Annotated in this window: 55 protein-coding genes and 1 pseudogene (1 of these 56 running past the window's edge); 27 read left to right on the top strand and 29 right to left on the bottom strand. The window is 71.6% G+C overall.

Annotation, left to right across the window (positions count from 1 at the left end):
• Positions 1-573: the 3' portion of an NAD(P)/FAD-dependent oxidoreductase gene (locus tag Aau02nite_RS41995; protein ID WP_212994258.1), read on the top strand. Its footprint begins 555 nt before the window's first position; 573 of the gene's 1128 nt are visible here — the last part of the coding sequence; the start codon falls outside the window, past its left edge; its stop codon occupies positions 571-573.
• A 31-nt stretch (positions 574-604) separates the two neighbouring features.
• Positions 605-1375 carry an isoprenyl transferase gene (locus Aau02nite_RS41990; protein WP_212994257.1) on the top strand — a complete coding sequence of 257 codons (771 nt, stop codon included), beginning with the start codon at positions 605-607 and terminating at the stop codon, positions 1373-1375.
• Between the two features lie 16 nt (positions 1376-1391).
• On the opposite strand, the pseudogene Aau02nite_RS47070 reads toward Aau02nite_RS41990, so the two are convergent.
• A pseudogene (locus Aau02nite_RS47070) lies at positions 1392-1958 on the bottom strand (EamA family transporter); the annotation flags it as partial.
• Positions 1959-2260: 302 nt separating this feature from the next.
• On the opposite strand from Aau02nite_RS47070, the gene Aau02nite_RS41980 reads away from it, so the two are divergent.
• Complete coding sequence (locus Aau02nite_RS41980) at positions 2261-3136, top strand: LysR family transcriptional regulator (protein WP_212994256.1); 876 nt, start codon at positions 2261-2263, stop codon at positions 3134-3136.
• Positions 3137-3198: 62 nt separating this feature from the next.
• Here the strand turns inward: Aau02nite_RS41980 and otsB are convergent, their stop codons facing one another.
• The gene (gene otsB / locus Aau02nite_RS41975; protein ID WP_212994255.1) at positions 3199-4041 is read right to left on the bottom strand and encodes a trehalose-phosphatase; all 843 of its coding nucleotides are present in this window, start codon (positions 4039-4041) and stop codon (positions 3199-3201) included.
• 259 nt (positions 4042-4300) lie between these two features.
• Between otsB and phoH2 the strand changes: the two genes are divergently transcribed.
• The 4 genes from phoH2 (at position 4301) to Aau02nite_RS41955 (ending at position 8408) form a co-directional block, all read left to right on the top strand.
• A complete protein-coding gene (phoH2, locus tag Aau02nite_RS41970; RefSeq protein WP_212994254.1) occupies positions 4301-5713 on the top strand; it encodes an RNA 5'-3' helicase PhoH2 in 1413 nt (470 codons plus the stop codon).
• Positions 5714-6098: 385 nt separating this feature from the next.
• Positions 6099-6815 carry an aggregation-promoting factor C-terminal-like domain-containing protein gene (locus Aau02nite_RS41965; protein ID WP_212994253.1) on the top strand — a complete coding sequence of 239 codons (717 nt, stop codon included), beginning with the start codon at positions 6099-6101 and terminating at the stop codon, positions 6813-6815.
• 75 nt (positions 6816-6890) lie between these two features.
• Positions 6891-7682, top strand: coding sequence for a S1 family serine peptidase (locus tag Aau02nite_RS41960; RefSeq protein WP_246595848.1), 792 nt, complete (start codon positions 6891-6893; stop codon positions 7680-7682).
• A 60-nt stretch (positions 7683-7742) separates the two neighbouring features.
• Entirely contained in the window at positions 7743-8408 is a 666-nt protein-coding gene (locus tag Aau02nite_RS41955; RefSeq protein WP_212994252.1) for a rhomboid family intramembrane serine protease, read from the top strand.
• A gap of 48 nt (positions 8409-8456) precedes the next feature.
• Here Aau02nite_RS41955 and Aau02nite_RS41950 read toward each other — a convergent pair whose 3' ends face one another.
• Both Aau02nite_RS41950 and glpX read right to left on the bottom strand, forming a co-directional pair.
• A complete protein-coding gene (locus Aau02nite_RS41950) occupies positions 8457-9359 on the bottom strand; it encodes a DMT family transporter (protein ID WP_212994312.1) in 903 nt (300 codons plus the stop codon).
• Between the two features lie 65 nt (positions 9360-9424).
• A complete protein-coding gene (gene glpX / locus Aau02nite_RS41945; RefSeq protein ID WP_212994251.1) occupies positions 9425-10450 on the bottom strand; it encodes a class II fructose-bisphosphatase in 1026 nt (341 codons plus the stop codon).
• A gap of 95 nt (positions 10451-10545) precedes the next feature.
• Here glpX and Aau02nite_RS41940 point away from each other — a divergent pair, with 95 nt between their 5' ends.
• Entirely contained in the window at positions 10546-11118 is a 573-nt protein-coding gene (locus tag Aau02nite_RS41940; protein ID WP_246595847.1) for a DUF4245 domain-containing protein, read from the top strand.
• Between the two features lie 9 nt (positions 11119-11127).
• Here the strand turns inward: Aau02nite_RS41940 and Aau02nite_RS41935 are convergent, their stop codons facing one another.
• From Aau02nite_RS41935 to Aau02nite_RS41920, 4 genes are read right to left on the bottom strand one after another with little or no spacing between them, the layout of a single operon-like run.
• Positions 11128-11331, bottom strand: coding sequence for an exodeoxyribonuclease VII small subunit (locus Aau02nite_RS41935; RefSeq protein WP_212994249.1), 204 nt, complete (start codon positions 11329-11331; stop codon positions 11128-11130).
• Positions 11328-12551, bottom strand: coding sequence for an exodeoxyribonuclease VII large subunit (xseA, locus tag Aau02nite_RS41930; RefSeq protein WP_212994248.1), 1224 nt, complete (start codon positions 12549-12551; stop codon positions 11328-11330). The genes Aau02nite_RS41935 and xseA overlap by 4 nt, the downstream gene beginning before the upstream one ends.
• Positions 12552-12571: 20 nt before the next feature.
• Positions 12572-13093: a hypothetical protein gene (locus Aau02nite_RS41925; RefSeq protein WP_212994247.1), complete on the bottom strand. Its 522-nt coding sequence runs from the start codon at positions 13091-13093 to the stop codon at positions 12572-12574.
• Positions 13094-13144: 51 nt separating this feature from the next.
• The gene (locus Aau02nite_RS41920; RefSeq protein WP_212994246.1) at positions 13145-13666 is read right to left on the bottom strand and encodes a hypothetical protein; all 522 of its coding nucleotides are present in this window, start codon (positions 13664-13666) and stop codon (positions 13145-13147) included.
• A gap of 9 nt (positions 13667-13675) precedes the next feature.
• On the opposite strand from Aau02nite_RS41920, the gene Aau02nite_RS41915 reads away from it, so the two are divergent.
• On the top strand, positions 13676-14797 hold the full coding sequence (locus Aau02nite_RS41915; RefSeq protein ID WP_438841229.1) for a 4-hydroxy-3-methylbut-2-enyl diphosphate reductase: 1122 nt from the start codon (positions 13676-13678) through the stop codon (positions 14795-14797).
• Here the strand turns inward: Aau02nite_RS41915 and Aau02nite_RS41910 are convergent.
• Complete coding sequence (locus Aau02nite_RS41910) at positions 14768-15922, bottom strand: DNA recombination protein RmuC (RefSeq protein ID WP_212994244.1); 1155 nt, start codon at positions 15920-15922, stop codon at positions 14768-14770. The genes Aau02nite_RS41915 and Aau02nite_RS41910 overlap by 30 nt on opposite strands.
• 53 nt (positions 15923-15975) lie before the next feature.
• On the opposite strand from Aau02nite_RS41910, the gene Aau02nite_RS41905 reads away from it, so the two are divergent.
• Entirely contained in the window at positions 15976-16707 is a 732-nt protein-coding gene (locus Aau02nite_RS41905; protein WP_212994243.1) for a hypothetical protein, read from the top strand.
• 34 nt (positions 16708-16741) lie between these two features.
• Here Aau02nite_RS41905 and Aau02nite_RS41900 read toward each other — a convergent pair whose 3' ends face one another.
• The 6 genes from Aau02nite_RS41900 to Aau02nite_RS41875 form a co-directional block, all read right to left on the bottom strand.
• Positions 16742-17290, bottom strand: a complete 549-nt coding sequence (locus tag Aau02nite_RS41900; RefSeq protein ID WP_212994242.1) for a hypothetical protein — start codon at positions 17288-17290, stop codon at positions 16742-16744.
• A gap of 5 nt (positions 17291-17295) precedes the next feature.
• Positions 17296-17889, bottom strand: coding sequence for a hypothetical protein (locus Aau02nite_RS41895; protein ID WP_212994241.1), 594 nt, complete (start codon positions 17887-17889; stop codon positions 17296-17298).
• Between the two features lie 59 nt (positions 17890-17948).
• Complete coding sequence (gene valS, locus Aau02nite_RS41890; protein WP_212994240.1) at positions 17949-20474, bottom strand: valine--tRNA ligase; 2526 nt, start codon at positions 20472-20474, stop codon at positions 17949-17951.
• A gap of 81 nt (positions 20475-20555) precedes the next feature.
• On the bottom strand, positions 20556-22169 hold the full coding sequence (locus tag Aau02nite_RS41885; RefSeq protein ID WP_212994239.1) for a glycoside hydrolase domain-containing protein: 1614 nt from the start codon (positions 22167-22169) through the stop codon (positions 20556-20558).
• Between the two features lie 99 nt (positions 22170-22268).
• Entirely contained in the window at positions 22269-22769 is a 501-nt protein-coding gene (locus Aau02nite_RS41880; protein WP_212994238.1) for a methylated-DNA--[protein]-cysteine S-methyltransferase, read from the bottom strand.
• Positions 22766-24178, bottom strand: coding sequence for an AlkA N-terminal domain-containing protein (locus Aau02nite_RS41875; protein WP_212994237.1), 1413 nt, complete (start codon positions 24176-24178; stop codon positions 22766-22768). Before Aau02nite_RS41875 ends, Aau02nite_RS41880 begins: the two co-directional genes overlap by 4 nt.
• A 78-nt stretch (positions 24179-24256) precedes the next feature.
• Between Aau02nite_RS41875 and Aau02nite_RS41870 the strand changes: the two genes are divergently transcribed.
• The 3 genes from Aau02nite_RS41870 to ychF all read left to right on the top strand — a co-directional run bounded on the left by Aau02nite_RS41870 (position 24257) and on the right by ychF (position 27286).
• Entirely contained in the window at positions 24257-24949 is a 693-nt protein-coding gene (locus Aau02nite_RS41870; RefSeq protein WP_212994236.1) for a hypothetical protein, read from the top strand.
• Between the two features lie 124 nt (positions 24950-25073).
• Entirely contained in the window at positions 25074-26189 is a 1116-nt protein-coding gene (locus Aau02nite_RS41865) for a helix-turn-helix domain-containing protein (RefSeq protein ID WP_212994235.1), read from the top strand.
• A gap of 11 nt (positions 26190-26200) precedes the next feature.
• Entirely contained in the window at positions 26201-27286 is a 1086-nt protein-coding gene (gene ychF, locus Aau02nite_RS41860) for a redox-regulated ATPase YchF (protein WP_212994234.1), read from the top strand.
• A gap of 15 nt (positions 27287-27301) precedes the next feature.
• Here the strand turns inward: ychF and Aau02nite_RS41855 are convergent, their stop codons facing one another.
• Positions 27302-27883 carry a Uma2 family endonuclease gene (locus Aau02nite_RS41855; protein WP_212994233.1) on the bottom strand — a complete coding sequence of 194 codons (582 nt, stop codon included), beginning with the start codon at positions 27881-27883 and terminating at the stop codon, positions 27302-27304.
• A 140-nt stretch (positions 27884-28023) separates the two neighbouring features.
• Here Aau02nite_RS41855 and Aau02nite_RS41850 point away from each other — a divergent pair, with 140 nt between their 5' ends.
• From Aau02nite_RS41850 to Aau02nite_RS41840, 3 genes are all read left to right on the top strand, one after another.
• On the top strand, positions 28024-28584 hold the full coding sequence (locus Aau02nite_RS41850) for an NYN domain-containing protein (RefSeq protein ID WP_246595846.1): 561 nt from the start codon (positions 28024-28026) through the stop codon (positions 28582-28584).
• Positions 28585-28662: 78 nt separating this feature from the next.
• Entirely contained in the window at positions 28663-30780 is a 2118-nt protein-coding gene (locus Aau02nite_RS41845; RefSeq protein ID WP_212994231.1) for a hypothetical protein, read from the top strand.
• A 49-nt stretch (positions 30781-30829) separates the two neighbouring features.
• Positions 30830-32179, top strand: coding sequence for an MFS transporter (locus tag Aau02nite_RS41840; RefSeq protein WP_212994230.1), 1350 nt, complete (start codon positions 30830-30832; stop codon positions 32177-32179).
• Positions 32180-32182: 3 nt separating this feature from the next.
• Here Aau02nite_RS41840 and Aau02nite_RS41835 read toward each other — a convergent pair whose 3' ends face one another.
• From Aau02nite_RS41835 to Aau02nite_RS41820, 4 genes are read right to left on the bottom strand one after another with little or no spacing between them, the layout of a single operon-like run.
• Complete coding sequence (locus Aau02nite_RS41835) at positions 32183-32773, bottom strand: phosphoesterase PA-phosphatase (protein ID WP_212994229.1); 591 nt, start codon at positions 32771-32773, stop codon at positions 32183-32185.
• 3 nt (positions 32774-32776) lie between these two features.
• Positions 32777-33076 carry an ArsR/SmtB family transcription factor gene (locus Aau02nite_RS41830; protein WP_212994228.1) on the bottom strand — a complete coding sequence of 100 codons (300 nt, stop codon included), beginning with the start codon at positions 33074-33076 and terminating at the stop codon, positions 32777-32779.
• A 30-nt stretch (positions 33077-33106) separates the two neighbouring features.
• The gene (locus Aau02nite_RS41825; protein ID WP_212994227.1) at positions 33107-33718 is read right to left on the bottom strand and encodes a ribonuclease FAU-1 family protein; all 612 of its coding nucleotides are present in this window, start codon (positions 33716-33718) and stop codon (positions 33107-33109) included.
• Between the two features lie 15 nt (positions 33719-33733).
• Complete coding sequence (locus tag Aau02nite_RS41820) at positions 33734-34240, bottom strand: MarR family winged helix-turn-helix transcriptional regulator (protein WP_212994226.1); 507 nt, start codon at positions 34238-34240, stop codon at positions 33734-33736.
• Between the two features lie 90 nt (positions 34241-34330).
• On the opposite strand from Aau02nite_RS41820, the gene Aau02nite_RS41815 reads away from it, so the two are divergent.
• Positions 34331-34903: an NADPH-dependent FMN reductase gene (locus tag Aau02nite_RS41815; RefSeq protein ID WP_212994225.1), complete on the top strand. Its 573-nt coding sequence runs from the start codon at positions 34331-34333 to the stop codon at positions 34901-34903.
• A gap of 75 nt (positions 34904-34978) precedes the next feature.
• Here Aau02nite_RS41815 and Aau02nite_RS41810 read toward each other — a convergent pair whose 3' ends face one another.
• Positions 34979-35437: a lamin tail domain-containing protein gene (locus tag Aau02nite_RS41810; protein WP_212994224.1), complete on the bottom strand. Its 459-nt coding sequence runs from the start codon at positions 35435-35437 to the stop codon at positions 34979-34981.
• Positions 35438-35683: 246 nt separating this feature from the next.
• Here Aau02nite_RS41810 and Aau02nite_RS41805 point away from each other — a divergent pair, with 246 nt between their 5' ends.
• The 4 genes from Aau02nite_RS41805 to Aau02nite_RS41790 are packed head-to-tail and all read left to right on the top strand — an operon-like array spanning position 35684 to position 39024.
• Complete coding sequence (locus tag Aau02nite_RS41805; protein WP_212994223.1) at positions 35684-36640, top strand: G5 domain-containing protein; 957 nt, start codon at positions 35684-35686, stop codon at positions 36638-36640.
• 41 nt (positions 36641-36681) lie between these two features.
• The gene (locus Aau02nite_RS41800; RefSeq protein WP_212994222.1) at positions 36682-37470 is read left to right on the top strand and encodes a class I SAM-dependent methyltransferase; all 789 of its coding nucleotides are present in this window, start codon (positions 36682-36684) and stop codon (positions 37468-37470) included.
• Positions 37448-38290: a nucleotidyltransferase domain-containing protein gene (locus tag Aau02nite_RS41795; RefSeq protein WP_212994221.1), complete on the top strand. Its 843-nt coding sequence runs from the start codon at positions 37448-37450 to the stop codon at positions 38288-38290. Before Aau02nite_RS41800 ends, Aau02nite_RS41795 begins: the two co-directional genes overlap by 23 nt.
• Positions 38287-39024: a Type 1 glutamine amidotransferase-like domain-containing protein gene (locus tag Aau02nite_RS41790; RefSeq protein WP_212994220.1), complete on the top strand. Its 738-nt coding sequence runs from the start codon at positions 38287-38289 to the stop codon at positions 39022-39024. Before Aau02nite_RS41795 ends, Aau02nite_RS41790 begins: the two co-directional genes overlap by 4 nt.
• Before the next feature lie 33 nt (positions 39025-39057).
• Here Aau02nite_RS41790 and Aau02nite_RS41785 read toward each other — a convergent pair whose 3' ends face one another.
• The 4 genes from Aau02nite_RS41785 to Aau02nite_RS41770 form a co-directional block, all read right to left on the bottom strand.
• Complete coding sequence (locus Aau02nite_RS41785) at positions 39058-40764, bottom strand: ThuA domain-containing protein (protein WP_212994219.1); 1707 nt, start codon at positions 40762-40764, stop codon at positions 39058-39060.
• Complete coding sequence (locus Aau02nite_RS41780) at positions 40761-43562, bottom strand: PQQ-dependent sugar dehydrogenase (RefSeq protein ID WP_212994218.1); 2802 nt, start codon at positions 43560-43562, stop codon at positions 40761-40763. The genes Aau02nite_RS41785 and Aau02nite_RS41780 overlap by 4 nt, the downstream gene beginning before the upstream one ends.
• Positions 43563-43811: 249 nt before the next feature.
• Positions 43812-44174 (bottom strand): PH domain-containing protein, encoded by a 363-nt coding sequence (locus Aau02nite_RS41775; protein WP_212994217.1) that lies wholly within the window; start codon positions 44172-44174, stop codon positions 43812-43814.
• A gap of 10 nt (positions 44175-44184) precedes the next feature.
• On the bottom strand, positions 44185-44496 hold the full coding sequence (locus Aau02nite_RS41770) for a 4a-hydroxytetrahydrobiopterin dehydratase (RefSeq protein WP_212994216.1): 312 nt from the start codon (positions 44494-44496) through the stop codon (positions 44185-44187).
• A 182-nt stretch (positions 44497-44678) separates the two neighbouring features.
• Between Aau02nite_RS41770 and Aau02nite_RS41765 the strand changes: the two genes are divergently transcribed.
• Entirely contained in the window at positions 44679-45113 is a 435-nt protein-coding gene (locus Aau02nite_RS41765) for a (deoxy)nucleoside triphosphate pyrophosphohydrolase (RefSeq protein WP_212994215.1), read from the top strand.
• On the opposite strand, the gene Aau02nite_RS41760 is transcribed toward Aau02nite_RS41765, so the two are convergent.
• Both Aau02nite_RS41760 and Aau02nite_RS41755 read right to left on the bottom strand, forming a co-directional pair.
• Entirely contained in the window at positions 45090-46625 is a 1536-nt protein-coding gene (locus tag Aau02nite_RS41760) for a long-chain-fatty-acid--CoA ligase (protein ID WP_212994214.1), read from the bottom strand. The two genes, Aau02nite_RS41765 and Aau02nite_RS41760, sit on opposite strands and share 24 nt — an antisense overlap.
• Positions 46622-47794, bottom strand: coding sequence for an acyl-CoA dehydrogenase family protein (locus Aau02nite_RS41755; protein WP_212994213.1), 1173 nt, complete (start codon positions 47792-47794; stop codon positions 46622-46624). Before Aau02nite_RS41755 ends, Aau02nite_RS41760 begins: the two co-directional genes overlap by 4 nt.
• 54 nt (positions 47795-47848) lie before the next feature.
• On the opposite strand from Aau02nite_RS41755, the gene Aau02nite_RS41750 reads away from it, so the two are divergent.
• Genes Aau02nite_RS41750 through Aau02nite_RS41740 form a run of 3 tightly spaced genes read left to right on the top strand, consistent with a single transcriptional unit; the run spans position 47849 to position 50975 of the window.
• A complete protein-coding gene (locus Aau02nite_RS41750) occupies positions 47849-48496 on the top strand; it encodes a TetR/AcrR family transcriptional regulator (protein ID WP_212994212.1) in 648 nt (215 codons plus the stop codon).
• Positions 48493-49893, top strand: coding sequence for an aldehyde dehydrogenase family protein (locus tag Aau02nite_RS41745; RefSeq protein ID WP_212994211.1), 1401 nt, complete (start codon positions 48493-48495; stop codon positions 49891-49893). Before Aau02nite_RS41750 ends, Aau02nite_RS41745 begins: the two co-directional genes overlap by 4 nt.
• Entirely contained in the window at positions 49890-50975 is a 1086-nt protein-coding gene (locus tag Aau02nite_RS41740; protein WP_212994210.1) for an alcohol dehydrogenase catalytic domain-containing protein, read from the top strand. The genes Aau02nite_RS41745 and Aau02nite_RS41740 overlap by 4 nt, the downstream gene beginning before the upstream one ends.
• Here the strand turns inward: Aau02nite_RS41740 and Aau02nite_RS41735 are convergent.
• Positions 50972-51688, bottom strand: a complete 717-nt coding sequence (locus Aau02nite_RS41735; protein WP_212994209.1) for a DUF5753 domain-containing protein — start codon at positions 51686-51688, stop codon at positions 50972-50974. The genes Aau02nite_RS41740 and Aau02nite_RS41735 overlap by 4 nt on opposite strands.
• A gap of 294 nt (positions 51689-51982) precedes the next feature.
• Here Aau02nite_RS41735 and Aau02nite_RS41730 point away from each other — a divergent pair, with 294 nt between their 5' ends.
• Complete coding sequence (locus Aau02nite_RS41730; RefSeq protein ID WP_212994208.1) at positions 51983-52285, top strand: DUF6232 family protein; 303 nt, start codon at positions 51983-51985, stop codon at positions 52283-52285.
• Between the two features lie 5 nt (positions 52286-52290).
• Here the strand turns inward: Aau02nite_RS41730 and Aau02nite_RS41725 are convergent, their stop codons facing one another.
• Positions 52291-53163 carry a helix-turn-helix domain-containing protein gene (locus Aau02nite_RS41725; protein WP_212994207.1) on the bottom strand — a complete coding sequence of 291 codons (873 nt, stop codon included), beginning with the start codon at positions 53161-53163 and terminating at the stop codon, positions 52291-52293.
• 197 nt (positions 53164-53360) lie between these two features.
• Between Aau02nite_RS41725 and Aau02nite_RS41720 the strand changes: the two genes are divergently transcribed.
• A complete protein-coding gene (locus Aau02nite_RS41720) occupies positions 53361-53561 on the top strand; it encodes a DUF397 domain-containing protein (protein WP_212994206.1) in 201 nt (66 codons plus the stop codon).
• Positions 53562-54218 lie beyond the last annotated feature (657 nt).

Here is a 54218-nt window from a genome sequence, read left to right as displayed (position 1 = left end):
ACGAGCGCGCGCTGGCCCGCGTACGCCTGGTCCTTCCCGATCGGGGACGGCAGCGCCAACGTCGGCTACGGCGAGACGTTGCGGGGGACGCCGCTGACGAAGGCGTACCTCCTCGACCGGCTGGCGGAGCTGCTGCCCGGCGGCCCGCCGACCGGCCTGCGGGCCCACCACCTGCCGTTGTCCACCCACCGGCCGCCACCGGGACGCGGCCCGGTGCTGCTGGCCGGCGACGCGCTGTCGCTGATCAATCCGTTCACCGGCGAGGGCATCTTCTACGCCGTGCTCTCCGGCTCGCTGGCCGGTGCGGCCGCCGCCGCTGGTCCGCAGCGGGCCGCCGAGCGCTACGCCGCGGCCTTCGGCGCCCGGCTCGGCCGGCATCTGCGGCACTCGGGCTTCGCCGCGCTGCTGACCCGGCGGCCCTCGGTGGTCGACGCCGCGGTCCGGGCCGCCCGCCGAGATGGTGCGGTTTTCCACCGGATGGTGGACCTGGGCCTGGGTGACGGGGTTTTCGACCTTCGCACGATCGGGCGCATCGGGGCCGCGATGCTGCCCAAGCGTGACGCGGCCTCTTGAGCCGGGGCGCGCGCTCGATAGGCTTGCCGGGATGAGTCTGCGGTCGCTGGTCTATTCACTGTACGAACGACGGCTCGCCGGCAAGCTCGCCGGCCGGCCGGTGCCGCAGCATGTCGGGGTGATGTGCGACGGCAATCGTCGCTGGGCCCGCGAGATGGGCTACGTCGACCCGAACGACGGGCACCGGGTCGGCGCGGTGCGGATCAAGGAGCTGCTCGGCTGGTGTGACCAGGCCGGGATCAAGCACGTGACGCTCTACCTGCTGGCCACCGACAACCTGCAGCGGCCGGCCGCGGAGCTGGACCCGCTGGTCAAGATCATCGAGGACCTGGCGACCGAGCTGGCCGAGGACGGCAACCCGTGGCGGCTGCGTATCGTCGGCGCGCTGGACGTGCTGCCCGCCCCGACCGCGACCGTGCTGAAGGCCGCGCAGGAGCGCACCCGGGACCGCGTCGAGGGTGTCGAGGTCAATCTCGCGGTCGGCTACGGCGGGCGCCGGGAGATCACCGACGCGGTCCGGTCCCTGCTCTACGAGCACTCCGCGGCCGGACGCACGCTGGAGGAGCTGGCCGAGATGCTCGACGTCGAGCACATCGCCGAGCACCTCTACACCAAGGGCCAGCCCGACCCCGACCTGGTCATCCGCACGAGCGGGGAGCAGCGGCTGTCCGGATTCCTGCTGTGGCAGTCGGCCCACTCGGAGTTCTACTTCCACGACGCGAACTGGCCGGACTTCCGCCGCACGGACTTCCTGCGGGCCCTGCGCTCGTACGCGGGCCGTCAGCGTCGCTACGGCGCCTGAGGCTGCTCACCGCCAGCACCGCGATGACGATCGTGATGCCCGCCCACTCGTGCGGGCGCAGCGCCTGGCCGAGCAGCACCAGCCCGGCCAGGGCGGCGAGCACCGGGTGCACGCTCATGAACATCGCGAACAAGCGCGCCGGGACCCGGCGCAGGGCGATCAGATCGAGGGCGTACGGCAGGGAGCTGAGCCACCCCGCGCAGCCGGCGTAGGCCAGCCCGGTGGCACCGAAACGGTCCTGTGCGACAAGCGTCACAGCCACCGGCAGATAGCCCAGCGCGGACACCGTGGTCGCCGCCGCGGTCGCCTGGATTCCCGGCACGCGTGCCCCCAGCACCCGGTTGAGCAGGATGTACCCGGCCCAGCACCCGCCCGCGAGCAGCGCGCAGCCGATCCCGGCGACGTCGCTGGACGGGCCCGGCCGCACGAGCACGTAGACGCCGGCGCCGGCCACGACCGCGCAGGCCAGGTCGAAGCGGGTCCGCGAGCCGGCCAGAGCCAGCGTCAGCGGGCCCAGCACCTCCAGCGTGACGGCCAGGCCGAGCCCGATCCGGTCGATCGCCGTGTAGAGGCTCAGGTTCATCACCGCGAACGTGCCGGCCAGCAGCAGCGTCGGCCACCACTGGGGCCAGGTGAAGCGGTGCAGGGCGGGTCGGGCCACTGCGAGCAGGGCCGCTGCGGCCACGAGCTGGCGTACCGCGACGACCCCGGCGGGACCGGCGGTGGCGAACGCGTGCGCACCCACCGCCGCGCCGACCTGGTTGCTCGTCGCGCTGGCGAGCATGGTGGCCAGGCCGCCGAGCCGGGAAGATCTCATGCTTGCAGGCTTCGCCGCGGCGCCGGGCAAGAGAAATGACGAGTCCGCCACATCTATACGCTGAGCGTATGGATGTGCGCGTGCGCCAGCTCCGGGCCCTGGTCGCGGTCGTCGACGCGGGCACGTTCACCGACGCCGCGACGGTCCTCGGGGTCTCGCAGGCCGCCGTCTCGCGGTCGGTCGCCGCACTGGAGCAGGCCCTCGGCGCTCGCGTGCTGCAACGGACCACCCGGCACGTCGCCCTCACCCCCACCGGCACCCGGATCGTCGCCCAGGCCCGGCGCATCTTGGAGGAGATCGCCCACCTGCAGCGGATCGTCGCCGACGCGCGTACCGAGGTGCGGGTCGGCTACGCCTGGGCGGCGCTGGGCCGGCACACCCGCCGGCTGCAGAAGGCCTGGGCGGCGGCACATCCCCGGGTACCTTTGGTATTCGTGCAGGTCAACGACCCGACAGCGGGCCTGAGTGACGGTACGGCGGACCTGGCCGTCATCCGCCGCCCGCTCGAAGACCCCCGCTTCGCCACCGCCGAGATCGGCCGCGAGTCCCGCTACGCCGCGGTCGCCACGGACAGCTCGCTGGCCCGCCGCCGGTCCCTGCGCATCGAGGACCTCTCCCGGTGCACCGTCGCGATGGACACCCGCACCGGCACGACCACTCTGCAGCTGTGGCCGGCCGACGCGCGGCCGACGTCGATCCGCGAGACCCCGGCGGTCGACGAATGGCTGACCCTGATCGCGGCTGGGCAGGCGGTGGGGGTCACTGCCGAGGCGACGGCGCACCAGTATCCGCGGCCGGGCGTCGCCTACCGGGTGCTGCGCCACGCACCTCGGATCCCGGTGCGGCTGGCCTGGTGGCGCGACGATCCGCCGGACCAGCTCGGCGAGGTGCTGGCCCTGGCCCGCGCCGCCTACGGCTGGTCAGCGCCGGAGGCCGACAGCTGAGCGTCGGACACCGCTGCCGGGGCGTGGCAGTGCGCCGGGCCGTGGCAGTGCGGCAGAGCGCGTCAGCGGCGGAAGGCGTGCAGGGCGTCGGCGAGGAAGCCGGCGACGGCCTCGGGGGACTCCAGGGTCAGGTCCGCCGCGCTGGACACTTCCGCGCCGGTCTCCGGATTGGCCACCGCGACGCACATGCCGAAGAAGTCGGGATCAACCGCCTCGCGGGCGCGCAGCGCGTCGAACGCCTTGATGTCGGACATGTCGTCGCCGAAATACCAGGCGCAGCGGGCGTCCAGCACGCCCTCGCCGATCACCATGCCCTTGTCCTGGTCGACCGGCGGCTTGAGCTCGACGACCATCCGGCCGCCCTGGATCCGCAGGCCCACGCGCTCGGCCTGCTCGTGACCCCAGCGCTCGACCGTCTGGGCCAGCTGCGGCGCGGTGCGGTAGTGCAGGGCGACGGAGAGGCGCTTGTATTCCACCAGGATCTGCTCGGGCAGCTCGGCCTTGGCCCGCTCGGCCAGCTCGGCCATCGCCGGGACCCAGGGCAGTGCGGCCGGCTCGGTGACCACCGCGCCGCCGTGCCACACCTCGAGGCCGTACAGGCCGTACAGGTCGACGTGGGTCAGCGACTCGAAGCGCGAGCGCAGGAAGCTGACCGGCCGGGCCGAGACGATCGCCACCCGGCCCACCGCGCCGGCCAGCTCCTCCAGCACGCCCAGCACCGACGGCACGGGCTGGGAGGCGTCGGGATCGTCCGTGACGGGTGACAGCACGCCGTCGAAGTCGAAGAAGAGAGTCGTTTCCGCGGCCCGGGAGGCAGTGAACTGCCAGGCATCGGCGGCGCTGAGCGGGTGCGTGGGGCGACCCCGCTGGGTTTCGGACTCAGGGTGCGGCTCGGACTCAGGCACGAGTCCCAGCCTACCTGCCGGCCGGCCCGTCGCACGTCGGCGTGACGCTCCGAATTGGCGGATCACGCGGGTACTACCGCCGGTGGCAGTTGACCGCTAGCGTTCTTGTCATGGCACGGGGTCATCCCGGGCCAACCGGTCGGCCCGGACCTGCGACAAGAGCGCCACGGGGCCCCGCATCCCGGCTCCGTGCCAGGCACGGGCGCCGGACGTGGCGGACCGCGGGCGGACCGGGTTGCACGCCCGCTGGAGCAGGCCTGTGACATCTCGCCGTACTGACGCCGGGGCTTCGCAAGACCCGGCCGCCACCGTCTCCAGCAGTCGTACCGGCACGGGACGCAGGTCGTCCCGCGATCGGCACGCCGACGCGGAGCCCGCCCCAGCCGGGCGGGTCTTCGTGCTGGACACCTCGGTCCTGCTGTCCGACCCGGCGGCGTTCCGCCGGTTCACCGACCACGAGGTGATCATCCCCCTCGTGGTGATCTCCGAACTGGAGGGCAAGCGCCACCACCCCGAGCTCGGCTGGTTCGCCCGGCAGTCGCTGCGCATGCTCGACGAGCTGCGGATCAAGTTCGGCCGCCTGGACCAGCCGGTGCTCTGCAACGACGCGGGCGGCACGCTGCGGGTGGAGCTCAACCACGCCGACCAGAGCGTGCTGCCGCAGGGCTTCCGCAACGACTCGAACGACACCCGGATCCTGTCGGTGGCGCTCGGGCTGGCCGCCGACGGCCGCGACGTCACGCTGGTCAGCAAGGACATGCCGCTGCGGGTCAAGGCCGCGTCCGTCGGCCTGACGGCCGACGAGTACCGGCACGGCCAGGCCAGCGACCCGACCTGGGTGGGCATGGCCGACCTGGAGCTGACCGAGGACCAGGTCACCCAGCTGTACGCGGGTGACGAGCTCGAACTCGAGGAAGCGGACGCCCTGCCCTGCCACACCGGTCTGGTGATCCATTCCGCCCGCGGTTCGGCGCTGGGCCGGGTCAACCCGGACAAGACCGTACGGCTGGTCCGCGGTGACCGGGAGGCGTTCGGGCTGCGCGGCCGCTCGGCGGAGCAGCGGATCGCCCTGGACATGCTGCTCGACGAGTCGATCGGGATCGTCTCGCTGGGCGGCCGGGCCGGCACCGGCAAGTCGGCCCTGGCGCTGTGCGCGGGCCTTGAGGCGACGATGGAGCGCAACCGCCACAAGAAGGTCGTCGTCTTCCGCCCGCTGTACGCCGTGGGCGGCCAGGAGCTCGGCTATCTGCCCGGCAGCGAGTCGGAGAAGATGTCGCCCTGGGCGCAGGCGGTCTTCGACACCCTCGGGGCGGTGGTGCACGCCAACGTCATGGAGGAGGTCATGGCCCGCGGCCTGCTCGAGGTCCTGCCGCTGACCCACATCCGCGGCCGCAGCCTGCACGACTCGTTCGTGATCGTGGACGAGGCCCAGTCGCTGGAGCGCAACGTGCTGCTCACCGTCCTGTCCCGGATCGGGCAGGGCTCGCGGGTGGTCCTGACCCACGACGTCGCCCAGCGGGACAACCTCCGGGTGGGCCGGCACGACGGCGTGACGGCGGTGATCGAGGCGCTGAAGGGTCATCCCATCTTCGCCCATGTCACCCTCACGAGGTCCGAGCGCTCGCCGATCGCAGAGGTCGTCACCGATCTGCTGGAGGACATTCCGCAGTAACGCTCCGCAGTCGGTCGAGGCGGGGATCCGGGGGGTCCCCGCCTCACGCTGCGAAGGAGGTCAACTACATAAAGTGAGGAACTGGCTACCTGGAAAAGGCGCGGAATGGCGACCCTTTGCCCGGATTAACGCCTAAACGCCCTGTGATTCATTTCACAGGTGGGCGTCGCCATTTCACATCCACTTCACCGTGCGCCATGGTGGCTGGCGAGCATCACTCGCGTGGCCCGGCCGGTCGGAGATCGACTTGGTGGGTCACCGTGACCGGCGGAAGTCGCCCGGTCGCGCGGCCTGAAGGGGTCGACGATGCTCGCGGCGGGAGATGTCGCCGGGATTCGTCCCGGTGAATTCCGCCGCGTCATTGCCCCCGACGAAGGGATACTTCGTGAATCGGCTCTGGAGCCGGGTCGGAATCCGTGTGGCCTCGGTGGGCCTGCTCGTCGCAGGCGTGATCGGCGGGGTCTACCTCGGCAAGGACCAGGAAGTCCAGGCGCAGGGCGCCCCGCAGGTCAACGTCGTCGCCCAGGTGGACGTGGCCGAGATGCAGCTCCTGAAGGAGCGGCACAGCCGGCACGCGGCGGCGCGCGCCTACCAGCGGAAGGCCGAGGACGAGGCGGCCACCAAGGCGGCCGCCGAGGCCAAGGCGGCAGCCGTCAAGGCCCGCACCGCCGAGAAGAAGCTGATCGAGAAGAAGGTTGCCGAGAAGAAGGCGGAGGAGGCCAAGAAGGCCGAGTCCTCGTCGTCCGGCTCCGGCGCCACGGTGCCCTACACCGGCGACATCCCGGCCTCGTGCGACGAGTACAGCGGCAACCGGGCCACCGGCTGCGCCCTGATGCTCAACGCGGGCTTCAAGATCGACCAGTTCCCGTGCCTGGACAAGCTGTGGAAGAAGGAGAGCGGCTGGAACCACAAGGCCGCCAACCCCAGCTCGGGCGCGTACGGCATCCCGCAGTCCCTGCCGGGCTCGAAGATGGCGTCGGAGGGCTCGGACTGGAAGAGCAACCCGGCCACCCAGATCAAGTGGGGCCTCGGCTACATCAAGGGCCGCTACAACACCCCGTGCAACGCGTGGTCGCACTCGCAGAACACGGGCTGGTACTGATCCCAGCGTGACAAAAGGGGTACGCGCTTCGGCGCGTACCCCTTTTGCCGTCACCGGCCGTGATCAAATGTCCAGATGGTCGGGAAAGTCATGTCGGGGTTCGTGGTCGGGTTGCTCGCCCTCGTGCTGTCGGGCAACCAGACGGCGGCCCGCGCCGCTGACCACACCGAGCCGGTCCGCGAGGTCGTCGGCGGGGACCTGGCGCCGGCCGGCCGGTTCCCCTGGATGGTGCGGCTCTCGATGGGCTGCGGCGGAGTGCTCACCGCACCCGGGGTCGTGCTCACCGCCGGTCACTGCGTCACCGGCTCCGGCAAGGACGACACCATCGGTGTGATCGCCGGCACCACCGACCTCAAGTCCGGCGCCGCGATCAACGCGCGCTCGGTCGCGGTCGTGCGGGCCGGTGGCTTCCAGGACGAGACCCGGGGTGACGACTGGGCGCTGGTCAAGCTCGATCGCAAGCTCGATCTCCCGGTGCTGGAGCTGGGCCGCGGCAGGGTCGACGAGAGCGGACCGATGACCATTCTGGGCTGGGGCCAGACCAGCGAGGCGTCGATGCGCCAGCAGCACAAGCTGCGCTACGCCATCGTCACCCCGATCGGCGACAAGCAGTGCGCCAAGGCGTACCGCAAAGTGGGCGTGGAGCTGGTCCAGGACGAGGCGCTCTGCGCTGCCGGCCAGGGCGCCGACACCTGTCAGGGCGACTCCGGCGGCCCGATGGTGCGCCAGACCGCCGACCGCCGCTGGGTGCAGGTCGGCATCGTCAGCTTCGGCCTCGGCTGCGCCCGGCGCGGCTACCCGGGCGTCTACACGCAGGTGTCCAAATTCCACGCCGACATCCGCGCAGCGACCCGCAAGCTGAGCTGAGCGCGTCCGATCCGCCACACCGAGTTGGCGTCGCTGGCACTCATCGGCAACCATCGGGGGATGAGTTACCCCGGCGAGCGCGAGGATCAGGCGGCGCGATTCGGCACGGAGGCGTTCTTCGCCTCCATCGGCCGTGCCTTCGTGGCAATGTGCGCGGTCATCCCGGTGCTGTTCCTGATCGAGGCGATCGACGTCGGCCTCGGCGCCGGCCGGCTCGACGTGGCGGGCGGCATCATCCCGCACCGCATCGACGGCCTGGACGGCGTCATCTTCAGCCCGTTCCTGCACGCCGGCTGGGACCACCTCTACGGCAACAGCATCCCGCTGATCCTGGTCGGCACGTTCGCCCTGGCCGGCGGCACCCGCCGCTTCCTCTGGTCGACCCTGGTGATCGTGCTGGTCAGCGGCTTCGGCGTGTGGATAATCGGAGACCCGAGCAGCGTCGTGGTCGGCGCCAGCGGCGTGGTCTTCGGCTACCTGGGCCTGCTGGTCACCCGCGGCTTCGTGGAGCGCAGCTGGTGGAACCTCGGCGTGGCCGCGTTCATCGGGCTGCTCTACTGGTACCAGCTCTACAACGTGCTCCCGACCGACCAGCCGATCTCCTGGCAGGGACACCTGCTCGGACTGCTCGGCGGCGTGGTCGCGGCGATCATCTTCCGCCGTCGCCGGCCGCGGCCGGCCCCGGCGCTCTACGACCCGGGCACCACGACCCTCACCGACATCTGAGCCGGGCAGCCGGGCGACGCCGGGCAGCCGCGGCAGGCCGGGTGTGGGTCAGGCTCGTTTGCGCCGGATCGGGAGGACCGCCACGGCCACCGCGACCAGGGTCAGGGCCGCGCCGAGAACCGTGTTCCACCCCGGCCGCCCGGCGTCGGCCGGCACGAGCTCGTCCACCAGCAGCGCGCCGGTCACCTGGCCCGCGATCATGCCCAGCCCGAGCAGCAGCACGCCCGTGTAGCGCACCACCGCCGCGCCGAGCGCGATGAAGACGATGCCGATCGTCCCGCCGGCGTAGAGCCACCACGGACCCTCGGGCAGGGGCGCGGGAAACCCCCGCACGGCCAGCGACACCGCGAAGGCGATGAGCAGCACCGCCGTACCCATGACGAAGTTGACCAGGCCCGCGACCAGCGCGCTGCCGGAGACGGCCCGGACGTGGCCGTTCACGGCCTGCTGCCAGGCGATGCCCAGGCCCGCCGCCAGCGGCAGCACGGCCAGCGCCAGGGCGCTGGGATGCCCGATCCGGTCGCCGACCGCCAGCAGCACCGCGCAGATGGTCAGCACCGCCCCGGCCAGCCGGGCAGCGGTCACCGGCTGCGGCCCGGCCGGCCCGGCGCCCGCCCGGTCCACCAGCAGGCTGCTCGACGACTGGCCGGCGACCAGGGCGACGATGAAGACGGCCACGCCGAGCGTCGGCACGGTCAGGCCCTGGGTGGCGACCAGGAAACCGCCGCACATGCCGCCGACGCACTGCCAGGGACGGATGCGACCCTCGCGCAGGGCGCTGCGCAGCCGGCCCAGCCCGGCCCGGCCGGCCGGCAGCAGCGGCACGAGCACCGCCAGCACCAGCAGGCCGGAGCCGAACGAGACGGTGGCGGCACCGATCGGGTCCGCCAGGCGTACGGCCAGCTCGCCGTTGATCCTCGACTGCACGGCCAGGGCGACCCCCGCGACCATCGCGAACCCCGCCCCGCCGACCCGCCGCCCGGTGGAGACCGCGGGTGGGGCAGTCGAGGTGTGGGTCACTCGCGCACCGTCGGCAGGTGCCCGTCGAAGTCCACCGCCGAGTACAGCGCCAGCTTCTCCAGCCGGTGGTAGGAGTCGATCACCCGGATCGTGCCGCTCTTGGAACGCATCACGATCGACTGGGTGTGCGCGCCGCCGGCCCGGTAGCGCACGCCCTTGAGCAGGTCGCCGCTGGTCACGCCGGTGGCGACGAAGAAGCAGTTGTCGCCGGTGACCAGGTCGTCGGTGGTCAGCACCCGGTCCAGGTCGTGCCCGCCGGCCAGGGCCTTCTCCCGCTCGGAGTCGTCCAGCGGCCAGAGCTTGGCCTGGATCTCGCCGCCGAGGCACTTCAGCGCGCAGGCCGCGGTGATGCCCTCGGGGGTGCCGCCGATGCCCATCAGCACGTCGACGTCCGACTCGGTGCGCGCGGCCGAGATGGCACCGGCGATGTCCCCGTCGGAGATGAACTTGATGTTCGCGCCGGCCGCCCGGACCTCCTCGACCAGCTTCCGGTGCCGCGGCCGGTCCAGGATGCACACGGTCACGTCGGAGACGCTGGAGCGCTTGGCCTTGGCGATGCGGCGCAGATTCTCGGTCGCGCCCGCGTTGATGTCGATCACGTCGGCGCAGTCCGGCCCGACGGCGATCTTCTCCATGTAGAAGACCGCGCTGGGATCGAACATCGCGCCCCGCTCGGCCACGGCCAGTACGGCCACCGCGCCCGGCATCCCCTTGCTCATCAGCGTCGTGCCGTCGACCGGGTCGACCGCCACGTCCACCTCGGGCCCGGTGCCGTCGCCGACCTCCTCGCCGTTGAACAGCATCGGGGCGTTGTCCTTCTCGCCCTCGCCGATCACGACGACGCCCCGCATCTGGATCGAGTTGATCAGCTTGCGCATCGCGTCGACGGCGGCGCCGTCGCCGCCCTCCTTGTCGCCCCGGCCGACCCAGCGACCGGCGGCCATCGCGGCGGCTTCGGTGACGCGGACCAGATCGAGGGCGATGTTGCGGTCGAGATCCTGGGGGTTCTGAGCTACGGGCATGGGGCCTCCTCGCGACGGTGCGGGTGTGGTGCACAGATCCTCACACGCGGATATGCGCCAAGTCCCGTGTCCGCGACATGGTTAACAATGGAGAGGTGGCCACCCCTGAAGCAGCACCTGCGCCCGAAGCCGCCGCCGAGCCCGTGACCGCCGGCAAGCGTGGTGGCCGGTCCCCGCGCGACATGGCGCTGTCGCTCGGCATCCTGCTGGTGCCGATCGTGCTGCTGCTGCTCTTCTACCGTGTCGTGCTGGACGGCGACAAGCCGATCAGTGTCGAGAACGCCGAGTCCACCATCCAGCAGGCGCGCAGCGCTGCCGTCTTCCCGGTGGTCGTGCCGCAGGGACTGGGCGACGACTGGCACACGGTGAGCGCGACCTTCAAGCGCGACGCCGACGGCGCCACCCTGCGCCTCGGCTACGTCGACCCGGACGACGACCCGCTCCTGCTCGTCGAGAGCAGCGTCCCGACGGAGAAACTGCTCCCGGTCGAGCTGGGCGCGAATCCGAAGGCGGTCAGCACCTACAGCGACGGGGCGCGCACCTGGCAGCGCTACGAGGCCCGCAAGGGCGAGAACGCGTTGCTGCTGCTGGACAAGGGCCGCACGATCATCGTGGTGGGCGAGGCGGAGTCGAAGAGCCTGGAGAGCTTCGCCTCGTCGCTGCGCTGATCCGGCGGCTCAGTTGTCCGTCCGGGCGGCGCGGGCGGCCTCGATCCGCTCGCGGGCGCCGTCGAGCCAGCGCTGGCAGACGTCGGCCAGCTTCTCGCCGCGCTCCCACAGCGCCAGTGACTCCTCGAGCGAGCTGCCGCCCTGCTCCAGCCGTTCCACCACCGTCGCCAGCTCGGTACGGGCCTGCTCGTAGGTGAGTTTCTCGTCCGTCATTCCTGCACTCCCGCTCGAAGCTCGCCGTCGGCCAGCCGTACCCGGAGAACGTCGCCCGTCCCCACCTCGCCGGCCGCACGGACCACATGGCCGTCGGCCCGTTGCACGATCGCGTACCCGCGTTCCAGCGTCGCCCGCGGCGACAGCGCCCGCAGCCGGGCCAGGGTGTGCCGCAGGTCGTCGTCGGCGCGGCGCAACCGCTGGTCCAGGCTCCGCGTGGCCCGGTCCCGGAGGCCGCTGACCTCGCTCGCGCGCTGATCCAGCAGGACCTCCGGGCGGGCCAGCACCGGCCGCGACCGCCACGACTCCAGCCGGTGGGTCTCGCGGTCGACCAGCGCGATCACCGCCCGGTCGAGGCGGCGGCGGGCCTGCTCGATCAGGGCCGTCTCCTCGGCCAGATCCGGCACGATCCGCTTGGCCGCGTCGGTGGGGGTGGACGCGCGCACGTCGGCCACGTAGTCGATCAGCGGCGCGTCCGTCTCGTGACCGATGGCGCTGACCACCGGCGTCCGGCAGCCGAACACCGCCCGGCACAGCGCCTCGTCGGAGAAGGGCAGCAGGTCCTCGACGCTGCCACCGCCGCGGGCCAGCACGATCACGTCGACCGTGTCGTCGTTGTCCAGCACCTTGAGCGCGTCGATGATCTGCGGGACCGCGGTCGGCCCCTGGACCGGCACGTTGATCACCCGGAAGTCGACCGACGGCCAGCGCCGGCGGGTGTTCATCAGCACGTCGCGTTCCGCCGCCGAGGCCCGGCCGGTGATCAGGCCGACCCGCTGCGGCAGGAACGGCAGCCGGCGCTTGCGCTCCCGGGCGAACAGGCCCTCGGCGCCGAGCAGCTTCTTCAGCCGTTCCAGCCGGGCCAGCAGCTCACCCAGGCCGACCTGGCGGATCTCGTCGGCGCGCAGGCTCAGCGAGCCGCGGGCCGGATAGAACTCGGGCTTGGCGTGCAGGGTGACCCGGGCGCCCTCGGCGAGCTCCGGCGCACCGGCGTCGAGCACGTCGCGGTGGGCGGTGACGGTGAGGCTCAGGTCGGCCGACGGGTCCCGCAGGGTCAGGAACACCACGCTGGCGCCGGGGCGGCGGCTGATCTGCGCGACCTGGCCGTCGACCCACACCCAGCCCAGCTTGGCGACCCAGGCGCCGATCTTCTGGCTGACCACCCGGACCGGCCAGGGCTCCTCGGCGCTCGACTTCGCGGGCTGCTCGGGCTGACTCACCGGGCCAGCCTACGGGCGGTTCACCCGGGCGCGCGGGCCCGGGTGGCGCGGCGCGCCAGCGCGCTCAGGACCAGCAGGACCAGGCCCGCGTACGCCCAGAAGAGCAGATCGGCGAGCAGGTGCCAGTGGTCGACGTGCCAGCTGCCGCCGTCGTTGCGGGCCAGGAAGGTGAACGGGTAACCGTGGCGTACCGGGTAGGTGGTCATGCAGCACACCGCGTCGATGACCGGCAGCGCGCTGAACAGCATCCCGCCGGCCAGCAGGGCCGCGCCGGCCGCGCAGCTGACCGGCCCGGCTCCGGCGGCGCTCCAGCTCAGCGAGATCAGCAGTGACCCGCCGGCCAGCAGCATGGCGTGGAAGAGCAGGTACGCCCGATCGGGGGCGTGGTCCAGGTCGACGAGCAGGTTCAGGATCGCGATGGCCACGCTGAACCAGCCGGCCAGCAGCCGCAGGCCACCGCCGAACGAGCTCCACCGTCCGGGCGCCTCGTCCCGCGCGACCGGCCGGCCGGGGGACGCACCGGCGTTGCCCACGGCGCTCATCGCCCGAGTATCGCGCCCGGCGATCGTGCTCCGGGCGGAAACGGGCGTCGATCATGGGGCGAGAGCGGGCTCCGGGGTGCGCGCGGGCCGGCGGGCCAGCCCGGCGGCGGCCACCAGCAGCAGTCCCACGAATGCCCAGAAGTACAGGTCGGCGGCGAGGTTGACCGCGTCGATCTGCCAGCGTGACTGCTCGGCCACCTGCCGGGCGGTCGCCGGGTCGCCGCCCGAGCCGGCCCGGGCGATCCAGGCGGACGGCCAGCCCCGGGTGGCCAGGTACACGTACATGCCGCCGAGCTGGGTGCTCTGCGCGAGGCCGCCGGCGAGTGTGCCGGCCACGGCGGCGCCGATCGTGGCCGCCGCGGTGGCCCGGCCGGGCAGCGGCACGCGGTGCGGCATGAGCAGTACCAGTCCGCCGACGGCCAGCACCACACCGACGGCCAGGTCGGTCACCGGCCTCGGCGCGCCCAGGGTGAGCAGGATCCAGGTCAGCCCGCCGACGAGGCTCAGCGCGCCGAGCACACCCCGTACGGCGGCACCGGCCCGGTCCCGCATCGTCTTGCTTGTCGCATCCACCGCACGAGTATGCCGCGCGGCGGCGTGATCACCCCTGGCTCACGTTCCGGGCCGCGTGGCCCGGGCCGGGCTGTGGCGCCCGTCGCACGTCTGCTGACGGCTGCTCCGGGCACGTACCATGGCCGGGTGACTGCCGACCCGATCAGCCCAGGACGCAAGCGTGTGCTCCTCGCCAAGCCGCGGGGTTACTGCGCCGGCGTCGACCGCGCCGTGCAGACCGTCGAGGAGGCGCTCAAGCTCTACGGCGCCCCGGTCTACGTGCGTAAGCAGATCGTGCACAACAAACACGTCGTCACCACGCTCGAGGAGCGCGGCGCGATCTTCGTGGAGGAGAACGAGGAGGTCCCCGAGGGGTCGACCGTCGTGTTCTCCGCCCACGGCGTCGCGCCGGAGGTGCACGAGCAGGCCCGCGAGCGCAACCTCAAGGCGATCGACGCGACCTGCCCGCTGGTCACCAAGGTGCACCACGAGGCGAAGCGGTTCGCCGCCGACGACTACGACATCCTGCTCATCGGGCACGAGGGGCACGAAGAGGTCATCGGCACCGCGGGCGAGGCCCCGGCGCACATCCAGCTCGTCGACGGACCGGACGACGTGGAGAACGTCGTGGTCCGGGACCCGGCCAAGGTCGTCTGGCTCTCCCAGACCACGCTGTCGGTGGACGAGACGATGGAGACCGTCGCCCGGCTCAAGACCCGGCTCCCGCTGCTCCAGTCGCCGCCCAGCGACGACATCTGCTACGCCACGTCGAACCGCCAGCACGTGATCAAGGAGATCGCGCCGGAGTGCGACGTGGTGATCGTGGTCGGCTCCACCAACTCGTCGAATTCGGTGCGCCTGGTCGAGGTGGCCCTCGGTGCCGGCGCGCGGGCCGGCCACCTGGTCGACTACGCCTCCGAGATCCAGGAAGAGTGGCTGGCCGGCGCGACCACCGTCGGCGTCAGCTCCGGCGCCAGCGTGCCCGACGACCTGGTCATGGAGGTGCTCGCGCACCTGGCCGACCGGGGTTTCGGCGAGGTCACCGAGTTCACCACCGCCGAGGAGCGGCTGACCTTCTCGCTGCCGCAGGAGCTGCGCCGCGACATGAAGGCGGCAGCCGCGTCAAAAAAGGCCGCGGCTGTCGTCGACTAGCTCGGGTGCCTGCGGCTGGCGCGGGGTCAGCTCCACCTGGGCGGGCACGGCCAGCTCCTCGTCCGAGACGCCCATCTCGGCCAGCTTGCGCGCGCTGACCAGCACCCGTGACTCCAGCGACCCGACCGCCCGGTTGTAGGCGGTCACCGCGCCGCTGAGTGAACTGCCCAGCTTGCCGACGTGCTCGCCGAGGGTGGCGAGCCGGCCGTACAGCTCGCGGGCCAGGCTGTGCACCTCCAGCGCGTTGCGGGCCAGCGCTTCCTGCCGCCAGGAGTAGGCCACCGTGCGCAGCAGCGCGATCAGGGTCGCCGGTGTCGCCAGCACCACGTTGCGGCTGAACGCGTGCTCCATCAGCGAGGCGTCGCGCTGCAGGGCCGCATCCAGGAACGGGTCGGCCGGCACGAAGAGCACCACGAAGTCCGGCGTCTGGTCGAAGGCCGTCCAGTACGCCTTGGCCGACAGCGCGTCCACGTGCCCGCGCAGCACCCGGGCGTGCTGGTCGAGGTGGGAGTCACGGGTGCGCTCGTCGCGCGCCTCCATGGCGGACAGGTACGAGTCGAAGGGCGCCTTCGCGTCGACCACCACCGAGCGCCCGCCGTGCAGCCGCACCAGCATGTCCGGGCGTACCCCCTGGTGGTCGGTCGCCCCGGTGACCTGCTCGAGGAAATCGCAATGATCGAGCAGCCCGGCCGCCTCGACGATGCGGCGCAGCTGATGCTCGCCCCAGCGGCCCCGGACCTGCGGCGCGCGCAGCGCCGCAACCAGCTGTTTCGTCTCGGTGCGGAGCTCGCCGGAGACCGCGCCCATGGAACGGACCTGCTCGCGCAGCTCGGCGTAGGCGTCCACCCGGTCCCGCTCCAGCTCGGTCACCCGCTGCTCGTAGCGGCGCAGGGTCTCGTGCAGCGGCGCGACCGCGCGGGCCACCGCCTCCTGGGACTGCGCCGTCGCTTCGTACGACAGCGAGCGCAGGGACTGCTCCAGCCGGCTCTCGCCGTCCCGGCCGGCCTGCAGCGTGGCCTCGAGCCGGGCGATGTCGGTGGCGGCGCGCAGCCGGGCGGCCGACCAGCCGAGGGCGGCGCCGACCCCCAGACAGATGATCACCACGGCGAGCGTCGAGAAGGTCACCCTCGGAGCTTGCCAGAGGGGTACGACGAGATCGACGAGGGTACCGTCGAGAGATGAAGGTGTTGCTGCTGCTGGTACTCATCATCGTCGTCGTCCTGGTGATCATCCTGGCCACGCGGCGCAGCGGCGCGGCCCGCGAGCAGACCCGGCTCGAGGACGCCCGCGCCGAGGCTCAGCGCTGGTACGAACGGCTCGGCGGGCAGGTCATGAACCTGCACGGCGACGACCCGGCGGCCCGGCAGGCGCTGGCCGACGCGGGCGAGCGCTACAACGCCGCCGGCGGGCAGTTGCAGCAGGCCAAGTCGGTGCGGCAGTTCGAGCTGGCCCGGGAGTCCGCCCTGGAGGGGCTGGCCTACGTGCGCGCGGCCCGGCTGGCCATGGGCATCGACCCGGGCCCGGACCTGCCGCCGCTGGCGAGCGCGCAGGGCGCGGGTCAGATCACCCGCGAGCGCGAGGTCAACGTCCAGGGACATCAGTACAGGGCGGGCCCGCAGCCCGGTCCCCAGACGCCGTACTACTACCCGGGTGGCCGGGTGCAGGGCCGGCCGGTCCCGTCGGGCTGGTATTCGACGCCGGTCTGGAAGACGGCACTGGGTGCGGGCGCGGGTGTGCTCGGCGGCATGCTGATCTTCGACGCGCTGCTCTCGCCGGGCTTCGGCGACATGGGCTACGGCGACGGCTTCCAGGACGCGGCCGGCGGTGGCGACTTCGGGGGCGACTCCACCCAGGCCGGCGACTTCGGTGGCGGGGATTTCGGCGGCGGGGATTTCGGCGGCGACTTCTGAGCTCCGGCGTGGTCACCGCCCGCGGTGACCACGCTCAGTGCATGCGGCGGGCCAGCTCCCGGCGCAGCGCCCGCGGGCCCGGCCACACCTGGGTCAGGTCCGCGGTGAAGGCCGGCCGGCCCAGCGGATCGGCGTCGTCGTCGCGGATCGCCGGCCAGCCCTCGTCCTCCTCCGACACCGGGTGGACCCGGTCCAGGTCGACGGGGGTCACGTCGAGCACCGTGCGCAGGCCGTCCCGGCGTACCACCAGGTGGTCGATGTCCGGCCAGGCCAGCAGCACCGGGTCGCTGCCCTGGGCAGCCAGCTCCAGGCCGCCGGAGGACGCGCGCACCCAGGTGTTGAGCGCGGACCGGGAGGACAGCGTGTAGGCCCCGGCGACCAGGACCGCGATGACCGCGCCCTGCGCGAGGGTGGACCACCAGGGGTCGTCCGGGGCGCCGAGGACGAGTGCGACCAGCGGGGACACGACGACGTAGGCGACCAGCAGAGTGCCGGCCAGCAGGGCGAACGTGCGCCACGGCGACGACCGGAAGAGCACGGCGTCGTCGGCCGGCGGCTCGACCTCGTCGGGCGGGATCGACATGACCCCTATGCTGCCGTGTCGGCGGCGTCCACCGGGCGGCGTTGCCGAAGGTAGTCCCGCCGGCGGCGCAGATCCGCTACCGCTCGGGCGGTCTGCGCCGCGAAGCCGGCCGTGAAGACGCCGAAGAAGAGGGCCTGCCACCAATCGCGGCTGATGAGCTGGGTGACCGTCACCAGGCCCTCCAGCAGCACGAAGAAGGCCAGGCCCCAGACCTGCCACGGCCGGCGCAGGGTGCGCTGTGCGCTCTCCCGGGCCAGCGCGTCGATCCGGGCGTCGTCCGTGCGGCCCGTACGCAGGGCAAGCTCGACGGCTGCGCGGCTGCCGGAGTCAGCGGACGGCACCAGCGCCGGGTTCCGGGCCTGTGCTCGCAGGGCGCCCAGCCCCAGCAGGGCCGCGACGGCCAGGATGGCCAGACCGACCAGCACGGCGAGGGCGCCGTCGCGGGAACGCATGTCGTCGACCGTGACGAACACGACGGCGACGAACGCCAGGAAGAAGCCCACCGTGACGATCGCGGCCCGCTGGACGGCCCGGCGGGTGTGCGCGACGGAGGCGGCGCGGAGCCGGTCCCGGTCAGGAATCGGGTCGTCTCCGGTCATGCTCGGTCCTTACCCGCGCCGCCGGGTCGCCATACATAGGACGGTGGCCGTGCCACCCGTCAGAAGGCGCTGGCGATCACCAGTTCCGTCGTGCGGCCGGGGAGCATGTCGAGCTTGGCGATCCGGCCCGCGGCCTTGAGGTCGTCCTCGACCAGCGCGAGCCGGTCCAGCACCTCCGCCGGGCCCAGGGCCTCGGCCAGCGGCACGTCGGCCTTCATCGACAGCTTGCGGTCCGACTTCGCCCGGCGGACCTGGCGCAGGGCGTTCCCGGCCAGGTCGAGCAGGGTGGCGTCACCGCCGGGAGCGACCCGGGTCAGCTCGTACGTCGTCGGCCACGTCGAGGTGTGCACCGAACCGTAGCGCCACCACGACCAGATCTCCTCGGTCGCGTACGGCAGGAACGGCGCGAACAATCGCAGCAGCACGGAGAGCCCGGCCGCCAGCGTGGCCCGGGCCGAGTCGCCGCCCGGCCCCTCGGCGTACGCCCGGTCCTTGACCAGCTCGATGTAGTCGTCGCAGAACGTCCAGAAGAACGCCTCGCTCACCTGCAACGCGGTCGTGTGGTCGTACGCGTCGAACGCCGCCGTGGCCGCCTGCACCACCTCGGCCAGCCGGGCCAGCACGGCCCGGTCCAGGTCCGCGGTCACCGGCTGCCGCAGGGCGTCCGCCGCGCCCAGCCCGAGGGCGAACTTCGACGCGTTCAGCAGCTTGGTGGCCAGCCGCCGGCCGACCTTGATCTGCGCCGGGTCGAAGGCCAGGTCGGCGCCGGGGCGCCCGTTCGCGGCCCAGTAGCGCACCGCGTCGGCGCCGTTCTGCACCAGCAGGTCCATCGGCGTCACGACGTTGCCCTTGGACTTGGACATCTTCTTGCGGTCGGGGTCGAGGATCCAGCCGGAGAGCACGGCGGTGCGCCACGGCAGCGTGCCGTGCGCGGCGTGGGAGCGGACGATCGAGTAGAACAGCCAGGTCCGGATGATCTCCTGGCCCTGCGGCCGCAGATCCATCGGGAAGACCCGCCGGAAGAGCTCCTCGTCGCTGCCCCAGCCGCCGACGATCTGCGGGGTCAGCGACGAGGTGGCCCAGGTGTCCATGACGTCAGGGTCGGCGGTGAAGCCACCGGGGACGTCGCGCTGCTCCTCGGTGAAGCCCGGCGGACACTCCGAGGAAGGGTCGACCGGCAACGCAGAAACATCCGGTATGAGAAGCTTGTCGTAGTCCGGCTCGCCAGCGTCGTCGAGCCGGTACCAGACCGGCACCGGCACGCCGAAGAACCGCTGCCGGCTGACCAGCCAGTCCCCGGTCAGGCCGTTGACCCAGTGGTCGTAGCGGTGCCGCATGTGCGGCGGGATCCAGGTCAGCTCGTCCCCGCGGGCCACCAGCTCGTCCCGCAGCCCAGCGTCCCGCCCGCCGTTGCGGATGAACCACTGCCGGCTGGTGACGATCTCCAGCGGCGAGTCGCCCCGCTCGTAGAACTTGACCGGGTGGGTGATCGGCCGCGGTTCGCCCAGCAGGTCACCGGTCTCGGAGAGCAGCCGGACCATCTCCCGCCGGGCGGCGTTGACGGTGAGCCCGGCGAACTGCGCGTACGCGGCGGCCGGGACGCCCGGTGGCCGGTCCGGCAGGAAGCGGCCGTCGCGGCCCAGCACCACCCGGGTCGCCAGCTGCAGGTCACGCCACCAGATGACGTCGGTCAGATCGCCGAAGGTGCAGACCATCGCGACGCCGGTGCCCTTGTCCGCCTCGGCCAGCGGGTGACCGTGCACCGGCACCTCGACGTCGAACAGCGGCGTGCGCACGGTCGTGCCGGCCAGCGGGTGCTCCGGCGGGCAGACCAGCGCGACGCAGGCGGGCAGCAGCTCCGGGCGGGTCGTGTCGACCTCGACCGGCCCGTCCGGGCCGTGGAAACGCAACCGGTGGTACGCCCCGGGCCGCTCCCGGTCCTCGATCTCGGCCTGCGCGACGGCGGTACGGAACCCGACGTCCCACAGCGTCGGCGCCTCCGACGTGTACGCCTCCCCGCGCGCGAGATTGTCGAGGAAGGCCCGCTGGGAGACGGCCTGGGCCCGCGCCCCGATGGTCGTGTACGTCAGCGCCCAGTCGACCGACAACCCGAGCCGCCGCCACAGCGCCTCGAACACCTTCTCGTCCTCGACGGTCAACCGGCCGCACAGCTCGACGAAGTTCCGCCGCGAAACCGGCTGCGGCTGCTTGGGCGGAGCGGCGGGCGGCTGCCACTGCGGGTCGTACGGCAGCGACGGGTCGCAGTAGACGCCGTAGACGTTCTGCACCCGGCGCTCGGTGGGCAGCCCGTTGTCGTCCCAGCCCATCGGATAGAAGACGGCCTTGCCCCGCATCCGCTGGAACCGCGCGACGGTGTCGGTGTGCGTGTAGGAGAAGACGTGCCCCATGTGCAGCTCGCCGGACACGGTCGGCGGCGGGGTGTCGATCGCGTACACGTTGGCCCGCTCGGCTACCGACCGGTCGAACCGGTAGGTCCCCTCCGCCTCCCAGCGGGAGGCCCACTTGTCTTCCAGTCCGTCGAGGGTCGGGCGGTCGGGCATCCGGCCGCTTGCAGGCTCCGTCATGCGGCCAGCGTAGGGCCGGGGCGGCCGATGGACGAGCGGTATCCGCGGACCGCTCCAGAGCCCGGGCCAGGTTCAGCCGGCTCAGAAGAGCGGTGACCGGCCCTTGTAGCCGGTCGCCAGCCGCAGGCCCGGACGCAGCCCGCTGCCCGTGCCCCGGTACAGCATCAGGCTGCCCGGCGTCGTGAGCACCGCCGCCAGGTCCGGGTACCCGTCCCGGTCGAAGTCGCCCACGCCGAGCAGGTCGCGCTTGTTGTTCCAGCCCGTACCGATCTGCTTGCGGGCGGCCAGGGCGCCCTTGCGGCCCGGGTACAGCCACAGCTGGCCCGCCTTGCCCTGGCGGACCAGCAGGTCGGGGTGGCCGTCGCGGTTGAAGTCGCCGGCGCCGGTGAGTTCGTTGCGCTGGTCCCAGCCGCCCGCCGCGATCAGCTTGCGGGTGGCCAGCTTCGTGCCCTTCGCGCCCGGGTAGAGGTACAGGTTGTGGTTGCTGGTCTGGGCGGCCAGCAGGTCCGGGTAGCCGTCCTTGTTCAGGTCGCCGATCGCGGTGATCTCGCGCATCTTCTTGAAGCTCTTCGAGAGCAGCTTGCGGGTGCCCAGGGTGCCGTTGCTGCGGCCCGGGTAGAAGTACAGGTAGCCGTTGGCGGCCACGCGGGCGACAACGTCGGAGTAGCCGTCGCGGTTGAGGTCGCCGATCCGCACGATCGCGTTCATCGACTTCCAGCCGCTGCCGATCTTCTTGCGGTTCTTCTCGTCGGCGTACGTGCCGTTGCCCGGGTAGAGGAACAGGTTGCCCGTGCTCGACGTGCGCGCCAGCACGTCGGACCAGCCGTTGCGGTTGTGGTCGGCCAGCTTCGCGGCCGGCAGCGGGGCGAAGTCGACCAGGTTGCTGTCGATGTTGATGGTGACGCCGCCCCAGGTCTCCTTGTGGTCGCCCTGGTACTGCTTCATCCGGCGGTGCGGTGACCAGTGGGTGGCCGGCAGCCCCGCGTCGGTGAGCGTGGCCACCTTGTCCCAGCGGGCGAAGTCGAGGTAGTCGGGGCGTACGTAGCCGCGGGTGGCGTAGTTGGCGACCTGGTCGGCCACCCCGGAACCCATGCTGCTGTAGAAGCCGGACAGGTAACCCAGGTCGTGCAGCTCGGCGGTCCAGGCGCTCATGAAGGCCAGGACGCCCTTGCGGCAGGCGGCGTCGTTGGTCCGGTACGCCTCCATGTCGTAGATCAGCACGCTCTGCGCGGCCAGGCCCAGCGCCCGGGCCTGCACCACGGCGTCCTGCGCGGCGGTGGCCCCCTGCGCGGCGGCCCTGGTGTTGCTGATCAGGTTCTTCTTCTTGGTCGCGATCGTGCACGACGCCTGCGGCCCGACGTAGAGCGGGATCAGGTGCCAGCCGGCCGCGACCTGGGTGCGTACCCAGCCGGCGGTGAGGTTCTTCTGGGTGCAGCCCCGGTTGTTGCCGCCGATGTAGATGCCGATGCCCCGGTACGGCGACGCCTTGCGCCACGCCGCCATGCTCGCGCTGGACGGTGCCGTGCAGGCGTCGAAGGCCTTGCCCTTGAACGTGCCCGGCTGCACGGTCGCCGCGGCGCCGGCCGTCATCGTCGCGTCGGCCTGGGTCAGGGTCAGCGTCGAGAGCAGGACGACCGCGACGCCGAACGCTGCCCGGACGACTCGCTTGCGGTGCACCGGCGCCGTTGTGCGCATGAAGACCCTTTTCCGGGACGGACGACAGGAGACGTCCGACCCAATCAAAGGATCAGGGCACCGGGTACGGCCGAACAGGCGATCTTCGAAGTCGAACGGCTACGCGCCGCCGCTCTCGTGGGCCAGCAGCCAGGTCTTCACGCCCAGGCCCCAGCGGTAACCGCGCAGTGTGCCGTCGGTGCCGACCACCCGGTGACAGGGCACGAACAACGCGGCGGCGTTGCGCGCGCAGGCAGCCGCCGCGGCCCGGATCGCGGCGGGCCGTCCGGCCAGCTCGGCGTAGCCGCGGTAGGTCAGGGGTGCGCCGGGCTTGATGTCGCGCATCACCTGCCAGGCGTGGGCCATGAACGGCCCGCCGGTCCGCTGCTCGACCGGCACGGTGTCCAGGGCGCCGAGGTCACCGTCCAGATAGGACCGAACGATCGCGCCGATCCCGCCCGCGTCGGCGGCCGGGCGTACCTCCTCCAGCAGGGCCGGGTGCACGAGGGCCAGCAGCGCCTGCACGTCGGTGGTGAAGCCGCTGGCGCGGACCGCCCCGGCGGAGCTGACGACGTAGGTGAGCGGTCCGGCCGGGGTGTCGAGGGTCGAGTACTGCATCATGCTGCTCTCCAGAGTCTCATCAGGGCGTAGGAGCGCCAGGGCCGCCAGCGTTCGGCGTGCGCGGCCAGCGCCTGGGGGGAGTCGGGCAGGCCGAGCGCTCGCGCGCCGCGCCGGACCGCCACGTCGGTGGGCAGGAAGACGTCCGGGTCGCCGATGGCCCGCATGGCCACGTAGCCGGCGGTCCAGGCGCCGATGCCGGGCACCTCGAGCATCCGGGCCACGGACTCCTCGCGGTCGGCGCCGGGCTCCAGGTCGAGCTTGCCGTCGGCGACGGCCTGGGCCAGCGCGCGGATGGTCTCCCGGCGGGCGGCGGGCATCCGGAACGCGGTGTCGCCCAGCTCGGCCACGGTGGCCGCGTCCGGGAAGCCGCGCAGCTCACCGGCGGCCGGGGGCACCAGGCGGCTCAGCGTCCGGCGGGCCCCGGCGACCGAGACCTGCTGGCCGACGATCGCGCGTACCGCCAGCTCGAAGCCGTCGACCGCGCGCGGGACCCGTACCCCCGGCTCGGTCCGCACCGCCGCGACCAGCGCGGGATCGGCACCCAGCATGCCGTCGACGGCGACCGGATCCGCGTCGAGGTCGAACAGCCGCCGGCAGCGGGCGACCGCGGGCGCGAGATCGCGGACGTCCGCGAGCCGCAGCGTCGCGGAGACCCACCGGTCACCCGGGGTGAGCGCGACGGTCGCGCTCCCGTGCGGCAGAGACAACCCCCGCCGGTACGTCGTGACGTCGCACTCCTCGATGCCCGGCAGCGCCCGGGCCGCCAGGAACCCGAGCAGCGCGCCGGCGTGCAGAGGTGCCCGGAACGCCAGCCGCAGGCTGATCGTCCCCGCCTCCGGCTGCCGGGCCGTCCGGCGTTCCCGCAGCGCGCTCGGCGACCGCGCGTACACCTCGAGGATGGTGTCGTTGAACTGCCGCACGCTGCCGAAGCCCGCGGCGAACGCGATCTCGGCCAGGCCCAGGTCGGTGGTCTCGATCAGGATGCGCGCGGTCTGCGCGCGCTGCGCCCGGGCCAGGGCCAGCGGCCCGGCGCCGAGCTCGGCGGTGAGCAGGCGGTTGAGGTGCCGCTCGGTGTAGCCGAGCCGGCTCGCCAGGCCGGGCACGCCGTCCCGGTCGACGACCCCGTCGGCGATGAGCCGCATGGCCCGCCCGACCAGGTCGGCCCGCAGGTCCCACTCGGGGGAGCCGGGCGCCGCGTCGGGCCGGCACCGGCGGCAGGCCCGGAAACCGCCCCGCTGCGCGGCGGCGGCGCTGGGATGGAAGGTGACGTTCTCGCGTTTGGGGGTGACCGCCGGACAGGACGGCCGGCAGTAGATTCCGGTGGTCCGGACCGCGGTGTAGAACCAGCCGTCGAACCGCTGGTCACGGCTGTCGACGGCCCGGTAACACCGTTCGAAGTCCAACTCCATGGACCTGAGTCTGCTCCCCGCGCGGGGCGGTTGGCTGGCGGGATTCGGACATGAGCGTGCGCGCCGTATGCTTCGGCCGTGATCTCTGAGCGGCTGCCGTTGTCGATCGGCTCCCCACCGGCGCAGAAGGCGTTCGGTGCGGCGTTCGGCCTGATCTTCGCGGCGGCCGGTACGGCGTTCGCGCTGCTGCCGTTCGTGGTGGACGGCTGGCTGGGCAACGCGTTCGGCGCGGACGACTCCTGCCCGAGCGCGTCGGAGGTCTCGGGCATCCCGCCGGAGATGCTGCCCCCGTCGGTTCGCGAGTGCATCTCGGAGGGCAGCTGGTTCGCCGGCGGCGACGGCTTCGGCCCGCTGCGGCTGATCGGCCTGCTCGGTATCCCGTTCGTGCTGGTCGGGCTCTACCTGGCGGTGAGCGCCCTGCGCACGGCGGCGTGGCTGGAGGGCACGAGGGCGACGGTGCGCACGGCCCTGCGCACCCGCACGGTGGACCTGGCCACGGCGACGATCACCGCGGGGGCGACCACCTACCGCCGTCATCGGGATACGTCCCGCGAGTCCACGGTGCAGGCGCCGACGCTGATCGCCGTGGACCGTTCCGGTAACAGCATCACGATCCCGCTGCACGGGGTGGGCCTGGCTCAGCTTCCGGCTCCGCAGCTGCGGGCCCTGGCTGACGCGCTGAGCGGTAACCCGGACCGCGACGCCCGCAGCATGGTGACCCAGCTCCGCACGATGGCCGACCACCCGCTGGGCCTGGCCAACCGCCGCTAGGGCTCGGCCATTTCAGTGCCGAACTGAAGCACATGATTGCGGCCTTCGTGGGTAAACGCGGGCCGTGAGACCCACCGCGGTGGGCGCGTTCAGTAAAAACTGAAGTTGTGCTGAAGGGCCGGCGATGATGGACGGCGGTAAGCGGCGCCTCGGCGACCGCCTGCGGGCGCTGCGTGAAGCGGGTTTTCACGGTGAGCCGGTCACCCAGGGCGTGGTGGCCCGTGCGTTCCGCAAGAGCGTTCCGCTGATCTCCTCGTGGGAGAAGGGCAAGGCGGTGCCGTCGGAGGAATGGCTGCACGCCTATGCCCGGTTGTTCGCCGGCACCCACCCGCACGGCGAGAGTCATCCCCGGCTGCCGGCCGCGGAGGACCTGCACGGCGAGGAGCTGGACCGCTTCGAGCAGCTCCGCCGGGAACTGCTGGAGCTGCGGGACGCCGCCACCTCGGCCGCCTCGTCGGCGGCGCAGCAGGGCACCGACGAGCTGACCACCCTCTCGCCGTGGGAAGGCATGTGGCACTTCGCCGACCGGTCACCGATCACGCTGGTCTGCGCGCGGCTGCCCGCCGAGCTGCGGGCCGTGCGCGCGCCCACCTCCCCGGAGAGCCCGGACTACGTCGAGCTCTACGCGTACTCCGACCTGGATGCGCTGATCGAGCTCTACGGTCACGTCTGCGCCGCGAATCCCGGCGTCCCGGTGCACCGCAAGCTCGCCGACGAACTCGACCAGAGCGACGTCACCAACCATCTCGTCCTGCTCGGCGGCATCGACGCGCCGATGGCCCGGCGGGTGGTGAAGTCGCTGGACCTCCCGGTCGTCCGGGACCGCGACGATCCGGCCACCGGTGGTTTCCGGGTGGCCGGCGAGGACGGCCGCGCGACGGTGTTCCGGCCCGAGCTGGAGGGCGAGGCGCCGGACCAGCGGCTGGTCCAGGACGTCGCGCACTTCTGCCGGGCGCCGAACCCGTTCAACCGCATGCGGTCGGTCACCCTCTGCGACGGGACCTCCGGCCGGAGCACGTACGCCGCCGTCCGCACGCTGACCGATCCGCGCTTCCGCGACCGCAACCGGGCCTACCTGCGCCGGCGGTACGGGCCCCGGGACACGTACAGCGTCCTGGCCCGGGTCACCATCGTCGCCGGCGAGGTCATCACCCCGGACTGGACCCAGGACGGCACCGTGCTGCACGAATGGTCGAGCGCTCCCGGGCTCACGGCGTACGGGCACCGGCCCGCCCCGTAGACTGGCCTGTCGTGAGCCTTACCATCGGGATCGTCGGCCTGCCCAACGTCGGCAAGAGCACCCTGTTCAACGCCCTGACCAAGAACGACGTGCTCGCCGCGAACTACCCGTTCGCGACGATCGAGCCCAACGTCGGCGTGGTCGGGCTGCCCGACGAGCGGCTGGGCAAGCTGGCCGAGATCTTCAGCTCGGAGAAGATCCTGCCCGCGCCGGTGTCGTTCGTCGACATCGCCGGGCTGGTCCGCGGCGCGTCGAAGGGTCAGGGCCGGGGCAACGCCTTCCTGGCCAACATCCGCGACGCCTCGGCGATCTGCCAGGTGGTCCGCGCGTTCTCCGACCCGAACGTGCTGCACGTCGACGGCAAGGTCGCGCCGGCCGACGACATCGAGACGATCAACACCGAGCTGATCCTGGCCGACCTGCAGACGGTCGAGAAGGCCCTGCCGCGCCTGCAGAAGGAAGCCAAGCTCAAGAAGGACCGGCTGCCCACCGTCGCGGCCGCCGAGGCGGCCTTCAAGCTGCTGGACGAGGGCACCACCCTCTACACCGGAGCCAAGGCCGCGGGCATCGAGCTGGAGCTGCTCTCCGAGCTGCACCTGCTGACCACCAAGCCGTTCCTGTACGTCTTCAACGTCGACGAGGCCGAGCTGGGCAACGCGGCGTTCCTGGACGAGATGCGTGCCCTGGTGGCTCCGGCCGAGGCCGTCTTCATGGACGCGAAGATCGAGTCCGAGCTCATCGACCTGCCCGAGGACGAGGCGATGGAGCTGCTGGAGTCCACCGGCCAGACCGAGCCGGGGCTCAACCAGCTCATCCGGGTCGGCTTCAACACCCTGGGCCTGCAGACGTACCTGACCGCCGGCCCGAAGGAGGCCCGCGCCTGGGTCATCCCGGTCGGCGCCACCGCCCCGGAAGCGGCGGGCGTGATCCACTCCGACTTCCAGCGCGGCTTCATCAAGGCCGAGATCGTCAGCTACGACGACCTGATGGCAGCGGGCTCGATGGCCGCGGCCAAGGCGGCGGGCAAGGTCCGCATGGAAGGCAAGGACTACATCATGAAGGACGGCGACGTCGTCGAGTTCAGGTTCAACGTGTAGTGACGGTCCGGTGGCTCAGCTGTTGCGGCTGGGCACCAGCCCGTTCAGATCGAGCGTGATCGCGAACGGCGTGGTGGTGCGCAGCTCGTCTCGATGAATCGCGGTCGGCACATACGACCGGGTGGGCCCGTCGAGTTCATAGGCGTGGACCACAGGTGATCCGTCCTCCTCCTCGATGCGCCAGTAGTCGGCGATGCCGGCTTCCGCGTACTTGCGGAGCTTGACCGTGCGGTCGCGGTGGGCTGACTCCGGGGAGACCACCTCCACGACCAGGAGAGTCTCCTCCGGCGGGTAGAACGTCCGGGACGGATCGTAGGGTGCCGCCGCGGCCAGGAGGTCGGGCTCGGGCCGGTTCCACTTGTCGAGTCGGATCGTGATCTCCCGGTCGACCTCGACGCCCGGCGGTGCCTGGTGCGTCAGGCTGTTCACCAGCGCGGTCACCATCCGTGCGTGCCAGACCCGCTGGGGAGACGTCATGAAGACGAGGGCTCCATCGATCAGTTCGGTATGGCGGGGTGCTTCGGCGAGTTCGTCGAGATCGTCGGCGTACCACCCCTCAGGGCGAGGCGGCCGCGTCCACTCGGGCGCCGCGGTCATGCCGTTACGGTAGCATTCAGTAGTCGCGGCTCCGGCCGGTTGAGCTCGACGTTCCCGGTGTTGCGGCGATGCCGGAGTTGCGCGCACGGCAGGTGTCGACGCGGTCGATTTCCGCTTCAACGTCCGAGATGGGTGCCACCATGGCTGACGCCGTCACGTATCTGATCATCGATGGCGAGAACATCGATTCGACGCTGGGGCAGCAGATCCTCGAGCGCCGGCCCAACTCCGAGGAGCGGCCGCGCTGGGAGCGGCTGCGGCAGTTCGCGGAGGATCAGTGGGGTCAGCCGGTCACCGCGCTGTTCTTCCTCAACGCGTCGTCCGGGGTCCTGCCCACCCCGTTCATCCGGGCGTTGCAGTCCATGGACTACCGGCCCGTGCCGCTGTCCGGTGCGCCGCACCAGAAGGTCGTGGACATCGGCATCCAGCGCACCCTGGACGCGATCGGCCGGCGGCCGGGGGACGTGCTGCTGGCGAGCCACGACGGTGACTTCCTGCCGCACATCACCCGCCTGCTGACCGGCGACCGCCGGGTGGGCGTGGTGGGTTTCCCCGAGTTCTTCAACGGCGGCTTCGCCGGCCTCGAGGACAGCGGCCTGACGTTGTTCGACCTGGAATTCGACGCGAACTGCTTCACCAGTGTCCTGCCGCGGGTCCGGATCATCCCGGTCGACAGCTTCGATCCCGAGGCCTTCCTGTAGCGGTCCGGGGCCGCGTGGCCGGTGAGCGCGGCCGATCAGGGGACCCCGGGCGCCGCCGCCAAGCTCTAATGTGGCCCGATGGTGAGAATTCTGCGCACCGCCGCGGCCGCGATGGTGGTCGCCCTGGGTCTTGCTCTGGCCCCGCCGGCCGCGTCCGCGGCGGCGACGTACCAGGTGAAGTTCGCCATCACCGCGAGCACTGCCGTCTCCGGCAAGTTCATGTACGTCTGGGACCGCAGCACCTGGAAGTACCACGTCGTGCAGGGCGACGGCGACAGCCCGAACGGCACCGCGCAGCTCGCCCCGGGTGACTACGTCGCCGTCGCGCGGTACGGCTACTTCCGCCAGCGCAACTACCTGCTCGTGCGCACCTTCACCGTCACCGACGCCGCGCTCTCGGTCACCTTCGCCGAGTCCGCCGCCAAGGAGACCGCCTTCGTCACCGACGACGCCACCGCCGTGCGGTCCACGGCGGCGTACTGGCTGGAGCTCGGCAGCGGTGAGAAGGTCGGCTTCACCGGTGGCGGGCCCGCCAGGACGTACGTCTCGCCGTTCGCCGTCCCCGGTGTCGCCCTGCGCCTGCACGAATTGCAGACCAAGGCGGGTTCGTCGGCTGCCGTGCCCAGCCCGTACCGCTATGACCTGCAGCGTTCCTGGCCCGCGGTGGCCGGCGCGGCGATCGCCAAGGTGACCACGGCCCAGCTCGCGAAGACGGTCACCACCCTGCGGGCGCAGGGTGTCACTACGAACGCGGCGCTGGGCTCCGCGCTCAAGGACAGGTGGAGCGGCTCCTATCTGGAGTCACCGGTACGCCTGCCGAGCACCGTGACCGAGTACGTCACCCCCGGGCTCACGCTGCACCGCAAGCTGACTCTCGGCGCGGGGGACAGCTCGGTGGTGCTGCCCGACCGCGCGTTGCCGGCGGGGAGCTCGGCCGGCACGACCATCGGCGCCGGGCCGTTGCTGCCGCGGGCCCCGGGTTCCTCGGTCCGCGACGGCGACGAGCTGCGCATGCACGAGCCGGCCGCGTACGCCGACGCGGCCGGCAATTCCGGCTCCGACGCCCGGGCCGCGGTCACCGGCAAGCTGACCGCCGAGGGCGGCCTGCACCACTACGACCAGACCATCACCCGGCGGGTGGCCTGGTCCCAGCTGTCGACCCGGATCCGCAGCGAGTGGGACTTCCGGGCGCCGGACCAGGGGCCGCTGCCGCTGATCGACCTCGGCGTCGACGTCACCGGCCTGGACGCGCGCAACCGCGCGGCTGCCGCCGTCCAGATCACCGCGTCGGCGTCGACCCGCGGAGGCGGTACGGCCGCGGTCGACAAGGTGGAGTATTCGACGAACGACGGCGCCGAGTGGACCGAGCTCGACGGCGCCTCGCTCACCGTGCCGGCCACGGCTGCCTTCGTGTCGCTGCGGGTCACCGTCACCGGCGACCAGGACGGCCGGCTGCGGCGTACGGTGATCCGCGCCTTCGCCGGGCCGGCCACCCCGCCGGACGAGACCGCGGGCAGCACGAAGATCACCAGCGTCGCGGTCAACGGCGGCGCCGACCTGGCCTTCGGCGTGTCCGGGGCCCGGGCCTTCACCGCCACCTTCACCGCGGCGGATCCGTCCGGCATCGCCGACGGCGACGCCTACCTGTACCACGGTGGCTACTCCGCGCCGGACGGTGTCGTGCTCGCCTCCGGCCCGGCCGACTGCGCCAAGATCAGCAACACGTCGTCCGTCTGCACCGCCCGCTTCGTCATGGACGTCAGGGTGGACGCGGCCCGCAACGCGCTGGCCGGCGCCTGGACGGTCGCCGCGTGGGCGCGTGCGGCCGACGGGCTGGGCTTCGCCGACCGGCACGCCGCCGGGGCGTTCTCGGTGAAGCGGGGCACCAAGCTGATCGTCAACGCGTACCCGGAGCCGGTGAAGAAGGGCAAGACCATCACGGTCACCGGCACGCTGACCCGCGCCGGCTGGGAGACCTGGACCTACCAGGGGTACGGCGCACGCACCGCCACCCTGCAGTACATCAAGCGCGGCACGACCGCCTGGAAGGCCGTCAAGACCGTCAAGGCCGACGCGAAAGGCCAGCTCAAGACCACGGTGAAGGCGTCGGCCGACGGCTCCTTCCGCTGGACGTACGCGGGCGACGCAGCCTCCACCGCCACCACCGGCGCCAGCGACTACATCGACGTGAAGTAGGCCGCACCGGCTTTGACCTGAACCGGGGGTGAGGTTCTAGGGTCGGCCGGTGAGCGTGGACAGCGATCTCAGCCGGGCCGGCATCCTGCGGCGGCCGTACGCCCTGCCCACCGTCGGCGCGTGGAGCCTGGTCTTCCTGGCCGCCTTCGAGTCCCTGGCGGTCACGACGATCATGCCGGTCGTCACCTCCGACCTGGACGGGCGCGGCCTGTACGCCCTCGCCTTCTCGTCGACGCTGGCCGCCGGTGTCGTCGGCATGGTCGCGATCGGCTCCTGGGCCGACCGGCGCGGACCGGCCGTCCCGCTGTTCACCGCGATCGCCGTCTTCGCGGCCGGGCTGGCTGTCGCGGGCACGGCCACGTCGATGCCGGTGTTCGTGGCGGCGCGCTTCCTGCAGGGCCTCGGCGCGGGCGGGATGACCGTGGCGCTGTACGTGCTCGTCGCGTTGGTCTATCCGGCCCCGCTGCACATCAAGATCTTCGGGGCCTTCGCCTCCGCCTGGGTCCTGCCGTCGATGGTCGGGCCGTTCGTCGCCGGTTTCGTCGCCGACGCTCTGAGCTGGCACTGGGTGTTCCTCGGGGTGGTCGCGCTGGTCGCCGTGGCGGCCGGGATGATGGTGCCCGCGGTCCGGGGCCGGGACCGGGCTTCGGCCGACCGGGTGCCGGCGTCCGCGACCGACGCGCGCCGGGTGGCCGAGGCCGCGGTCGTCGCGGTCAGCGTGGTGGTGCTCAGTTCGCTCGGCGAGCTGGACCGGTCGGCGGCCTGGTTGCTGGCGCCGGTCGCGGTGGTCGTGATCGGCTTCGCGCTGCGCCACCTGGTGCCGCCGGGCACGTACCGGATCCGCGCCGGGCTGCCGGCCACGGTGGTGCTCTGCGGGGTCGCCGGCGGGGTCTTCTTCGGCACGGAGGTCTACCTGCCGCTGCTGCTGCACGACCGCTACGGTCTGCCGGCCTGGCTGTCCGGCATCACTCTGACCGCGGGCGCGATCGCGTGGGCACTGGCGTCGGCGGTGCAGGGCCGGCTGGGCGACCGGCTCGATCCGGGTACGGCGATCCGCACGGGCGCCACGCTGCTGGCCGGAGGGGCGGCGCTGGAGCTGGTGACGGCCGTCGCGCACCTGCACCCGGCGATGGCGGCGGTCGGCTGGTTCGCGGCGGGCGCCGGCATGGGCACGCTGTACCCCCGGATCAGCACGCTGGTGCTGGCGCTCTCGGCACCGGGTGAGGAGGGCTTCAACACCGCCGCGAAGAGCATCTCCGACGCCGTGGGCGGCAGTGTCGCTCTGGCGCTGTCCGGCCTGCTCTTCGCGCTGGCCCCGTTCACCGGCCCGTTCCTGTTCACCACGCTGCTCGGCGCCGGGACCGTCCTGATCGCCCTCCGGGTCGCGGCGAGCCGGTGAGCCTCAGCGCAGCGCCGGGAAGACCGTGCCGGCGATCACCGCTCCGACCAGGGCGCCGGCGATAACCTGGGCCCTGGTGTGGGCGGAGAGGCGCACGCGCGCCCAGCCGGCCAGCAGCACCAGCGGCACGCTGAGCAGGGCCACCGGGCCGTAGACCGCCGTCAGGGTCGCCGCCGTGCCAGCCGCCACACCGGCGTGGATGGACATCTTCCACCAGTGGGTCACCACCGTGAACACCACCAGCCCCGTGCCGCCCGCCGCCAGCAGGGCCAGCACCTCGCGCGGGGCGCCCAGCAGTGCCAGGACCAGCAGGCCGGCCGCCACCGAGGCGATGCCGAACAGCAGCGGGACCCGGCGGTGCTCGCGTTCGGGGATGTGGTGACTGCTCAGCCGGCCCTGCCGCACGCCGCGGAGCACGTACGCCAGCGGGATGCCGGCCGCGAACAGGGCGCCGGGCAGGCCCCACCAGCGGGAGACGCCGGGCTGGTCACCGGCGTGCCAGCCGACCACGAGCAGCAGGGCGGCGACCAGGACGGCGGGGGCGAGGACCTCGGAGGCGATCCGGGCGGTCCGGTCGGCGGCGGTGACGGTCACCGGTCAGGCGGCCGGGGCGAGGAGGCCGAGCAGGAAGTCGTACTGGCTCAGCCACTGCTGGATGGGCTTGAGCGGCTCGGGATTGAGCCGGTAGAGCCGTCGGCGGCCCTGGTCGCGGACCTGCACGAGATCGACCTCCCGCAGCACCCGCAGGTGCTTGGAGACCTGCGGCTGGGCCAGGCCGAGCAAGGCCACGAGGTCGTTGACACTGAGCTCACCGTCGGCCAGCAGGTCGAGGATCTCCCGCCGCCGGGGCTCGGCCACCGCGTTGAACGCGTCCGTCGTCGTCGCCGCTCGTGCCATGGGTCCATCGTATACCCATAACGGCATGCGTCAGGAGGTGGCGGCGTCCCACCAGGGCGGCAGGGTGGCCGGCGTCCACTCCGGCGGGGGCGTGAAGTCGAGCCAGGTGCCGTCGAAGGGGAACGTCGCGGTCTCGGCCAGCTTGCCCAGTCGCTCACCCTCCGCACGGACGGCGGCCGCCTCGGCGGGCTCCAGGGCGCCCAGGTCCTCCTCGTCCTTGAAGAACCACGAGCGGTCGGCCGTGACCAGCACGTCGAGGGTCTGATCGTGCGAGTCGACCCCGCCCGGCCAGCGGCGCGCCGGGGTCTCGAGGTTGGCGTACCAACCCGTGAAGGTGCCGTCGGCCAGCCAGCTCCACGAGACGGAGTGCGGCGCGCCGGGCGGCAGGAGCAGCAGCGAGCGGAAGGTCTCCCGGCGTACGGGGGCCAGCATGGTGGGCATCGCCAGCTCGTCGGCGACGGGGAGGTGCCGGGTCGGGGCGCCGGTCAGGTCGGTGCGCCGCATCGACTCGGCCCCGATGTCGACGAACAGCAGCAGCCCGCGGTCGTCGTCGCTGACCACCCGGGCGGCCTGGACGGCGGCGAGGCGCCGGTCGGGGTGCAGGAAGCGCCGGACGACCAGATCTCCGGGGTGGTACGTCATGCGGCCGGGTGGGTGTCAGTCGTCATGCCGGGAACTCTGACACGACGCCCCGTCACCGCCCGCCATTGCCTCGAGTGCCGTCGCGAGCCGGCGCAGATCCAAGCCTTCCAGGTGATCCATGATGTGGCTCCGGACACTGCGCAGGTGGGTCGGCCACGCCTCACGGAGCCTTTCCAGCCCGCTGTCGGTGAGCACCGCGTTCAACCCGCGGGCGTCGTTCTCGCAGCGGACGCGCCGCAGGTGACCCTGGGATTCCAGCTTGGCGGCCAGCCGGGTCATGCCGCTCATCGACATGTCGCAGGCGGCGGCCAGCTCGTTCATCCGCATCCGGCCGTGCTCGGTCTCGGACAGGTGCCGCAGGACCGAGTATTCGCTCAGCGACATGCGCTGCTCCTGCTGCAGGTCCGCGTCCAGCACGCGGGGCATGACCAGCATGAGCCGGCCCAGCGCCCGGATGACCGCCTCCTCCTCGGGGCTCAGCGGCACCACCGCGGCGGGCCCGGCGAGGGGGGTGGCCGACATGACAAAGATCCTACGACCTTGACACCACACCGCCCAGACCTATTTGCTTGACGAAGCAAACAACGTTTTCGAGCAACGGAGTCACCTGTCATGACCAAGATCGGAATCATCCTCGGCAGCACCCGGCCCGGCCGTAACGGCGAGGCCGTCGCCAAGTGGGTCCTGGACCTGGCGTCGCAGCGCACCGATGCGGAGTTCGAGCTGGTCGACCTGCTCGACTACAAGCTGCCCCACCTCGACGAGCCGATTCCGCCGTCGATGGCCCAGTACAGCCAGGCGCACACCCTCGAGTGGGCGGCCAAGATCGCGTCCTTCGACGGCTTCGTGATCGTCACCCCGGAGTACAACCACGCGACCTCGGGCGTGCTCAAGAACGCCATCGACTTCCTGTTCGCCGAGTGGAACAACAAGGCCGTGGGCTTCGTCGGCTACGGCTCGGTCGGCGGCGCCCGCGCCGTGGAGTCGCTGCGCCTCATCGCCGGCGAGCTGATGATGGCGGACGTCCGCGCGGCGGTCACGCTGTCGCTGGCCACCGACTTCGTCAACTACAGCCAGTTCACCCCGGGGGCCCACCAGGCCGGCGCGCTCACCACGGTGCTGGACCAGGTCGTGGCGTGGAGCACCGCGCTGGCGCCGCTGCGCAAGGCCGCTGTCGCCGTCTGAGCGCGACAGCACTGATACGGCGGGCCGCCGGGGTGAGCAGAGCATCCCGGCGGCCCGCTCTCGCGTGGGCGAGGCTCAGCAGGCGACCCAGGTGCGGTTCGCCTTGGACTTCCAGGAGCAGGTGTCGAGCGACTTGCCGGAGGCGTTGCGCAGGGTCGCGGTGTCGCCGGTGTTGTTCCAGACGTAGTTGCCGCTGCCCCAGTACACGTTGCGGCCCGACTTGGTGCCCTTGCCGGTCTTCACCCAGATCCGGCCGCCCTTGGCCGCGATCGTGGTGCTGCCGAACGTGTAGGTGTGCCGGGACGCGTCGCGGATGGTGTAGCCCTTGAGGTTGACCGCCTTGCTGCCGGTGTTGACCAGCGAGATCCACTCGGCGTTGAGGCTGGCGTTGCTGCGGGTGTCCTTGCCCGGCGAGTCGTACTGGGCGCCGTGGAAGCGCAGGCTGGGCGTGGCTGCCGACGCCGGGCCGCTCATCGTGAGCGTGCCGGCGAGCGCCAGTGTTGCCGCTGCCAGGATGCTGACCGTTCTGCGCACCGTACCTCCAGGGGTTGCTTGGGCGGGTCGGGAGCATTGTCTGCCTGTTTCGCGGGGGTGCGGAGCACACCGGGTGCGGCGCGGCGGACCGAAACCGATCGCCTCTTGGTGGTGTCGGATAGCCGTCGGGCGCCTCGGCGTCATCCTTTCGGGTGCGGCTGTGATGCTGGTCCGGCGGCGCCGCGGCAGCACAATGCTTTGGTGCTAAACCAGACATCTAGTGATTCCTGGCAGCATCTACTCGAAATGCCGCGTAAGTCCTTCTGGGCGCGGCTGCCATTCGGGGTACGGATGGCCACTGCCGGGCTCGGGGTGCTCGCCCTCGTGGCCGGCACCGCAGGCGGGATCGCCGCCCTGACCAGTAATGACACGCGGGTCGTGACCGCCGTGGGACGCGAGTCGCCGGTCGTCGACCTGCCCGCAGCCCAGGTGCCGCTCCCGTCGGCGGCGGGGGAGACGGGCCTCGGTGACGGCGCTCTCGGCCATGCCCAGGCCGAGCGGGAGGCCGACGAGACCCGCTCGGCGCCGGGCGAGGCGGACCGTACGGCGACCCGCTCGCCACGCCGCGCCACCTCGCCCGACCGCCCCCGTACCGGTGGTGGTGCCGGCGCGCCCGCGGCCGGAACCGCCGGGGCCGCTCCGGCTGCCGCGGGGGCACCCGCCGCGCCGCAGGTGCGCACCGAGCAGATCTCCGAGACGGAGGCCATCCCGTTCCGCACCACGCTGGTCCGGGACCCGTCGTTGCCGCCCGGCACCCGGGAGATCAAGACGGCCGGGGTGCCCGGCGAGCGGCTGCTGCGCTACGAGGTCACCTACACCGGCAACCGGGAGACGAGCCGGCGGCTGCTCGACTCGACGGTGACCCGCGAGCCGCAGGACCGGGTGGTGGCCTTCGGCAACCGGGGGCGTGGCGGCGGTGGCCAGCACAGCGGCGGGCACGGCCGGCACGACCGCCTCGACCGGCACGACCGGGGGCGGGGCCACCGGGAATGCCGCCTGCTCGGTTCGTGCGTGCGGATGGGCCGCGGTGCGGTCTGCACCCACGGCGACAAGTCCGACCCGCGCCAGGAGAGCATCATCGACGGCGACCTGAGCCTGCTCGATCCCTCGGACATCGACGAGCTGGAGCTCACGCTGCCCTGTCCGGGCGAGGACGGCGAGGCCGCGAGGACCGGGCCGGACGGCAAGAGCGGGCCGGAGTAAATCGTTGGCAGTGTCCGGGCCCGGCGACGGACACTGCCCCGATGCGTGCGACGTTCGAGGAGCTGATCGCCGAGGCCGTGGCCGTACCGGTGGGGGGCTGGGATTTCTCCTGGTTCGACGGGCGGGCCACCGAGCAGCGGCCGTCCTGGGGCTACGCCCGGCTGGTGGCCGACCGGATGGCGGGCGCGCACGCGGCGCTGGACGTGCAGACCGGTGGCGGGGAGGTCCTCGCCACCGTGCCTGAGCCGCCCGCCCTGCTGGTGGCGACCGACTCCTGGCGTCCGAACCTGCCGGTCGCCGCGCGCCACCTGCGGCCCCTCGGCGCGCTGGTGGTGGAAGCGGCCGACGCCCCCACCCTCCCGTTCCGGGACGCGGTGTTCGACCTGGTGGTGAGCCGGCACCCGGTCGGTACCCTGTGGGATGAGATCGCCCGGGTGCTGCGGCCCGGCGGCACCTTCCTGTCCCAGCAGATCGGCGCGGGCACCAATCGGGAACTGTCCGAGGCCATGCTGGGCCCGCTGTCGCCGCCCGATCCGCGACACCCGGAGAAACTGGCGGCCGCCGCGCGGGCCGCGGGCCTGACCGTGCTGGACGTACGGGCCGAGAGCCTGCGGGCGGAATACTTCGACGTGGCCGCCGTGACCTACTTCCTGCGCAAGGTCGTCTGGACGGTGCCCGGCTTCAGCGTCGACGAGTACCTCCCCCGGCTGCGCGCGGTGCACGAGCGGATCCAGGCCGAGGGCCCGTTCGTCTCGTACGCCCGGCGCGTCCTGATCGAGGCGCGCAAACCCGCCGGAGTGGACGAGGATGGTCGGCGTGGCATTGAGTGACGAGCGGCTCGGCGAGCTGGCCCAGCGGCTGACCGAGGTGCCGGGAGTGACCGCGGTGCTGCTGGGCGGGAGCCGGGCCCGGGGCACGCACACCCCGGAGTCCGACACCGACCTGGGCGTCTACTACCACCGGCCGCTCGACGTGCCGGCGCTCGGCGAGCTGGCCCGGACCTTCGGCGGGCCGGCCGCGCAGGTCACCCCGGTCGGCGGCTGGGGACCGTGGGTGGACGGCGGCGGCTGGCTCACCGTGGACGGCACGGCCGTCGACTGGATCTACCGGGACGTCGACCGGGTCGCCGGCGCCTGGGCGGACGCGCAGCAGGGGCGGTACGCGTTCCACGCCCAGGCCGGCCATCCGCTGGGCGTGCCCGACTTCGCGTACGCGGGAGAGGTCGCCCTCGGCGTGGTCCTGGCCGACCCGGACGGTGAGCTGGCCGACCTGCGCTCCCGGATGTCGACCTACCCGCCGGCGTTGCGCGAGGCCCTGGTGGCCGGGCTCTGGGAGGCCGACTTCCTGGTCGGTCTCGGACGCAAGGCCGTCACCCGCGGTGACGCCGCCTACGTGGCGGGCTGCCTGTTCCGCCTGGTCGGGGTCTGTGCGCACGCCCTGCACGGCGCGGCCGGCCGCTGGCTCGTCAACGAGAAGGGGGCAGTGGCCGCAGCTGCCGCTCTGCCCGGCGCGCCGCCGCTGTTCCGCGAGCAGGTCGACGCTGTCTTCACCGCGGTGGACGGCGACCCGGTGCATCTGACCGCGGCCCTCGACGCGGCGGCCGACCTCGTTCTGGAGACGGCCGATGCGTGCGCCATGATGTCGCGATGACCGCCGATCAACCCACCATCCTCGCCACGAGCGCCGGATTCGCCCGCGGCCGGTACGGCACCTTCGACATGCGTCCCGGCCCCGTCCACCGCTTCGCCGCCGACCTGGCCAACGCCGGTGACACCGCCAAGTTCTGCTTCCTGCACCAGGCCGGCGGTGACCCCGACGCCTGGATCGGGGCCACCTACGCCGCCTTTGCCAAGACCCGCTACCGGGCTTCGCACCTGCAGCTCTTCCCGATGCCCAACCACGACGACATCCGCGCCCACCTGCTCGATCAGGACGTGATCTGGGTCAACGGCGGCAGCGTGGCGAACCTCGTGGCGGTCTGGCGGGTGCACGGGCTGGAGGAGATCCTGCACGAGGCGTGGCAGGCCGGGGTGGTGCTCGGCGGGGTCTCGGCCGGTTCGCTCTGCTGGCACCAGGGCGGCAGCACCGACAGTTTCGGGCCCGAGCTGCGGGCGTTCACCGACGGGCTGGGCTGGCTGCCGTACAGCAACGGGGTGCACTACGACGGCGAGGAGCAGCGCCGGCCGATGATGCACAAGCTCATCGGCGACGGCACCCTGGGCGACGGTTACGCGACCGACGACGGGGCCGGGCTGGTCTACCGCGGCACCCGGCTGGCGGAGGTCGTGGCCGACAAGCCGGGCCCGCGGGGGTACGAGCTCAAGCGGGCAGCGGACGGCTCGGTGACCGAGACGCCGCTGCCCACCCGCGTCCTGGACTACTGAGCCGACCCGCGGCGGAAAACCCATGCAAATTCGCTACTGAGGCAGCGCCCACTTCTGATTGGCCGCGCCCAGGCAGTCCCAGATGTGGATCTGCTGGCCGTTGGCGGAGCTGTTCTGGCTCACGTCGAGGCACCGGCCCGACTGCGGGTTGCGCAGAGTCTGATCGGGTCGAGCCGACCAGACCTGCGCGCCGGAGCCGTTGCAGGTCCAGAGCTGGGCCTTGGTGCCGTTGGCCGTGGCGCCACCGGCGACGTCGAGGCACTTGCCCTGGGCCTTCACCGGCCCGTCGGCGGTCACGGTCCACTTCTGCGCGTTGCTGTTGTTGCAGGTGTAGAGCTGGATCTTGGTGCCGTCGGCGGTGCCGCCGCCGGCCACGTCGAGGCACTTGCCGGCCAGCCCGACGATCGGGCCGGTGCCGGTGCCGGTGGGGGGCGGCGGGGTGCCACCGAGCTCCTTGATCCGTACGTTGCGGAAGGAGGCGTCGTCACCGTCACCGTGGTTCTGCAGTCCGATGTGTCCGGCCAGCGAGCGCACCGGGTCGGTGTTGGTGAAGTCGTTGATCCTCGTGCCGTTCAGGAAGACCTGCAGCCGCTCGCCCTCGACGAGCAACTCGTAGGTGTTCCACTCGCCCGGCGGGTTGAGCGCGGCGTCGCGGGCCGCCAGGTCGGCCGACTTGAACGTGTAGACCGCGCCGGTGGTGCGGTCGGCGGCGTCGGTCGCGTCGATCTGCACCTCGTAGCCGTTGTTCACTGCTGACCACGGGTCGCTCGACGGCGGGAAGCCGAGGAAGACGCCCGTGTTGTCGTCGCCGGCCAGCTTCCAGTCCAGCTTCAGCGAGTAGTTGGTGAACTGCTTCTGGCTGTACCAGAACAGGCCCATCCCACCGGTCGAGGTGAGCGTCGCGTCGGTGTTGGTGAAGGCACCGGGACCGGCCTGCGACCAGCCCGCGGTGGAGCCGTTGTAGAGCGGGGTGTAACCCGTCTCCGGGCGGCAGTCGGCGTTGGCCGCCTCGGCCGCGTACCGGATGCCGCCGAGCAGGTGGGCCCGGAAGGCCGGGTCCGAGTACGACTCGATGGTGTGGCCGCCGCCGGTGTAGATGGACCGGCCGCCCTCGTAGGTCTTGCACCACACGTGCGGGTGGTCGGCACCCATGCCGCCGCCGGAGTACGAGCTCTCGTCCAGCGTGGCCAGCACGCGCGCCGTGGACCGGGCGTTGGTGCGGTAGTTGTACCACTCGTCGGTGCGGTTCCAGCGCTGCGGCAGGTGCGCCGTGGCCGGGTGGGCCCGGTTCTCGACCACCACGGCGGCCGGCTGGATCGCCGGGTGCGAGGCGAAGTACGCGCCGACCAGCTGACCGTAGAACGGCCAGTCGTACTCGGTGTCGGCCGCGGCGTGCACGCCGACGTAACCGCCACCGCCGCGGATGTAGCCCTCGAAGGCGGTCTGCTGGGTGGCGTTGAGCACGTCACCCGTGGTGTTGAGGAAGACGACGGCCTCGTAGTTGGCCAGCCCGGCCGTAGTGAACGCCGCCGCGTCCTCGGTCGCGGTGACCGAGAAACTGTTGGCCGCGCCCAGAGTCCGGATGGCCTGGATGCCGGCCGGGATGGCGTCGTGCCGGAAGCCGGCGGTCTTGGAGAACACCAGCACGTCGTAGGGGTCGTCCGCGGCGGCGGCCGCCGGTGAGGCGATCGCGACCGAGGCCGGGATCAACAGCAGGGCAGCTAACACTTTGCCGATCATGGCAACACCCACTTCTGGTTGGCGGCGCCCAGGCAGTCCCAGATGTGGATCTGCTGCCCGTCGGCCGAGCTGTTCTGACTGACGTCGAGGCATCTGCCCGACTGCGGGTTGCGCAGGCTGCCGTCGGCGTTGGCGGCCCAGTTCTGGGCCGCGCTGCCGTTGCAGGTGTAGAGCTGCGCCTTGGTGCCGTTGGCGGTGGCGCCACCGGCGACATCGAGGCACTTGCCGAGCGACTTGACCGTGCTGCCGGCGGCGACGGTCCAGGTCTGCGCGGCGCTGCCGTTGCAGGTGTAGAGCTGGATCTTCGTGCCGTCGGCGGTGGCGCCGCCGGCCACGTCGAGGCACTTGCTCGCCAGCCCGACGATCGGGCCGGCGCGGGCCGCGGAACCGTTCAGTGTGAACGCGTCCAGGTCGAACAGCGAGCCCGCGCCACCCGCGAAGGTCAGGTACAGCGGGCCGGTGGTGTTCGGGGCGCCGGAGACCGTACCGGTGACGTTGACGAACGTCTCCCAGCCGCCGGTCACCGGCACCGTGGCCGAGCCGACGATCGGGCCGGTGGCCGAGCCGGTCCGCAGTTGCAGCGTGCCGCCCACACCGCCGGACGAGGCCCGGGCGGTGAAGGAGGTGACCCCGCTGAGCCGGTACGGCTCGAACGCGATCCAGTCCCCGTTGTTGATGTTGCCGACGGTCTGCCCGCCCTCGGCCGGGGTCTTGGTGAACTTGTCGACGCCGGACGAGGTCTTGAAGTGCTCGGCCTGCCGGTGCCGCGGCTGCAGGGTGTGCTGGGTGTGCGTGGTCAGCCCGCCGGCGTCGGTGTACTCGGCGTCGAAGACCGCGAAGATGTTCGCCGCCGAGTCGTGCTCACCGTCGACCGGGATGGTGATCGTGCCGGTGCAGCCGTTCTTCGAGGTGATCTGGTGACCGTGGCTGTCGTGGCCCAGGACGTAGGTCAGCTTGACGTTCGCGCAGTTGATCGAGCTGTCCTCGGGGTCGGTGACCGTGATCGAGAACGGGATGCTGTCGCCGTACGAGAAGAGCGTGCCGCTGGGCGGGTTGTTGATCGTCACCGTGGGCGCGGTGTTGCCGACTCCGATGGTCACGTTGGCCGTGCCGGTCAGCCCGGCGGGGTCCCGCACGGTGAGCGTCACCTGGTACGTCCCGTTGGCCGTGTACGTCTTGGTCGGGTTGGCCGCGGTGGAGGTGGTGCCGTCACCGAAGTTCCACGAGTAGGTCAGCGCGCCACCCTCCGGATCGGAGGATCCGGCCGAGGAGAACGTCACGGCCAGCGGTGCCTGCCCGGAGGTCCGGTTCGCGCCGGCCACGGCGGTCGGTGCCCGGTTCGAGCCGGCCAGGTAGTCGAAGCGGTACAGCGCCGAGTTGACGTCACCGTTGAAGTATCCGGTGCCGTAGTCCAGGACGTACAGCGAACCCTCCGGCCCGAACGCCATGTCCATCACCTGTTTGCCGACCCACGGGAACGCCGAGATCTCGCCCACCGAGCCGTCCGTGCCGACGTGGATCGGCTTGATCCAGCCGCGGCCGAGCTCACCGGCGAAGAAGTGGCCGTCCAGCGCGGCGGGGAACTTGGTGGGGGAGTTCAGGTTCGCGTTGTAGCGGTAGACCGGACCGGCCATCGGGGACTCCGAGCCGCCGCCGAACTCGGGCGGGGTACCGGCGTCGCCCGCGTACCGGATCCAGGCCGCCCGGGCCGGGGGCAGCTTGCTCTGGCCGGTGTTGCGGAACGAGTTGTTCGTCGGCCCGCCGGCGCAGTCGTACTTCGCGCCCGTGGTGCCGTTGGCGAAGTTCCACTCGTTGTAGGTCTCGGCGCTGGTGTTGTTGCCGGTGCAGTACGGCCAGCCGTAGTTGCCCGGGCTGGTGATCCGGTTGAACTCGACCTGGCCGCTGGGCCCGCGGTTGGGGTCGGAGGAGCCGGCGTCCGGACCGTAGTCGCCGAGGTAGACGATGCCGGTGGCCTTGTCCACGCTCATCCGGAACGGGTTGCGGAAGCCCATGGCGTAGATCTCGGGACGGGTGTTCGCGGTGCCCGGCGCGAACAGGTTGCCGGCCGGGATGCTGTACGTCCCGTTCGCGTTCACCTTGATCCGCAGCACCTTGCCGCGCAGGTCGTTGGTGTTGCCGGCGCTGCGCTGCGCGTCGTAGCCGGGGTTGCGGTTGGTGCGCTCGTCCAGCGGCGAGTAGCCGGCGGATTCGAACGGGTTGCTGTCGTCCCCGGTGGACAGATAGAGGTTGCCGGCCGCGTCGAAGTCGATGTCCCCGCCGACGTGGCAGCACAGGCCACGGCTCGCCGGCACGTCCAGCACGTCGACCTTGCTCGCGGTGTTGAGCGTGAAGTCGGCGTTGAGCGTGTAACGGGAGAGCCGGTTGACGCCGTTCCAGGCGGAGAAGTCCGAGCCGCTGGCCGGAGCGTCCCCGGCCGGGGTGCTCAGCGGCGGCGCGTAGTACAGGTAGATCTGCCGGTTGGTGGCGAAGCCCGGGTCGACCCCGACGCCCTGCAACCCTTCCTCGTCATGGCTGTAGACGGCCAGGGTGCCGACGACAGTAGTGGTGCCGTTCTTGTCGGTACGCCGCAGCGTGCCGTTGCGGGCGGTGTGCAGCACGGAGGAGTCGGGCAGCACCGCGATGGTCATCGGCTCGCCCACCTCGGCGACGCCCTTGGCCAGGGTGACCTGCTGGAAGTCGGCGGGGTTGATGTCGTGGGCCGCGGCGGGCGCGGGGGTGGCGACCAGAGTGGCGGCGACGAGCAGTGCCGCTGCGGCCCCGTATCCAAACCTTGGCATGTATCGATGTCTTGGGGACATGGGTGAGCGTCCCTTCCTGACGTAGGGGAATTGCCAGGTGTGGGCAACGGCGGCGTGGCCCGGGGAATGGCCACGTCGCTTGTTACCGGCATGTAACAGTGAGCAAACGTTAGTAACTTCTCGCTTGGCTGTCCATACTTTTGACGCAACGGCATGGACTTTCGTCAATAACAACAAAAAGGTGCGCCGCCCGACGTGGGCGGCGCACCTCGGCGCTGGAAGAACGCGTCAGGACGCGTAGTGCAGGATCACGTTGTGCACGTGCTGAGTCTTGTCCGAGCCGCGGAACTCCACCTCGTAGGTGTGTGTGCCCACGCTGATCGCGATGGTGCCGGTGGAGAAGAACTGCCCGGCCCAGCTCTTGTTGCTGACCACGCTGACGCTGCTGACCTTGGCGTACGGGATGCTGGTGATGGCGACGCGTTTCCCGACGAAGCTCTTGTCCTGGATGATCACCCGGCGGGTGGTGAGCCCGATGAAGCCGGTGCCGGCGCCGACCGCGTCGTACACCGCGATGATCTGTTCACCCTCGAGCAGGCCGCTCTGGATCTGCTGCAGCTGGCCCTTGCTGTCGTAAATCGGCGCCGTCATGATCCCGAGGTTACTGAGGTCCCACCACTGTGCGGTACGCGTCCTCGATCCGGGCCGCGAGGGTGACCTCACCGTCGGTGATGGTCTCGCCGTCGGACGCGCCCAGCAGGATCTGCGTGTGACCGTCCATGCGCCGGATGCTGGGCCGAAGGCGCAGCGTGTCGGCGGCGACCTTGATCCGCTCGGTCAGCGCGGCATGCTGGCTGTCGTCACAGGCGAGCACGCGCTTGAGCTGGACCCCGTCCTGGGTCCACCCACCGAGCACCGCGAGCGCGTCGCTCAAGTAGTCGGAGCGGGTACCCCGTAGTTTCCTGCCCCGCATGGCCGCACCTCCCTGGCGTCGTTGCCGGCTTGTGGCCAAACTGTCGCCGTGTCGTCATGGTCGGTGCCCACAGTCTTGTCTTCGCCGTCAACTATGTCCACGCCCACATATCCGTGTTCTCGTGACGATCGGGACGCATCGTTCAACCTGATCGGTTAAGTTTTGTGGCACGCTCTTGGCTCATGTCCCATGAACGCCACGTCAACGGCCGTCCGTCACCGAGGGTGATTGTCGCGGCAGTGATCGTGCAGGGTGGCCGGGTGCTCGCCTGTGAGCGCTCCGCGCCGCCGGAGGTGGCCGGGCGCTGGGAGTTCCCGGGCGGCAAGGTCGAGCCCGGCGAGACCGACGCCCAGGCGCTGGCCCGCGAGTGCGCGGAGGAGCTGGGCGTCCGGGTGGCTGTCGGGGCCCGGGTGGGGCCGGACGTGCCGCTGGCGCACGGCCGTGCCGTCCTGCGCGTCTTCACGGTGACGCTGCTGGACGGCGACGAGCCGCGCGCCCTCGAACACACGGCGATGCGCTGGCTGTCCGCCGACGAGCTGGACAGTGTGCCCTGGCTGCCGGCGGACAGGCCGATCGTCGCGGAGTTGCCGGTGCTACTCGCCGAAGGTGCGGCGTAGCTCGCGCTTGAGCACCTTGAAGCTCGGACCCATCGGCAGCGCCTCCACGAAGCGGACCTGCCGCGGGTACTTGTGTTTGCCCAGCTTCTCCCGGGACCAGTCGATCAGCTCCTGCTCGGTGATGCCGCCCGGATCGGGCACCACGACCGCGCAGATCTCCTCGCCGTGCACCGGGTCGGGCACCCCGATGACCGCGACCTGCACGACGGCCGGGTGCCGGGCCAGCGCCTCCTCCACCTCGCGCGGATAGACGTTGAAGCCGCCCCGGATCACCAGGTCCTTCTTGCGGTCGACGATCGTGATGAAGCCGTCGGCGTCCTTGGTGCCCAGGTCACCGCTGCGGAACCAGCCGTCGACCACCGCCTCGGCGGTCGCCTCGGGCCGGTTCAGGTAGCCGGCGAAGACGTTGTGACCGCGGATCACGATCTCCCCGAGCTCGCCGGTGGGCAGCAGCTCGATGCGCTCGTCGATCTCCGCGCGGGCGATCTCCACCTCGACGCCCCAGATCGGGTGCCCGATGGTGCCGGCCCGGGTGCCGAACGCCGGCTGGTTGGTGGTCGCCGTGGGTGAGGTCTCGGACAGCCCGTAGCCCTCGAACACCGTCGAGTGGAAGGTCTCGCTGAAGCGCTCCAGCACCGCCACCGGCAGTGACGCCCCGCCCGACACGCAGATTCGCAGCTCCGGCAACTTGTCGGCCTTCGCCGCCGCTTCCAGCAGGCCGATGTACATCGTCGGCACGCCGTGGAAGATGGTCACCCCCTCCCGGACCATCAGGTCGATCGCGGCCTCGCCGGTGAAGCGGGCGAGCAGCACCAGCGTCCCGCCGAGCCGGAACGTGCCGTTCATGCCGACGGTCTGGCCGAAGGTGTGGAACAGCGGCAGGCAGCCCAGGACCACGTCGTCGGCCCGGACCTCGTTGGCGTCGAACACGTTGACGGTCGCGTTCATGACCAGGTTGAGGTGGGTCAGCAGGGCGCCCTTGGGCTCTCCGGTGGTGCCGCTGGTGTAGAAGACCACCGCCACGTCCTCGGCCTCGCGGCTCACGTACGTGGGCAGCGCGGGAACCGCGGCCGACACCTCCTCCAGTCGCGGCGGGGCCTCGGGCACACCCGGCGGCATCGGGCCGACGCTGGCCAGCCGGGTGCCGGAGATGCTCGCGGCGGCCATCGCGGTCTTCAGCTGGCTCGAGTGCGCCACGAGCAGGTCCGCCCGGCTGTCGCGCAGGACGTACGCCATCTCGTCCGGGGTGAGCAGCAGGTGGACCGGGACGATCCGCGCGCCCACCGCCAGCGCGCCGTAGTACGCCCGGGGGAAGTCGGCCACGTTGGGGACGAGCACGGCCACCGTGTCGCCCGGCCCGATGCCCAGCTCGCGCAGCCCGGCCGCGTACGCCAGGGACTGCTGCCACAGGTCGCGGTAGCTGACCCGCTCGGCGTGGTCCACGATCGCGACCTTCTCCGGATACCGCCGGGCGGCCTCCGCCAGCACAGCGGCCAGCGACAACATCGTCATGCGAGGTGCCCTCCGATCTTGGTGTAGCCGCGCAGCAGGCCGCGGGAGATGATCAGGCGCTGCATCTCGTCGGTGCCCTCGTAGATCCGCATCAGCCGGACCTGGCGGTACCAGCGCTCGATCGGCAGCTCGCGGGTGTAGCCCATGCCGCCGTGGATCTGCATGACCCGGTCCACCACGTTGTTGACCATGTTGGCGCCGTAGAGCTTGGCCATTGAGGACGCGTGCCGGGGGTCCCAGCCCTGGTCCACCGTCCAGGCGGCCTTGAGGATCAGCCAGCGGGCCGCCTCCAGCTCGACCTCGGAGTCGGCGATCATCCACTGGATGGCCTGGTTGGAGCCGATCGTGCGGCCGAAGGTCTCGCGGGTGTTGGCGTACTCGATCGCCATGCCCAGGGCCCGCTCGGCGATGCCCACCGCGTTCGACGGGATCAGGTAGCGACCCTTGCCGATCCACTTCATGCCCAGTTCGAAACCCTGGCCGATCTCACCGAGGATGTTGCGCGCGGGCACCCGGACGTTGTCGAAGATCAGCGCGGCCGGGCCGCCCTCGCCCATGGTCTGGATGAACTCCGAGCGCCAGCCCATGTCCCGGTCGACCAGGAAGGCGGTCGTGCCGCCGCCGCGTACGCCCTTCTCCTTGTCGGTGACCGCCACGACGATGACGAAGTCCGCGTCGTTGCCGTTGGTGATGAACGTCTTCTCGCCGTTGAGAACCCAGTCGTCACCGTCCTGGCGGGCGCTGAGCTTGATGTTGGCCGCGTCCGAGCCGGCGCCCGGCTCGGTGATCGCGAAGCAGGAGATCCGGTCGCCCTCGATGGTCGGCACCAGGTACTCGGCCTTTTGCGCGTCGTTGGCGTAATACAGGATGTTGTCGGCCTCGCCGCCGAACTTGAACTGCACGAACGTGCGGCCGACCTCGGTCCAGATCAGCGACTGCAGGACCGCGGGGAGGTCCATGCCGCCGTACTCCTCGGGGGTCGACAGGCCCCAGAAGCCGAACTTCTTGGCTTTGAGCTGCAACTCGCGCAGCTCGCTGCGGTCCAGCCCGGGTTGATGGTTGCGCTCGCGCCGCAGAGCTTCCTGCTCGAGCGGCATGACCTCGCGGGTGATGAATTGGCGGGCGGTGTCGCGAACGGCCCGCTCCTCGTCGCTGAGTTGAAAGTCCACGTGCTAAAACTAGCGGTGTAAGTTTTGTGCCGTCCAGAGTTTCAGGAGCGTTAAATGGCCCGCCCCCGGCACACCCTGCTCAGCCGCGAGCGGATCGTCGAGGTGGCCGGCCAGCTGGTCGACGCCGAAGGACTCGAGGCCGTCTCCGTGCGCCGGCTCGCCACCGAGCTGGGCGTGGCCGGCCCGTCGCTCTACAACCACTTCCCGACCAAGGCCGAGATCCTGGACGCGGTCGCCGACGCGGTGGTGGCCCGGGTGGACGTCTCCTTCTTCGGCAGCCACGACTGGCGGGAGGCGCTCCGGCTCTGGGCGTACTCGTACCACGCGGAGCTCTCCGCGCACCCGAACATCGTGCCCGTCCTGGCCCACGGACCCGGCCGCCGGCCCGCCGCGCTGGCCATGGCCGACACGGTCTACGGCGGTCTCATCGCCGCCGGCTGGCCGCCGGCCCGGGCCACCCACATCGGCGCGGTCATGCGTTATCTGGTCACCGGTGCGGCCCTGGGCTCGTTCGCCCTAGGCTTCGACGAGGACCCCCAGCTGTACGCCGAGCGCTACCCGCACCTGCGCGACGCCCACCTGCTGGCCGAACACCGGCGCAGCGTCGACGAAGGCGCGTTCGCTCTCGGCCTGGAAACCGTCCTGACCGGCCTGGACGCGCTCAAGGCGCGACTGGACCCGCTGAAAGGGAGCCTGACATGACCCTCTCCCGCGACCGGATCTACCTCGGCGGGGCCTGGACGGCCTCGTCCGGCTCCGAGACCATCCCGGTGGAGAACCCGGCGACCGAGGAGATCCTCGGTCACGTGCCCGCCGGCACCGCCGAGGACGTGGACCGGGCTGTCGCGGCGGCCCGGGCGGCCTTCCCCGGCTGGGCCGACACGCCGATGGCCGAGCGCGGTGCCGTGCTGGGCAAGCTGCACGAGGCGCTCGCCGCCCGCGCGGGCGACATCGCCCGCACCGTCGGGCTCGAGCTGGGCACGCCGCTCAAGGTCGCGAAGGCGGTCCAGGCAGGACTGCCGCTCGCGGTCCTCCGGGGGTACGCCGACCTGGCCGTCCAGCCGGTGCCGGAGGAGACGATCGGCAACTCCCTGATCGTGCACGAGCCGGTCGGAGTGGTCGGGGCGATCACCCCGTGGAACTACCCGTTGCACCAGGTCGTGGCCAAGGTGTCCGCCGCGCTGGCCGCCGGCTGCACAGTGGTGCTCAAGCCCAGTGAGCTGACGCCGCTGGTGGCGTACCTGCTGATCGACGCGGCCGACGAGGCCGGGCTGCCGCCGGGCGTGCTCAACCTGGTGCCCGGCACCGGGCCGGTGGTGGGTGCGGCGATCGCCGGGCACCCGGACGTGGACATGGTGTCGTTCACCGGCTCGACGGCCACCGGGCGGGCGATCACGCACGCCGCGGCCGACCGGATCGCCCGGGTCGCCCTGGAGCTCGGTGGCAAGTCGGCCAACGTGATCCTCGATGATGCCGACCTCACCAAGGCGGTCAAGGTGGGGGTGGGCAACGCCTTCCTCAACTCCGGCCAGACCTGCACGGCGTGGACCCGGATGCTGGTGCACCGCAGCCACTACGACACCGCGGTCGAGCTCGCCGCGGCGGCCGCGTCGGCGTACACCACCGGTGACCCGTTCGACGAGGGCACCCGGCTCGGGCCGCTGGTGTCCGCGGCCCAGCGCGAACGGGTGAGGGGCTTCATCGCCCGCGCCGGCGCGCGGCAGGTGGCCGGCGACGCCGCAGTCCCGGACAAGGGCTACTTCGTCGCGCCGACCGTCTTCGCGGACGTCGACCCGGCCAGCGAGCTGGCCCAGGAGGAGGTCTTCGGCCCGGTCCTGTCGATCATCCCGTTCGACGACGACGACCACGCGGTGGAGATCGCCAACAACTCGAAGTACGGTCTGGCCGGTGGCGTCTGGGGCTCGCCGGACCGGGCGCTGGCCGTGGCCCGCCGGATGCGGACGGGCGCGGTCGACGTGAACGGCGGCTCGTTCAACCCGGTCGCCCCCTTCGGCGGCTACAAGCAGTCCGGCATCGGGCGCGAGCTCGGCGCGTACGGCCTCAGCGAGTTCCAGCAGACGAAAGCGATTCAGCGGTGACCCCATACATCAAGGCCCTGGTCGTCCGGGCGGCCGGCACGGCTCCCGCGGTCGAGGAGCTGCGCCTGCCCGAGGTCGGTCCCGGCCAGGTCCGCATCCGCGTACGCGCGGCCGGCGTGTGCCACTCCGACCTGTCCATGGTGAACGGCACGCTGAGCCCGCCGCACCCGCTGGTCCTCGGGCACGAGGCCGCCGGCGAGGTGATGGAGGCCGGCGCCGGGGTGACCCGGGTACGCGAGGGCGGCCACGTGGCGCTGAACTGGTCGCCGCCCTGCCGCGAGTGCTGGTTCTGCACCCACGGGGAGCCGTGGCTGTGCTCCACGGCGAACATCGCGGCGCTGGAGAACGGCAGCACGCTCGACGGCGCGCCGGTGCACGTGACGCTGGGGCTGGGCGCGTTCGCCGAGCAGGTCGTGGTGCCGGAGAAGGCGGTCATCCCCGTACCGGACGAACTGGCCTGGGAAAGCGCTGCCCTGCTGGGCTGCGCGGTGCTGACCGGCACCGGCGCGGTGCGCAACACCGCGCGGGTCGCCGAAGGTGATTCGGTCGTGGTGATCGGCCTCGGCGGGGTGGGTCTGTCGGTGGTCGCGGCGGCCCGGGCCGCCGGTGCCGCGACGGTCATCGCGGTGGACGTGTCGGAGGCCAAGAAGGCGCTGGCCGAAGCCGCGGGGGCGACCGACTTCGTGGTCTCCTCGGAGAACCTCTCCAAGGACATCCGGTCGCGCACGGACCGGCTCGGCGCCGACCACGCCTTCGAGTGCGTGGGCCGGGCGGCGACCATCCGGGCGGCGTGGCGGGCGACCCGCCGCGGTGGCCAGGTGACGGTGGTCGGCATGGGCCGGGCGGACGACATGGTGGAACTGAGCGCCCTGGACATCTTCTCCAGCGCCCGTACGCTGCGGGCCTCGGTCTACGGCTCGTCGGACCCGGACCTCGAGGTGCCGGCGCTGGCGCAGGACGTGCTCTCGGGCGCGCTGAAGCTGGACCACCTGATCACCGACCGGATCGCGCTCGCGGCCGTACCGGCGGCCTTCGACCGGATGGCCCGGGGCGAGGGAGCCCGTTCGGTCGTGGTCTTCTAGGCCAGGTCGCCGAGGATCTCCCGGATGGTGGTCAGGGCCGCGGCGTTGCCGTCGGTGCCGGACAGCAGCCGGTCGAGGCAGTCGCTGTACGGCCTGGCCGCCTCCGCGCCGGTCAGCAGCGAGTCGGTCGCGGTCGACTCCAGGAAGAGCACTTCGGCGCTGTCGTCGGCGAACTGCAGGAGCTCGAAGTAGCCGCCCAGGCCGGCATGCGCGCCGTCCGCGGTCGGCTTGACGATCAGCGTCACCGTCGTCAGCTCACCCAGGTAGAGCAGGTCCGCCAGCTGATCGCGCAGGACATCGACGCCACCGACCGGCCGGCGCAGGACACTCTCGTCCAGCACCACGGTCAGCCGCGGTGGGTCCACACCGGACATCCGGTCGAGCAGGTCGTACCGGCGGCCCAGGCGTACCTCGACGCGGGCCAGAGTGGCGGGATCGTCGGGGGCCCGGCCGGTGATGGCGGCGGTGGCCGCCCGGGCGTACGCGGGCGTCTGCAGGATGCCGGGCACGACCAGCGGCTGGCACACGCCGATCCGGGCGGCTCGGTACTCGTGCTCGAGGAAACGGGGATATTCAGGGGTGAACCGGTGGAGCGCCCACCAGTCGCTGTCCCGATGCCGGTGATCGGACGACAGCCTCAGAGAATCTCGCAGCTCGCGCAGCGGGGCCAGGAGCCGATCGCGCGCGGGTGCCGGTCCGGTGGGTTCTGACATGACGAGCCTCTTCCACGGGTGAGGTCCGACTACGCCGTCGTCCTGAGCTGGATGGGAGCCGCTCCCTCCTGAAGGGAAGTTCAGTTTCTCGACTGTGTCCTCACGATAAACGACGAAGCCGAATCGGCGCGCTCATCGTTCTCCCAGACTCTAACCGGGCGATGATCCCCCGGCGGTCGACCGTGGGTGCATTTTGCAGATAGCGCTTAGCCGTTAGAAATTTGTGATCAGACTGTTGCTGTCCGGAAATTTCCAGGGACAATCGGAGGCAGGATCGAAGTAAGGGGACCCCAGATGTCGATCGACCGCACTTCCCCGAGCACCCCTCGATGTGGCTGGGCCGTCTACTACGCCGACCGCCACATCATCGTCACCAGCTGGTACGTCCAGACGCCGGCTGCGCGCTACCGGATCCCCGACCTGGCGGACGTCGCCGTCGTGCTCGACACCGGGCGCGGCCCCCGCTGGCGCGAGATCCGCGCCGTGCACCGGGGCGCGGAGGTGGTCCTCTTCGGCACCGCCGACCGGGCCCGGTTCGAGCGGGTCCGCCGCGCGCTGATCCGGGCCCTGGAGATCAACCGCTCACCGTTCCCGTGAGCCGGTCAGACCTTCAGGCGCCGGCGGGCCCGGGCGATCTCGTCGGTGGCGTGCTCGCCGGACAGTCCGGAGGAGAGCAGATCGTCCATGATCTTGCGGAAGGTCTCCGTCTTGGTCTTGTCGGTGAGCAGGAAGTCGTCCGCCGGGGTCTCGATGAAGACCACGTCGTCGTCCTCGCGGCCGGCGAACTCGAGCAGCTCGAACGTGCCGCCCAGCCCGCCGTGGGCACCCAGCTCGAGCGGGACCACGGTGAGGTGCACGCTCGGTCGCTTGGAGACGGCGAGCAGGTGGTCCAACTGGGCGGCCATCACCTCGGCCCCGCCGACCGGGCGCAGGAGTACGGCCTCGTCCACGGCCATGTTCAGCACCGGAGGCCGGCTGCTGTCGAGCCGGTCGAACAGGGTCTCCTGACGCTTGCGCCGGACCTCGGTCAGGTTCATGCCGGTGGAGTCGGCGACCGCCTCCTTGATCACCGGCGAGCTGAGCGCCTTGGCGTAGGCGGGGGTCTGCAGCAGGCCGGGGATGAACAGGGCGAAGTAGCCGTACAGGCCGGAGGCCTCGCTCTCGAAGGCGACGAAGTCCTTGAACTCCTGCGAGAGCTTCTCCTCGCGCCACCACCGGCGCTCCCGGGAGATCTCGGAGAGGTCCATGAGCCGCTCGACCTCGGCCGGATCCTGCACGTCGTAGAACTCGAGGAGAGCTTTGACCTCGATCGGCTGGATCGTGACGACACCGTTCTCGATGCGGTTGAGCTTGCTCTGCGACCACCGCATCTTGCGGGCCACAGCCGAAGCGGTGTGCCCCTGTGCCTCCCGGCGCTCCCGCAGATAGGTGTGCAGCCGCAGGCGCGCGATGGCTGGGCCGACCGGCTCGGTCATGATCAACTCCGGTGACGTCGGCAATCGAGGAACGCCTCCACCCTAGTGCAATTTGCAACTGGACGCTTGCACCAGCATGGTCTAGCATCCTGTTTTGCTGGCGTTCGTTCCGGGTCAGATGGGGACGAAACGTAAAATATTGACTTATCAGCCAGGGCGCCTAGCGCGCCCGGCGTCTTTATATAGCTGGAGGCCGGATGAACACGCCCGACGAGGTCCATCAGTGGCGCAAGAGCAAGCGCAGCTCGAGCGGCAACTGTGTCGAAGTGAGCGCCGGCCCGCAGGCGATCCATCTCCGCGACTCCAAGAACCCGGAGGGGGCGGTGCTGTCCTTCAGCCGCGAGACCTTCCAGGACTTCCTGCGCGGGGTACGCGGGGAGGAATTCGACCTCGGCTGATCGGTGGCTGATGCGGCCTGCGTCGTCGAGCCTTGCTCGAAGCGGCGCGGGTCGGGGTTTTGTGCTGGCCGGGGCCGCTATGGCTGGGGTACCCCGGGCCCTCGGCCCGAGGCTGCCGGGGTTAGTGGTGGCCGGGACCCCGCGGGATGTGGGTGATGGCAGGAACCCCGCGGGCTGTCTGGCTGGTCTGCCTCGCCCGCGTCGAGGACGAGATCTCCGCCGCCGACGTGAGTGGTGGCCGCGACGCCGCGAGATGTGAGTGGTGGCTGCCACGCCGCCGGGCGGACGCGGCCAAGCGCGAAGGTCGGCCTGGGCGCCGCAGAGCGCCGCGAAATTCCCAAGGTGACGGCGGGTGAGTCCCACCCGCGCACCGGTCGAGCGAGAGCCCGGTGTGGACATCGCCAGTGCAGGTCGGGTGAGGCGGGATCGCGCCGATCGGCTCGATGCTGCGCGATCGCGCGTGGCCGGCCGACTGCTGCGTGGGCTCGCGTGGACGGCCGCCTGGGCTCGATGGTCGGCGGAAGCGCCGCAACGGCGGCAAGGGTCCCCTGTATACCGTCGTGCGCGACTTCATCGGAAGGCCATTCAGTGAGCCGGCCGGGCTGCGGTCGGGGCGCGAGGTCGCGGAGGGCCGGGCAGTGGGGGTCGGCCGGGCTG

The organism is Actinoplanes auranticolor, assembly GCF_018332655.1.
Classification (GTDB): Bacteria; Actinomycetota; Actinomycetes; order Mycobacteriales; family Micromonosporaceae; genus Actinoplanes; species Actinoplanes auranticolor.
This window is presented reverse-complemented; position numbering and strand designations above follow the sequence as displayed.

Excerpts from the sequence above, each read along its gene's own strand:
- Aau02nite_RS41990 (WP_212994257.1), top strand. The coding sequence starts at position 605 with ATGAGTCTGCGGTCGCTGGTCTATTCACTGTACGAACGACGGCTCGCC.
- Aau02nite_RS41980 (WP_212994256.1), top strand. The coding sequence starts at position 2,261 with ATGGATGTGCGCGTGCGCCAGCTCCGGGCCCTGGTCGCGGTCGTCGAC.
- Aau02nite_RS41960 (WP_246595848.1), top strand. The coding sequence starts at position 6,891 with ATGGTCGGGAAAGTCATGTCGGGGTTCGTGGTCGGGTTGCTCGCCCTC.
- Aau02nite_RS41955 (WP_212994252.1), top strand. The coding sequence starts at position 7,743 with ATGAGTTACCCCGGCGAGCGCGAGGATCAGGCGGCGCGATTCGGCACG.
- Aau02nite_RS41950 (WP_212994312.1), bottom strand. The coding sequence starts at position 9,359 with ATGGTCGCGGGGGTCGCCCTGGCCGTGCAGTCGAGGATCAACGGCGAG.
- glpX (WP_212994251.1), bottom strand. The coding sequence starts at position 10,450 with ATGCCCGTAGCTCAGAACCCCCAGGATCTCGACCGCAACATCGCCCTC.
- Aau02nite_RS41935 (WP_212994249.1), bottom strand. The coding sequence starts at position 11,331 with ATGACGGACGAGAAACTCACCTACGAGCAGGCCCGTACCGAGCTGGCG.
- Aau02nite_RS41925 (WP_212994247.1), bottom strand. The coding sequence starts at position 13,093 with ATGAGCGCCGTGGGCAACGCCGGTGCGTCCCCCGGCCGGCCGGTCGCG.
- Aau02nite_RS41915 (WP_438841229.1), top strand. The coding sequence starts at position 13,676 with ATGCCGCGCGGCGGCGTGATCACCCCTGGCTCACGTTCCGGGCCGCGT.
- Aau02nite_RS41905 (WP_212994243.1), top strand. The coding sequence starts at position 15,976 with ATGAAGGTGTTGCTGCTGCTGGTACTCATCATCGTCGTCGTCCTGGTG.
- Aau02nite_RS41900 (WP_212994242.1), bottom strand. The coding sequence starts at position 17,290 with ATGTCGATCCCGCCCGACGAGGTCGAGCCGCCGGCCGACGACGCCGTG.
- Aau02nite_RS41895 (WP_212994241.1), bottom strand. The coding sequence starts at position 17,889 with ATGACCGGAGACGACCCGATTCCTGACCGGGACCGGCTCCGCGCCGCC.
- valS (WP_212994240.1), bottom strand. The coding sequence starts at position 20,474 with ATGACGGAGCCTGCAAGCGGCCGGATGCCCGACCGCCCGACCCTCGAC.
- Aau02nite_RS41885 (WP_212994239.1), bottom strand. The coding sequence starts at position 22,169 with ATGCGCACAACGGCGCCGGTGCACCGCAAGCGAGTCGTCCGGGCAGCG.
- Aau02nite_RS41880 (WP_212994238.1), bottom strand. The coding sequence starts at position 22,769 with ATGATGCAGTACTCGACCCTCGACACCCCGGCCGGACCGCTCACCTAC.
- Aau02nite_RS41875 (WP_212994237.1), bottom strand. The coding sequence starts at position 24,178 with ATGGAGTTGGACTTCGAACGGTGTTACCGGGCCGTCGACAGCCGTGAC.
- Aau02nite_RS41865 (WP_212994235.1), top strand. The coding sequence starts at position 25,074 with ATGATGGACGGCGGTAAGCGGCGCCTCGGCGACCGCCTGCGGGCGCTG.
- Aau02nite_RS41855 (WP_212994233.1), bottom strand. The coding sequence starts at position 27,883 with ATGACCGCGGCGCCCGAGTGGACGCGGCCGCCTCGCCCTGAGGGGTGG.
- Aau02nite_RS41850 (WP_246595846.1), top strand. The coding sequence starts at position 28,024 with ATGGCTGACGCCGTCACGTATCTGATCATCGATGGCGAGAACATCGAT.
- Aau02nite_RS41845 (WP_212994231.1), top strand. The coding sequence starts at position 28,663 with ATGGTGAGAATTCTGCGCACCGCCGCGGCCGCGATGGTGGTCGCCCTG.
- Aau02nite_RS41830 (WP_212994228.1), bottom strand. The coding sequence starts at position 33,076 with ATGGCACGAGCGGCGACGACGACGGACGCGTTCAACGCGGTGGCCGAG.
- Aau02nite_RS41825 (WP_212994227.1), bottom strand. The coding sequence starts at position 33,718 with ATGACGTACCACCCCGGAGATCTGGTCGTCCGGCGCTTCCTGCACCCC.
- Aau02nite_RS41820 (WP_212994226.1), bottom strand. The coding sequence starts at position 34,240 with ATGTCGGCCACCCCCCTCGCCGGGCCCGCCGCGGTGGTGCCGCTGAGC.
- Aau02nite_RS41815 (WP_212994225.1), top strand. The coding sequence starts at position 34,331 with ATGACCAAGATCGGAATCATCCTCGGCAGCACCCGGCCCGGCCGTAAC.
- Aau02nite_RS41805 (WP_212994223.1), top strand. The coding sequence starts at position 35,684 with ATGCCGCGTAAGTCCTTCTGGGCGCGGCTGCCATTCGGGGTACGGATG.
- Aau02nite_RS41800 (WP_212994222.1), top strand. The coding sequence starts at position 36,682 with ATGCGTGCGACGTTCGAGGAGCTGATCGCCGAGGCCGTGGCCGTACCG.
- Aau02nite_RS41795 (WP_212994221.1), top strand. The coding sequence starts at position 37,448 with ATGGTCGGCGTGGCATTGAGTGACGAGCGGCTCGGCGAGCTGGCCCAG.
- Aau02nite_RS41790 (WP_212994220.1), top strand. The coding sequence starts at position 38,287 with ATGACCGCCGATCAACCCACCATCCTCGCCACGAGCGCCGGATTCGCC.
- Aau02nite_RS41785 (WP_212994219.1), bottom strand. The coding sequence starts at position 40,764 with ATGATCGGCAAAGTGTTAGCTGCCCTGCTGTTGATCCCGGCCTCGGTC.
- Aau02nite_RS41780 (WP_212994218.1), bottom strand. The coding sequence starts at position 43,562 with ATGCCAAGGTTTGGATACGGGGCCGCAGCGGCACTGCTCGTCGCCGCC.
- Aau02nite_RS41775 (WP_212994217.1), bottom strand. The coding sequence starts at position 44,174 with ATGACGGCGCCGATTTACGACAGCAAGGGCCAGCTGCAGCAGATCCAG.
- Aau02nite_RS41770 (WP_212994216.1), bottom strand. The coding sequence starts at position 44,496 with ATGCGGGGCAGGAAACTACGGGGTACCCGCTCCGACTACTTGAGCGAC.
- Aau02nite_RS41765 (WP_212994215.1), top strand. The coding sequence starts at position 44,679 with ATGTCCCATGAACGCCACGTCAACGGCCGTCCGTCACCGAGGGTGATT.
- Aau02nite_RS41760 (WP_212994214.1), bottom strand. The coding sequence starts at position 46,625 with ATGACGATGTTGTCGCTGGCCGCTGTGCTGGCGGAGGCCGCCCGGCGG.
- Aau02nite_RS41750 (WP_212994212.1), top strand. The coding sequence starts at position 47,849 with ATGGCCCGCCCCCGGCACACCCTGCTCAGCCGCGAGCGGATCGTCGAG.
- Aau02nite_RS41745 (WP_212994211.1), top strand. The coding sequence starts at position 48,493 with ATGACCCTCTCCCGCGACCGGATCTACCTCGGCGGGGCCTGGACGGCC.
- Aau02nite_RS41735 (WP_212994209.1), bottom strand. The coding sequence starts at position 51,688 with ATGTCAGAACCCACCGGACCGGCACCCGCGCGCGATCGGCTCCTGGCC.
- Aau02nite_RS41730 (WP_212994208.1), top strand. The coding sequence starts at position 51,983 with ATGTCGATCGACCGCACTTCCCCGAGCACCCCTCGATGTGGCTGGGCC.
- Aau02nite_RS41725 (WP_212994207.1), bottom strand. The coding sequence starts at position 53,163 with ATGACCGAGCCGGTCGGCCCAGCCATCGCGCGCCTGCGGCTGCACACC.
- Aau02nite_RS41720 (WP_212994206.1), top strand. The coding sequence starts at position 53,361 with ATGAACACGCCCGACGAGGTCCATCAGTGGCGCAAGAGCAAGCGCAGC.